At 37.3% G+C, this 57,671-nt stretch carries 60 protein-coding genes and 1 tRNA gene (2 of these 61 only partly in view); 10 read left to right on the top strand and 51 right to left on the bottom strand.

Features of this window, described 5'->3' with window-relative positions; all coding sequences use genetic code 11:
* The 13 genes from OZX60_01270 to miaA all read right to left on the bottom strand — a co-directional run.
* A protein-coding gene (locus OZX60_01270) for a glycosyltransferase family 2 protein (protein ID WEV45408.1) crosses the window boundary here: on the bottom strand, positions 1–454 show its beginning. The gene continues 488 nt to the left of window position 1, outside the view; 454 of the gene's 942 nt are visible here — the first part of the coding sequence; it begins with the start codon at positions 452–454; the stop codon falls past the left edge of the window.
* The gene (locus tag OZX60_01265; GenBank protein ID WEV45407.1) at positions 444–1,586 is read right to left on the bottom strand and encodes a DUF1972 domain-containing protein; all 1,143 of its coding nucleotides are present in this window, start codon (positions 1,584–1,586) and stop codon (positions 444–446) included. Before OZX60_01265 ends, OZX60_01270 begins: the two co-directional genes overlap by 11 nt.
* A gap of 15 nt (positions 1,587–1,601) precedes the next feature.
* Positions 1,602–2,438: a dTDP-4-dehydrorhamnose reductase gene (gene rfbD / locus OZX60_01260; GenBank protein ID WEV45852.1), complete on the bottom strand. Its 837-nt coding sequence runs from the start codon at positions 2,436–2,438 to the stop codon at positions 1,602–1,604.
* A 168-nt stretch (positions 2,439–2,606) separates the two neighbouring features.
* Positions 2,607–3,644, bottom strand: coding sequence for a dTDP-glucose 4,6-dehydratase (rfbB, locus tag OZX60_01255; GenBank protein WEV45406.1), 1,038 nt, complete (start codon positions 3,642–3,644; stop codon positions 2,607–2,609).
* 39 nt (positions 3,645–3,683) lie between these two features.
* Positions 3,684–3,944: a hypothetical protein gene (locus OZX60_01250; protein WEV45405.1), complete on the bottom strand. Its 261-nt coding sequence runs from the start codon at positions 3,942–3,944 to the stop codon at positions 3,684–3,686.
* Positions 3,944–4,537 carry a dTDP-4-dehydrorhamnose 3,5-epimerase family protein gene (locus OZX60_01245; protein WEV45404.1) on the bottom strand — a complete coding sequence of 198 codons (594 nt, stop codon included), beginning with the start codon at positions 4,535–4,537 and terminating at the stop codon, positions 3,944–3,946. The genes OZX60_01250 and OZX60_01245 overlap by 1 nt, the downstream gene beginning before the upstream one ends.
* Before the next feature lies 1 nt (position 4,538).
* Entirely contained in the window at positions 4,539–5,405 is an 867-nt protein-coding gene (gene rfbA, locus OZX60_01240; GenBank protein ID WEV45403.1) for a glucose-1-phosphate thymidylyltransferase RfbA, read from the bottom strand.
* 131 nt (positions 5,406–5,536) lie between these two features.
* Positions 5,537–5,899, bottom strand: a complete 363-nt coding sequence (locus tag OZX60_01235; GenBank protein ID WEV45402.1) for a DUF2304 domain-containing protein — start codon at positions 5,897–5,899, stop codon at positions 5,537–5,539.
* Positions 5,899–6,630, bottom strand: a complete 732-nt coding sequence (locus tag OZX60_01230) for a glycosyltransferase family 2 protein (GenBank protein ID WEV45401.1) — start codon at positions 6,628–6,630, stop codon at positions 5,899–5,901. Before OZX60_01230 ends, OZX60_01235 begins: the two co-directional genes overlap by 1 nt.
* A gap of 153 nt (positions 6,631–6,783) precedes the next feature.
* On the bottom strand, positions 6,784–7,677 hold the full coding sequence (locus OZX60_01225) for an SPFH domain-containing protein (GenBank protein ID WEV45400.1): 894 nt from the start codon (positions 7,675–7,677) through the stop codon (positions 6,784–6,786).
* 19 nt (positions 7,678–7,696) lie between these two features.
* On the bottom strand, positions 7,697–8,377 hold the full coding sequence (locus OZX60_01220) for a hypothetical protein (protein ID WEV45399.1): 681 nt from the start codon (positions 8,375–8,377) through the stop codon (positions 7,697–7,699).
* The gene (gene hflX, locus OZX60_01215; protein WEV45398.1) at positions 8,364–9,611 is read right to left on the bottom strand and encodes a GTPase HflX; all 1,248 of its coding nucleotides are present in this window, start codon (positions 9,609–9,611) and stop codon (positions 8,364–8,366) included. The genes OZX60_01220 and hflX overlap by 14 nt, the downstream gene beginning before the upstream one ends.
* On the bottom strand, positions 9,604–10,503 hold the full coding sequence (gene miaA / locus OZX60_01210; GenBank protein WEV45397.1) for a tRNA (adenosine(37)-N6)-dimethylallyltransferase MiaA: 900 nt from the start codon (positions 10,501–10,503) through the stop codon (positions 9,604–9,606). Before miaA ends, hflX begins: the two co-directional genes overlap by 8 nt.
* Positions 10,504–10,563: 60 nt before the next feature.
* Here miaA and OZX60_01205 point away from each other — a divergent pair, with 60 nt between their 5' ends.
* Positions 10,564–10,731, top strand: a complete 168-nt coding sequence (locus OZX60_01205; protein WEV45396.1) for a DUF3042 family protein — start codon at positions 10,564–10,566, stop codon at positions 10,729–10,731.
* A 122-nt stretch (positions 10,732–10,853) separates the two neighbouring features.
* Here the strand turns inward: OZX60_01205 and OZX60_01200 are convergent, their stop codons facing one another.
* From OZX60_01200 to OZX60_01155, 10 genes are all read right to left on the bottom strand, one after another.
* Positions 10,854–11,420, bottom strand: coding sequence for a YtxH domain-containing protein (locus OZX60_01200; protein ID WEV45395.1), 567 nt, complete (start codon positions 11,418–11,420; stop codon positions 10,854–10,856).
* Positions 11,421–11,867, bottom strand: a complete 447-nt coding sequence (locus tag OZX60_01195) for a DUF948 domain-containing protein (protein ID WEV45394.1) — start codon at positions 11,865–11,867, stop codon at positions 11,421–11,423.
* Between the two features lie 61 nt (positions 11,868–11,928).
* A complete protein-coding gene (gene lgt, locus OZX60_01190; GenBank protein ID WEV45393.1) occupies positions 11,929–12,714 on the bottom strand; it encodes a prolipoprotein diacylglyceryl transferase in 786 nt (261 codons plus the stop codon).
* Positions 12,715–12,722: 8 nt separating this feature from the next.
* Positions 12,723–13,646: an HPr(Ser) kinase/phosphatase gene (gene hprK / locus OZX60_01185; GenBank protein ID WEV45392.1), complete on the bottom strand. Its 924-nt coding sequence runs from the start codon at positions 13,644–13,646 to the stop codon at positions 12,723–12,725.
* Between the two features lie 96 nt (positions 13,647–13,742).
* Positions 13,743–14,363, bottom strand: a complete 621-nt coding sequence (locus tag OZX60_01180; protein ID WEV45391.1) for a nitroreductase family protein — start codon at positions 14,361–14,363, stop codon at positions 13,743–13,745.
* Between the two features lie 116 nt (positions 14,364–14,479).
* Positions 14,480–14,809, bottom strand: coding sequence for a PspC domain-containing protein (locus tag OZX60_01175; protein WEV45390.1), 330 nt, complete (start codon positions 14,807–14,809; stop codon positions 14,480–14,482).
* A 37-nt stretch (positions 14,810–14,846) separates the two neighbouring features.
* Positions 14,847–16,055, bottom strand: coding sequence for a DUF4097 family beta strand repeat-containing protein (locus OZX60_01170; protein ID WEV45389.1), 1,209 nt, complete (start codon positions 16,053–16,055; stop codon positions 14,847–14,849).
* Positions 16,056–16,424: 369 nt separating this feature from the next.
* Complete coding sequence (locus OZX60_01165) at positions 16,425–17,309, bottom strand: DNA/RNA non-specific endonuclease (GenBank protein ID WEV45388.1); 885 nt, start codon at positions 17,307–17,309, stop codon at positions 16,425–16,427.
* On the bottom strand, positions 17,302–17,763 hold the full coding sequence (locus OZX60_01160) for a SprT family protein (GenBank protein ID WEV45387.1): 462 nt from the start codon (positions 17,761–17,763) through the stop codon (positions 17,302–17,304). The genes OZX60_01165 and OZX60_01160 overlap by 8 nt, the downstream gene beginning before the upstream one ends.
* A 19-nt stretch (positions 17,764–17,782) precedes the next feature.
* Entirely contained in the window at positions 17,783–19,912 is a 2,130-nt protein-coding gene (locus tag OZX60_01155) for a Tex family protein (GenBank protein WEV45386.1), read from the bottom strand.
* Positions 19,913–19,986: 74 nt separating this feature from the next.
* Between OZX60_01155 and OZX60_01150 the strand changes: the two genes are divergently transcribed.
* From OZX60_01150 to zwf, 4 genes are all read left to right on the top strand, one after another.
* Positions 19,987–20,145, top strand: coding sequence for an SPJ_0845 family protein (locus OZX60_01150; GenBank protein WEV45385.1), 159 nt, complete (start codon positions 19,987–19,989; stop codon positions 20,143–20,145).
* Complete coding sequence (locus tag OZX60_01145) at positions 20,145–21,059, top strand: permease (protein ID WEV45384.1); 915 nt, start codon at positions 20,145–20,147, stop codon at positions 21,057–21,059. Before OZX60_01150 ends, OZX60_01145 begins: the two co-directional genes overlap by 1 nt.
* Entirely contained in the window at positions 21,056–21,868 is an 813-nt protein-coding gene (locus tag OZX60_01140) for a TIGR03943 family protein (GenBank protein ID WEV45383.1), read from the top strand. The genes OZX60_01145 and OZX60_01140 overlap by 4 nt, the downstream gene beginning before the upstream one ends.
* A gap of 115 nt (positions 21,869–21,983) precedes the next feature.
* A complete protein-coding gene (gene zwf / locus OZX60_01135) occupies positions 21,984–23,471 on the top strand; it encodes a glucose-6-phosphate dehydrogenase (GenBank protein WEV45382.1) in 1,488 nt (495 codons plus the stop codon).
* A gap of 38 nt (positions 23,472–23,509) precedes the next feature.
* On the opposite strand, the gene OZX60_01130 is transcribed toward zwf, so the two are convergent.
* Positions 23,510–25,165: a polysaccharide biosynthesis protein gene (locus OZX60_01130; GenBank protein ID WEV45381.1), complete on the bottom strand. Its 1,656-nt coding sequence runs from the start codon at positions 25,163–25,165 to the stop codon at positions 23,510–23,512.
* A gap of 75 nt (positions 25,166–25,240) precedes the next feature.
* Here OZX60_01130 and OZX60_01125 point away from each other — a divergent pair, with 75 nt between their 5' ends.
* A complete protein-coding gene (locus OZX60_01125; protein ID WEV45380.1) occupies positions 25,241–26,695 on the top strand; it encodes a UDP-N-acetylmuramoyl-L-alanyl-D-glutamate--L-lysine ligase in 1,455 nt (484 codons plus the stop codon).
* 31 nt (positions 26,696–26,726) lie between these two features.
* On the opposite strand, the gene OZX60_01120 is transcribed toward OZX60_01125, so the two are convergent.
* From OZX60_01120 to OZX60_01100, 5 genes are all read right to left on the bottom strand, one after another.
* On the bottom strand, positions 26,727–27,497 hold the full coding sequence (locus OZX60_01120) for a DUF1803 domain-containing protein (protein WEV45379.1): 771 nt from the start codon (positions 27,495–27,497) through the stop codon (positions 26,727–26,729).
* Entirely contained in the window at positions 27,498–28,433 is a 936-nt protein-coding gene (locus OZX60_01115; protein WEV45378.1) for a manganese-dependent inorganic pyrophosphatase, read from the bottom strand. It lies immediately after the preceding gene.
* 85 nt (positions 28,434–28,518) lie between these two features.
* The gene (gene pflA, locus OZX60_01110) at positions 28,519–29,310 is read right to left on the bottom strand and encodes a pyruvate formate-lyase-activating protein (protein ID WEV45377.1); all 792 of its coding nucleotides are present in this window, start codon (positions 29,308–29,310) and stop codon (positions 28,519–28,521) included.
* A gap of 94 nt (positions 29,311–29,404) precedes the next feature.
* On the bottom strand, positions 29,405–30,754 hold the full coding sequence (locus tag OZX60_01105; protein ID WEV45376.1) for a hemolysin family protein: 1,350 nt from the start codon (positions 30,752–30,754) through the stop codon (positions 29,405–29,407).
* Positions 30,755–30,821: 67 nt separating this feature from the next.
* Positions 30,822–31,922, bottom strand: a complete 1,101-nt coding sequence (locus OZX60_01100) for an AI-2E family transporter (GenBank protein ID WEV45375.1) — start codon at positions 31,920–31,922, stop codon at positions 30,822–30,824.
* Positions 31,923–31,998: 76 nt separating this feature from the next.
* Here OZX60_01100 and OZX60_01095 point away from each other — a divergent pair, with 76 nt between their 5' ends.
* Complete coding sequence (locus OZX60_01095; GenBank protein ID WEV45374.1) at positions 31,999–32,433, top strand: GNAT family N-acetyltransferase; 435 nt, start codon at positions 31,999–32,001, stop codon at positions 32,431–32,433.
* Positions 32,434–32,452: 19 nt separating this feature from the next.
* Here OZX60_01095 and OZX60_01090 read toward each other — a convergent pair whose 3' ends face one another.
* The 11 genes from OZX60_01090 to OZX60_01040 form a co-directional block, all read right to left on the bottom strand.
* Positions 32,453–33,001 carry a GNAT family N-acetyltransferase gene (locus OZX60_01090; protein WEV45373.1) on the bottom strand — a complete coding sequence of 183 codons (549 nt, stop codon included), beginning with the start codon at positions 32,999–33,001 and terminating at the stop codon, positions 32,453–32,455.
* Between the two features lie 86 nt (positions 33,002–33,087).
* Positions 33,088–33,161, bottom strand: a tRNA-Arg gene (locus OZX60_01085).
* Between the two features lie 104 nt (positions 33,162–33,265).
* Entirely contained in the window at positions 33,266–34,423 is a 1,158-nt protein-coding gene (locus tag OZX60_01080) for an LCP family protein (GenBank protein ID WEV45372.1), read from the bottom strand.
* A gap of 100 nt (positions 34,424–34,523) precedes the next feature.
* The gene (tsaE, locus tag OZX60_01075) at positions 34,524–34,970 is read right to left on the bottom strand and encodes a tRNA (adenosine(37)-N6)-threonylcarbamoyltransferase complex ATPase subunit type 1 TsaE (GenBank protein WEV45371.1); all 447 of its coding nucleotides are present in this window, start codon (positions 34,968–34,970) and stop codon (positions 34,524–34,526) included.
* A 75-nt stretch (positions 34,971–35,045) separates the two neighbouring features.
* On the bottom strand, positions 35,046–36,881 hold the full coding sequence (gene typA, locus OZX60_01070) for a translational GTPase TypA (protein WEV45370.1): 1,836 nt from the start codon (positions 36,879–36,881) through the stop codon (positions 35,046–35,048).
* A 201-nt stretch (positions 36,882–37,082) separates the two neighbouring features.
* Positions 37,083–38,096, bottom strand: coding sequence for an NAD(P)/FAD-dependent oxidoreductase (locus OZX60_01065; GenBank protein WEV45369.1), 1,014 nt, complete (start codon positions 38,094–38,096; stop codon positions 37,083–37,085).
* Positions 38,097–38,120: 24 nt separating this feature from the next.
* A complete protein-coding gene (locus OZX60_01060; protein WEV45368.1) occupies positions 38,121–39,155 on the bottom strand; it encodes an ABC transporter substrate-binding protein in 1,035 nt (344 codons plus the stop codon).
* Positions 39,156–39,229: 74 nt separating this feature from the next.
* Positions 39,230–39,991 (bottom strand): ABC transporter ATP-binding protein, encoded by a 762-nt coding sequence (locus tag OZX60_01055; protein WEV45367.1) that lies wholly within the window; start codon positions 39,989–39,991, stop codon positions 39,230–39,232.
* 3 nt (positions 39,992–39,994) lie between these two features.
* On the bottom strand, positions 39,995–41,062 hold the full coding sequence (locus OZX60_01050; protein WEV45851.1) for an iron ABC transporter permease: 1,068 nt from the start codon (positions 41,060–41,062) through the stop codon (positions 39,995–39,997).
* Positions 41,063–41,280: 218 nt separating this feature from the next.
* Positions 41,281–43,950 (bottom strand): cation-translocating P-type ATPase, encoded by a 2,670-nt coding sequence (locus OZX60_01045; protein ID WEV45366.1) that lies wholly within the window; start codon positions 43,948–43,950, stop codon positions 41,281–41,283.
* 249 nt (positions 43,951–44,199) lie between these two features.
* Positions 44,200–44,907 carry a GntR family transcriptional regulator gene (locus OZX60_01040; protein ID WEV45365.1) on the bottom strand — a complete coding sequence of 236 codons (708 nt, stop codon included), beginning with the start codon at positions 44,905–44,907 and terminating at the stop codon, positions 44,200–44,202.
* A gap of 224 nt (positions 44,908–45,131) precedes the next feature.
* On the opposite strand from OZX60_01040, the gene OZX60_01035 reads away from it, so the two are divergent.
* Positions 45,132–46,055 (top strand): LCP family protein, encoded by a 924-nt coding sequence (locus OZX60_01035; protein ID WEV45364.1) that lies wholly within the window; start codon positions 45,132–45,134, stop codon positions 46,053–46,055.
* A gap of 24 nt (positions 46,056–46,079) precedes the next feature.
* On the opposite strand, the gene OZX60_01030 is transcribed toward OZX60_01035, so the two are convergent.
* From OZX60_01030 to OZX60_01000, 7 genes are read right to left on the bottom strand one after another with little or no spacing between them, the layout of a single operon-like run.
* Positions 46,080–46,604 carry a phosphodiester glycosidase family protein gene (locus OZX60_01030; protein WEV45363.1) on the bottom strand — a complete coding sequence of 175 codons (525 nt, stop codon included), beginning with the start codon at positions 46,602–46,604 and terminating at the stop codon, positions 46,080–46,082.
* 26 nt (positions 46,605–46,630) lie between these two features.
* Positions 46,631–47,011, bottom strand: coding sequence for a hypothetical protein (locus OZX60_01025; GenBank protein ID WEV45362.1), 381 nt, complete (start codon positions 47,009–47,011; stop codon positions 46,631–46,633).
* Positions 47,012–47,050: 39 nt separating this feature from the next.
* The gene (locus OZX60_01020; protein WEV45361.1) at positions 47,051–47,959 is read right to left on the bottom strand and encodes a glycosyltransferase family 2 protein; all 909 of its coding nucleotides are present in this window, start codon (positions 47,957–47,959) and stop codon (positions 47,051–47,053) included.
* A 52-nt stretch (positions 47,960–48,011) separates the two neighbouring features.
* Positions 48,012–48,905: a glycosyltransferase family 2 protein gene (locus tag OZX60_01015; GenBank protein WEV45360.1), complete on the bottom strand. Its 894-nt coding sequence runs from the start codon at positions 48,903–48,905 to the stop codon at positions 48,012–48,014.
* A gap of 13 nt (positions 48,906–48,918) precedes the next feature.
* Positions 48,919–49,986, bottom strand: coding sequence for a glycosyltransferase family 4 protein (locus OZX60_01010; protein WEV45359.1), 1,068 nt, complete (start codon positions 49,984–49,986; stop codon positions 48,919–48,921).
* Between the two features lie 31 nt (positions 49,987–50,017).
* The gene (locus tag OZX60_01005) at positions 50,018–50,872 is read right to left on the bottom strand and encodes a glycosyltransferase (GenBank protein WEV45358.1); all 855 of its coding nucleotides are present in this window, start codon (positions 50,870–50,872) and stop codon (positions 50,018–50,020) included.
* Between the two features lie 51 nt (positions 50,873–50,923).
* Entirely contained in the window at positions 50,924–51,751 is an 828-nt protein-coding gene (locus OZX60_01000; protein WEV45357.1) for a LicD family protein, read from the bottom strand.
* Positions 51,752–52,015: 264 nt separating this feature from the next.
* Between OZX60_01000 and OZX60_00995 the strand changes: the two genes are divergently transcribed.
* Positions 52,016–52,489, top strand: a complete 474-nt coding sequence (locus OZX60_00995) for an S-ribosylhomocysteine lyase (GenBank protein ID WEV45356.1) — start codon at positions 52,016–52,018, stop codon at positions 52,487–52,489.
* Between the two features lie 904 nt (positions 52,490–53,393).
* Here the strand turns inward: OZX60_00995 and OZX60_00990 are convergent.
* The 4 genes from OZX60_00990 to OZX60_00975 form a co-directional block, all read right to left on the bottom strand.
* Complete coding sequence (locus tag OZX60_00990; GenBank protein WEV45355.1) at positions 53,394–54,590, bottom strand: phosphoglycerate kinase; 1,197 nt, start codon at positions 54,588–54,590, stop codon at positions 53,394–53,396.
* A 93-nt stretch (positions 54,591–54,683) separates the two neighbouring features.
* Complete coding sequence (locus OZX60_00985) at positions 54,684–55,040, bottom strand: zinc ribbon domain-containing protein YjdM (protein ID WEV45354.1); 357 nt, start codon at positions 55,038–55,040, stop codon at positions 54,684–54,686.
* 74 nt (positions 55,041–55,114) lie between these two features.
* Positions 55,115–56,128, bottom strand: coding sequence for a type I glyceraldehyde-3-phosphate dehydrogenase (gene gap / locus OZX60_00980; GenBank protein ID WEV45353.1), 1,014 nt, complete (start codon positions 56,126–56,128; stop codon positions 55,115–55,117).
* 192 nt (positions 56,129–56,320) lie between these two features.
* Positions 56,321–56,890, bottom strand: coding sequence for a DUF536 domain-containing protein (locus OZX60_00975; protein ID WEV45352.1), 570 nt, complete (start codon positions 56,888–56,890; stop codon positions 56,321–56,323).
* A 193-nt stretch (positions 56,891–57,083) separates the two neighbouring features.
* Between OZX60_00975 and OZX60_00970 the strand changes: the two genes are divergently transcribed.
* Positions 57,084–57,671 carry the 5' portion of a C39 family peptidase gene (locus OZX60_00970; GenBank protein WEV45351.1) on the top strand. Its footprint extends 156 nt past the window's final position, so 588 of the gene's 744 nt are visible here — the first part of the coding sequence; it begins with the start codon at positions 57,084–57,086; its stop codon lies off the right edge, out of view.

The raw sequence follows: 57,671 nt of genomic DNA, 5'->3' as shown, positions 1-57,671 counted from the left end.
CAACAAGACTGGTATTTGCATGATGACTTTGCGATCTAATCATACTTTCAGAAACTACCTTGAGGTCCTGGTCAACAACCTTAAGGTCTGTATAGTACATAACAGCCCTTGAATTATCATGATGGTCTGCCTCAGCTAAAGTTAAAGCCAATTTTTCAGGCAACCAAATATCATCCTGATCGCAGAAAAAGTAAAAATCAGCAGATTCACTTTTGACTAATTCAAAAATGGAAGCAATTGTACCTAAATTTTCTATTTGATTACTATCATTTATAAAAGATATTCGGTCATCTAAAGCTACAAATTCTCTAATGATATCAGGCGTTTTATCAGTTGAGCCGTCATCTCGAATGAGAAGATGCCAATCTGTAAAGGTCTGATTTTGAATACTTTTTATCTGATCAGCCAAAAACCGTGCCCCATTATAGGTAGGCATTAAGATATTAACCTTCATTTAAAAAGAGCTCCTCATACTTATTAACAATTCCCTGCCAGGTATAATTGTCACAAACAATTTTCCTGGACATTTGCCTATAGGGAATCCTTTCAGCTTCATCAAAAACATCAACCTTATTGATAAGGTCTGTCAGACTATCTTTTTGCCAGTAGCGGGCTGAGTCTAAGGTTACATTCCGGTTAAAATCAACGTCCAAAACTAGATTTAATTTGCTTGACCACATGGCTTCTAAAAGACTTGGATTGGTTCCGCCCACTTCGTGGCCATGAATATAGGCAAAGGCCCTTTCTCTGATTGCTTTTAAGGTATCCTTGTCATAGACAGTACCAACAAACTTAATTCGTGAATCTTTATCAAAACCTGTTGACTTAAGTAGGGTCTCATACAGGTCACCGTCGTCTTTATTGGTGACAATAACCAGATCTTTTTCTGTGGTAGAAGCCATAAATGACCGGATTACTGCCTCATAGTTGTTTTCTGGCACAAAGCGGCCGACAACTAGATAATAACCATCAGAAGCTATAGCTTGCTTTTCAAACCATGAAAGATCAGGATTTATCCCCATTTCAGTATCAGTCCCGTAGGCTAAAACTGTCGATTTAAAGGGCTTTTTATATTCAAGCTTTAAGTAGTCTTCAATTCCCTGGTTGTCAGCAATGATTAAATCCGTCTGCTCAACCATTTTACGCTCAGCATACTTCAGGTACTTGCGAACGGGATAGTTCCATTTGGAACGTCTCCACTCTAAGCCATCTGGATTTACGAAAACCAGGCCGCCTACCGCATGAATCTTTTTGACCATGGGTGTGATGAAAGCTCCAATGGTATTTCCCAGAATATAGAAAATGGGATTTTTAATCCCCTCTTTTCTAATAATTTCTAAAGAGTAGTTGATGGCATCAAGGTCATAAAAAATGACCCTTGCTCCACCAAGATTACGTGACTTAATGTTAAAAACATCAGCCCCCTTATAAGTATAATGGCTTTTGTTTTCCCTATCAGATAGATTAGCAACATGATATTTGATCTCTGCGCTCTTTTGGTTGCTTACAAGTTCATCAACAAAGGTTTCAAATCCACCGTATTTTGCGGGTAAACCGCGGGATCCGATGATAAAAACGTGTTGCATGTTGCACCTCTTCTATTATTTTTTAAGCATTTCCTTTAAGGCATCTTGCCAAGTTGGAATAACAAAACCTGTCGCCTTAGTTTTTTCAAGGCTCATAACAGAGTTTTTAGGACGTTTTGCCTTCTGAACAAACTTGCTGCTGTCAACTGGTAAAACTTCAACATCAGTATCTTTTAGGATTTCTTTGGCAAAACCATACCAGTTTGTTACACCTTCATTTGACAGGTGGTAGGTACCAAAGTCTTTTTGATTTTCTACTAAATAAACCATAAATTCAGCAAGAGTACGAGTCCAAGTTGGGCGACCAAACTGATCATCAACAACTGTTAGGGTATCGCGAGTTTCAGCAAGTTTTTGCATGGTGAAGACAAAGTTTGCTCCGTAGTTACCAAAGACCCAGCTAGTACGAATGATATAGTGGTGGGGTGCATACTTACGAACTGCTTCTTCACCTAAAAATTTAGTGCGTCCATACTCAGTTTGAGGACCTGTTGCGTCATCTTCCATCCACTCTTCACCGACTGGTTTTTCACCATTAAAGACATAGTCAGTTGAAATGTAAACTAGAGTTGTATCATATTTACCACAAGCTTTGGCAATGTTTTCAGTACCTGTAACGTTTACAGCGTAGTCTAATTCTTTTCCTTCATCTTCAGCCTTATCAACTGCAGTGTAGGCTGCACAGTGGTAAACGATGGTTGGTTTAATTTCAGCAAAAGCTTTTTCAACTGCCTCGGCATCTGTAATATCAAGTTGAGCAGCATCAGTTGCTACATAATCTTCATTGCGCTCGTCTAATAGGTGGCAAAGTTCTGTTCCAAGTTGGCCGTTTGCTCCAGTAACTAAAATCATTTTATCTCCATTCTTAATCATAATAACAAATCTCTAAGTTCTTTTATTCAGTTCAAATCTATTATTTAAGTATAAAACTGCCATAAGGGCTAGCAGTAATCCTGAAAAATAAGATGAATCTTCTTTCCAGTGTTTTGATCACCACTAACCCTATGAGGCTAAAATATTTTACTGATTGTTTTTGGCGTAGTTTGCTTCAACAGCATCCTTCTCAGCCTTCCACCAGTCTTCGTGGTCAGCATACCACTTGATAGTGTCTGCAATTCCCTCTTCAAAGTTAGTGAATTCTGGCTCCCAACCAAGTTCTTCACGAAGTTTTGTTGAATCAATTGCATAGCGAAGGTCGTGTCCAGCACGGTCTTGTACGCGGTCGTATGCGTCAGACTCTTGTCCCATTTCGCCTAGGATTAATTCAAGAACTTCCTTGTTGTTCTTCTCACCGTCAGCACCGATTAGGTAAGTTTCACCTTTAGCACCTTTAGTAAGGATAGCCCAAACTGCTGAACTGTGGTCGTTGGTGTGGATCCAGTCACGTACGTTTTTACCGTCACCGTAAAGTTTTGGTTTGATTCCGCTTAGGATGTTTGTAATCTGACGCGGGATGAATTTTTCGATGTGTTGGTATGGTCCGTAGTTGTTTGAACAATTTGAGATTGTTGCATTAAGACCAAATGAACGTACCCAAGCACGAACTAGAAGGTCAGAACCTGCTTTTGTTGATGAGTACGGGCTTGAAGGGTTGTAAGGAGTTTCTGCTGTGAATTTTTCTCCAACACCTTCACCGTGTCCTGGAAGGTCTTCGCGTAGTGGAAGGTCTCCGTATACTTCGTCAGTTGAAACATGGTGGAAACGGATGTTGTGTTTACGAGCCGCTTCGATTAGTGTGTATGTTCCAATGATGTTTGTATCTAGGAAAGGACGTGGGTCTTTTAGTGAGTTGTCGTTGTGGCTTTCAGCTGCATAGTGGACGATTGCGTCAGCATTTGCTGCAAGTTCATCAACAAGTTCAGCGTCAGCGATATCACCAACTACAAGTTCCACACGGTCACCTAGGATTTCTTCAAGGTTTGCGCGGTTACCAGCATAAGTTAACTTGTCAAGGACAGTAACATGTACATCTGGATGGTTGTTGTAAACATAGTGAACAAAATTGCTTCCGATGAATCCTGCTCCACCGGTTACGATAATATTTTTATATTCAGTCATTGTATTCCCTTTTTTCATTTCCTTACTAGAACTGTTTATTTAGTCTAAAATCTTGTATTCTCGAGTAAACTTTTGGGCTGGGACGGCCTTTAGGTATTTACCATTAAAGACCATGATGTCGCCTACTGGTACTGTCATCTTGAGAAGGCCACCGGCGTTTTTAATAGCCAGCGACTTTTCTCCGTTCCACTTAAAGCTACCTTCAGCAAAGAATTTTTCAGCCCAAGCAGGCTGCTGGCTGTACTTTTGGACAGTCCAGGACTCAAGTTTTCTCTTGGTTTTAAGATGGAGAACCTTCATTAGAGGTCAGAAGCCTTTAGAGGTTTTACATCTTTTAATAGTGGGTGGTTTTCGTCAGCTTCAGATACTTCAGCCTCAGCCAGGTTTTCCCACTTGATGCCAAGTGTTTCATCCGCATAGTTAACAAAGGCATATTTTGGTTTTAATTCAAGTGCCCAGTAGTCATTAACCAAGTAGCTGTAGGCAACCTTGTTAGATAAAACCTGGAAACCATTTGCCACACCACGGGGAACAAAGATTCCCTTACTAGCATCAATTACAGTCTGATAGACATTTCCGAAAGTTTCCCCCTCGCGAAGATCTACCCATGAACCAAGAACACGTCCGTCATCAGCAACTGAGATGTACTTGTCCCAAGGCTCAGCATGAAGTCCACGAAGAACATTTTTTCTTGAGAAACTTACATTGTTTTGTAGTTTTCCTTGAGCAAAGAAGCTTTCAGGAAATCCTAAAGGAAGCATTTTTTCCTTTTGGAAGTTTTCCTTAAACCATCCGCGATTGTCCCCAAAAACTGGAATATCGAATTCTAGCATTCCTGGGATTCCAGGAATTTCTCTTGCAGCTAAGGCTTTATTAAAGAATTGTTCAGTCATCTTATTCCTCAATTAAACGGAGTAGGTATTGTCCGTATTCATTTTTCTTAAGTGGTTGAGCAAGTTCACGAACCTGTTCTTTAGTAATATAACCCATGCGGTAGGCAATTTCTTCAAGATTTGCTACTTGCAAGTTTTGCATACGTTGAACAGTTTCAATGTATTGAGCTGCTTCAAGTAGGCTTTCGTGTGTACCTGTATCAAGCCAAGCAAATCCACGGCCCATAAGCTCAACATCAAGGGTTCCACGGTCAAGATAAACTGCATTTACGTCGGTAATTTCAAGTTCACCGCGCGCGCTTGGTTTGATATTTTTAGCAATTTCTACAACATCGTTATCGTAGAAGTAAAGACCTGTGATTGCATAGTTTGATTTTGGATGTTCAGGTTTTTCTTCAACAGAAATAGCCTTCATATTTTCATCAAAATCAACGACACCAAAACGTTCTGGATCTTTTACTTGATAACCAAAGACAGTTGCACCTTTTTCTTTTGAAGCTGCTTTTTGAAGCATCTTAGAAAGGCCTGGCCCGTGGTAGATATTATCCCCAAGAACTAGCGCCACTGAATCATCTCCAATAAACTCTTCACCAATGATAAAAGCTTGAGCCAGTCCATCTGGGCTTGGTTGCTCAGCATAGCTTAGGTTGATACCAAGTTCACTTCCGTCTCCAAGAAGCTCTTCAAAGCGTGGAAGGTCTTGTGGAGTAGAGATGATAAGAATGTCTTTAATCCCAGCTAACATTAGAGTTGATAGTGGATAGTAAATCATTGGCTTGTCATAGATTGGCATAAGCTGTTTGCTTGCTGCGCGAGTTAATGGATATAAACGTGTGCCAGATCCTCCGGCTAGGATAATACCTTTCATATTTACCTCTTTTTCAAAATTTGTACCACTAGATTATATCATAATTATCTTTTTTCAGCGAATTTCGTTAAAAATTTACTTTATTTTTAATAAAAATTGTTTAATTTAATACTTATTTTTTAAAATTAAAGTTAGTCATCACTGTAATCAGAAGAGCTCTCTTCCGCCTCTTTTTTTAGTAACGAAACTTCCTGAATTAAAACTTTGATTTGATTGTCCTTTTTGGTATCACTACTTGTTTTCATGAGTTCAAGCACGAAAACAAAAACAAGACCGACAAAAAGAATAAAGTTGATGGTTAATCCAAAGCCTAATTCATGGGCTAATTTTTCAATTATTCCTGGAAAAGCTGCTAAAAATAAGATTCCAATACCAACAATCATCCAGGGAGCTGACCTTCTTAGCGAAAAAGCACTCCTATTAATCATTCGAACTATATAGACAAATAGTCCTAAGGCTAAAACTAGCATCTCAATTCTAAGTAATATAGACATTAGTCAACCTCCTTCATAAGTCCTGCGATAAAGATGGAGGTTAAAACGTCCATCATATAAGTAACAGATTTTAAAGCACTAATACTTGATTCCCCTTCGGCTCTCTCAAACATATGAGCAGGTACTTCTAAAATGCGGTTACCATGTTTGATAGCTCGGACAATGGTCTCAGGTTCCGGATAGGCAACCGGATAATTTTCTGAAAAATATTTAATTAATCTTCTATTTGCTGCCCTATAACCACTGGTTGTATCATAAATCTTTTTCCCGGTCACAAGTTTAATAGCTTGAGATATTAAATTAATACCCATTCTCCTAGCGGCTGTTGATTTAAAATTATCTTGATCTTCTTTAACAAAGCGAGAACCAATGACGAAATCAGCTTGATTCTCTAAGATTGGAACAACAATATTTTCAATACTTGCAATATCATGTTGTCCGTCTCCATCAAACTGAACAGCTACGTCATAATCATTTCTAAAGGCATAAAGATAGCCCGTTTGAACGGCACCACCAATTCCTAAATTTTGAATTAGGTTAACATGATTCAGTTTATATTCTTCCAATACTTGCTTGGTATTATCTTTTGATCCATCATTTATAACGACATAATCAAGAATAAAATTAAGATCTTTAGCTTTTTCTTTTTTAAAATCTTCAACCATTTTCACAGTATTTACAATACTTTTTTCTTCATTGTAGGCTGGAATTATTAAAATGACCTTCTTCATTGTACTCCTTAAAACAATTAATTATTCTATACATATCCATATCTAGATATAAGCTTCTTGCATTATATCATATCATCTAAGTTTCTGCGACCCGCTTTAAATTACTAGCTAAAACGATAAAAAGAAGGTAAACAACTTACCTTCTTTTTATCATTATTTCTGCGCACTAAGAGCCGTCATTATCTGAGTTCTGATATCTTCTACTCCCTCTGGACTTGCTGGTAGAAAGACTGTTGAATTTCCTTTTTCAGCAAACTGGTTAAGAGTATCTAAATATTGGTTGGTCAGTAAAATTGACATGATTTGCTCTTCATTGATATTTACATTTGCTTCCTTCATCTCAAGAATAGATGCTGCAAGACCGTCAACAATAGCACGCCTTTGCTCAGCAATCCCTACCCCGTGAAGCCTGTCTTTTTCAGCTTCAGCTTCAGCTGCTGTAACTACCTTAATTTTGTCTGCATGGGCAAGTTCTTGAGCGGCAACCCGTTTTCTTTGAGCGGCATTGATTTCATTCATGGCAAGTTTAACCTCAGCATCTGGTTCAACCTTGGTAATTAGCGTTTTAACTATCACATAACCATAAGTTGCCATTTCTTCAGTCACCTGGTGTTGAACCTCTAAGGCAATTTCGTCTTTTTTCTCAAAAAGCTCATCAAGGGTTAATCTTGGTACACTTGATCTCAAGGCGTCCTCAATGTAAGACCTGATTTGCTCAACTGGATTCATAAGCTTGTAGTAGGCATCAGTTATATTCTGCTCACTTACCCGGTACTGGGTAGCCACATTCATCTGTACAAAAACATTATCACGGGTCTTTGTTTCAACTGTCATGTCACTTTGAATTAAACGCAGTTGAATTCTTGCAGCAATTCGGTCAATTCCAAAGGGAAGTCTTAGGTGAATACCTGAAGTTGACACCTTTTGAAATTTACCAAAGCGTTCAATAATTGCAACTGTTTCTTGTTTAACTACATAAAATAAACTTCCTGCCGCAGCTAGGAAAAATACTACCAAAACACCAACTATAACTAATAAAACTATCATTTGATCTCCTATAACTAACTTAAGACTTTAAAAAGACCTTAAGTTTATCCCCATCTAACAGTAAAGTTTTCTCACAGCCAATTCCCAAAAGTTGGCTTAAGTCCTTCAACTCCTCAAATTTTGTTGATTCAACCGTTACATATGACTTATGGTAGAAAATTTTAGAGTTGGGAAAATCTTTTAAATTCTTTTCATTGATAACTTCTTCTGAAAAACCATCTACCGCTTGAAGTTTAATCATGCTCTCTTCTAGCTTCCAGGAAACTCCGTAGCCTGGAAAAAGATTTACAAGCTGTAAGAAAATAGCATCCTCCGCCTTAGAGCCCTTATCTTCTGGAAATACAAGGGCATCACCCTTGTCATTTGTAAAAACAAAACCATAAGAAAAATTTTGGAGGTTTAGCCTAATAAAACGATAAGAGGGATGGTTTACAGATCCTTCCCCAGTAAAATCAGGCTCAACATTAAAGTTATTTAAGGCCTTGCTTAAATCCAAGAAATAATCGAGGGCAGCTTGAGGGTCCTTTTTCTGGTAAAGCTCTGAAAAATAAGCATTAACAACACTGGCTGGTGGTGTCACAAGAGCTAACTTTTCATTGTCACTGGTTAACAGGCTTAGCCTATTAGCCAGGAGGGGTTTGTCCATTTCCATGTAACCGCCGTACTTAAGAGCAAGGTCGGTCCACTTAGATAAACTCATAGTTTTGTATTCTCCATTCTTGATTTTTAGCAATTGATCCGCGGATTTCATAGCTATCTTCTAACTCTTTCATATCGTCAATCAAAGCAACTTTCCCAAGATCTGCTAGCTTATAAGCTTCCGCATAAGGTACCTTAATGGCAAATTTTTCAAAAATTTCTTCGATTCTCTCAACAATCTTATCCTTAAGTTTTTTTACATCATCCTTGTTTTTAGCTGAAATTAAAATATTTGGATAAGCATCAGGGGTAAAATCACCCTTGATTAAATCAGCCTTATTGTAGACATTTAAGACTGGGATATCAGAAATTTTCAAGTCAGCCATTATTTTTTTAACAGTATCCTCATGAATCTGATGGTCAGGATTACTTGCATCAATAACATGAATTAGTAGATCCACATCAGAACTTTCCTCAAGGGTTGACTTGAAGGCATTAACCAATTCAGTTGGAAGATCTTGGATAAATCCTACAGTATCGGTTAAGGTAGCAATAAAATCATCCTTTAAGCTGAAATCTTTCGTTGTGGCGTCAAGAGTTGCAAAAAGCTCATCTTTCTCATATTGAATTTTATCAGTCAAAACATTAAAAATAGTTGATTTACCAGCGTTCGTATAACCAATTAATCCAATCCTAAAAATTCCTGATTTTTGGCGTTTTTGACGCATATTTAGACGGGTTTTTTCAGCCTTTTTCAATGATTTTTCAATATTTTCAATTCTAGTCCTAATATAGCGGCGGTCCATCTCAAGCTGACTTTCCCCTGGACCCTTACTACCAATACCACCTGCTTGACGGCTAAGAGCAATTCCTTTTCCAACAAGCCTTGGAAGCATATATTTTAACTGGGCAAGTTCAACCTGTAACATTCCCTCATAACTTTTAGCACGAGAGGCAAAAATATCCAAGATTAGCTGCATCCTATCGATTACCTTGACTCCTAGTAGCTCCTCAAGGTTCATGTTTTGTCTTGGGCTTAGACGGTCATTAAAGATTACAGTATCAATTTCATCTGCGTCGATATTTTCTTTAATTTCTTCAAGCTTCCCTTTCCCAACCAGGTATTTTCCATCAACTCGGTCACGCTTTTGAATAAATTCACTAATAACCTCGCCACCCGCTGTTGTAACTAAGCTTGCAAGTTCTTCCATAGATACTGAAAAAGTCTTGTAGTTCTCCTCAGTTTCAACTCCAACAATGGCAACTCGTTCTTTTCTTTCTTCAGTTTCAATCATGATTATCCTCCTCATGTAAGAATACCTCAACATCCCTTAAAACAGCTGTAGGATAGTCTTCTGACAGTACGTCATAAAAATCAACCTTCATGCGATTTTTAAACCAGGTCAGCTGTCTTTTGGCATAATGTCTGGTATTTTTCTTCACTGTTTCAACTGCACTTGCAAGGTCTACTTCTCCTCTAAAATAAGGGAAAAATTCCTTGTAGCCAATGGCTCTTGTTGCTTGAACTTGTGGAAATTGCTTAAAAAGGAGGTCTGCTTCATCTAAAATCCCTGCATCAACCATTAAATCAACCCTTTGGTTTATGCGGTCATAAAGAAGGGGACGTTCCATATTTAAACCTATAATCAAACTGTCATAGGAGAGAGGATTATTTTTAAGATTACTAGCTAGTTCATGCTTTTCAATCTCCCTAATAATCCTTCTTCTATTTGGTTCTTCAAGGCTCAAACCTGATTTTTTAAAAATTTCTTCAAGCTCTTGGTCATCCAACTGTTCAAGTTCATCGCGCCTTGCCCTCATCATATCATGATTATCAGATCCACCCAAATGATAACCTTCTAAAAGGGCCTGTAAATAAAGACCAGTTCCCCCAACAATTATGGGAAGCTTTCCTCTGGAACTTATCTCATCAATTAACTTTCGTGCCTGACTTGTAAAATCGTGGGCAGAAAAATTTTCATCAATTTTTTTTACATCAATCAAATGGTGGGGGGCTTGGGCCTGCTCCTCTTTACTAGCCTTTGCCGTACCAATATCGAGCCCCTTATAAACTTGCTGGGAATCTCCATTTATAATTTCCCCATCAAAGGCCTGGGCCAATTTTATCCCAAGAGCTGTTTTTCCCACAGCTGTAGGACCTGCAATAATTATAATTTTGTTTTTCATTTGATATTTTTCCATTTTTTTAAGATAATATAACTATAACATATATCGGAGGTATTCAAAATGAATAAATTTGTCAAGGGTGTTCTTGCAGGTGTAACCTCAACAGTAGCAGTTTCAGTAGCTGGAGCTCTTGCTGCCAAAAAGAAATTTATTGACCCAGAACTTGAAAAAGAAGAGTTCATCAATGAAAATCGTAAAAAAGCAGCCCGCAGACGTATTTCCCGCTAAACTTTAGGATTTTATCCTCAGTATCAATAAATTAATAAGGACTTATCCTCCCAAACCCCGAGGCTGAGTTCTTTTTTTATCAAAAAAACCTCTAGATTAAATTCTAGAGGTTTTATAATTTACTAATCCCTTAATTCATCTTCTAAGCGATTAATTTTTTCACGGCCTTCTTCCTTGATTTCGAAGGCTTTTTCCTTAACCTGATCTTCAACTTCAAGAGCTTTTTCCTTAAGTCGGTCCTTAACTTCTTGACCTTCTTCCTTCTTGTCATCAACAAATTTTTCAAGCTCTAATTCGAAATCAAGACCTTCTTCCTTAAGATTCTCGATAATCTCTGCGTCAGTATATTCAACATCATCCTTAATTTTTCTGAATTCATCAATGGCCTCAGCCTTTTTTTCATTCAAAAATTGGACAGCAGAATCAACTGAAATATCCCCGTTATCAAGGGCTTCACGAAGTTCAATGTATTTATCTTCAGCGAAATCACGGGCCACGTAAGCCTTATCAATCACTACTTCTTTTAATTCTTTAAGTTTTCCCTGAGGGTCTTCCTTGTATTCATTGAACTCTTCACGTAAATCTTCTCTTAGCTCTTCACCTTTTTTAGTAGCAGTAAGATAAGCCCCAACTGCACCAAGAGCAGCTCCAAATAAAGCACCTGTTAAAAATCCTGATTTTTTTGCCATCTACTTTTCCTCTTTCTTCCTTCTAGAACTAGAAACTTTCTTTTTACCCTTTAAAAGTTTGCTTGCAGCTCGGCCAACTGTAACAATTGTACTAGCCTTTCCAACAGTTGCAGCATTGGAATTAAAGCGTGATACAAAGTCTTGACCCTTCTCATTTATATCTGAAACGCTAACAGACAAGTCTGCTACGGTATGGAACAAGGGATCAACTGTATCCATCTTCTCATTAACATTATCCATAAGAAGATTGGTCTTTGACAGAAGTTGATCCGTCTGGCCCATCAGTATATCAGCGTCACTTGTCAGCAGGTTAACAGCTCCTGTAACCTCATCTGCCATTTTCGATAATTTTTTAATAAAATCGATTAAAAATACTATTAGAACAACGACAAAAGCAACTAAAATAAGGACTGCACCTACAATAATCCATAAGGCAATATTTTCCACATAAGCCTCCCATCTAAGCCTTGACAGCTAAATCTATTGGTAACATTATAGCAAATTTAAACTAGCCTTGATAATATTTACTCTTCTTTTTCCCCTGATAAACCATTATAGAAAGTCCAGCTAAGAAAATTAGGATTGAAACCAGCTGAGAAACCCTAAGGCCACCAATCATTAAACTATCAGTTCTCATACCTTCGATAAAGAAGCGACCAAAACCATACCAAATTAAATAAAAGGCAAATACCTGACCTCGTCTTAGGAAATTCTTTTTAGTCCTCAGAAGAAGGATTAAAATAAACCCAAGGAGATTCCAAACACTTTCATACAGAAATGTTGGCACCCTATAAGAACCATCAATAAACATTTGATCCTGGATGAATTTAGGGAGGTAATCAAGCTTTGATACTGCTCGTCCGTAAGCCTCCTGGTTGACGAAATTTCCCCAACGGCCAATGGCCTGAGCAATGAAAAGGCTAGGACTAATTACATCAAGAAAGTCTAGCGTATTAATCATCTTGTAGTAGCAGTAGACAACTAAAACTAGAAGCCCTGTTAGTAACCCACCATAAATGGCAATCCCACCATTCCAAATGGCAATGATTTCTGACAGATGATCCTTGTAGTAGGACCATTCAAAGACCACATAGTAAATTCTTGCCCCAATTATTGATAAGGGGAAGGCCAGTAAAATAAAATCTAAGATGTCATCTGCCTTAATCCTTTTTTTAGGAGCCTCCTTCATGGCTAAAATAACCCCTAAAACTACCCCTAAGGTTATAAATAAGGCATACCAGTGAATCTGTAAGGGACCTAATTTAAAGGCTATGGGATTAATTGATAAGAGCATAAATCCCCCTAACTATTTTTCTCAATAAGGTTAGTCAAACGGTCTTCAAATACCTTAGTTGCGTCATAACCCATATTTTTAGCATGGAAATTCATGACAGCTGCCTCAATAATGACTGAGATATTTCGACCAGTTTTAACCGGTATACTAATTTGCGGAATTTTAACATCTGCAAGTTCCAGGGTACCTGTCCCGTTTCCCAGACGGTCATATTCATCATCATTTGCATAAGGAACTAAATTTACAGCCAGATTTATTTCACTTGAATCCCTAACTGATCCTGCACCAAAGAGGGTCATTATATCCATGATTCCAACACCACGAATTTCAATTAAATGACGCAAAATTTCAGCAGCTTCTCCCATAAGAGTAAATTCACTTTTTCGGTAAACGTCAACTCGGTCATCTGCGATTAAAGAGTGACCTCTTTTGATTAACTCAAGACCAGTTTCACTTTTGCCAATTCCACTTGCACCCTGAATCAGAACACCTGTTCCAAAAATATCCATTAGGACCCCGTGGACAGTGAATCTTTCAGCAAGTTTCTCATAAAGATAGGTGGTAATAGCAGCTGACAGACGGCTGGTTACATCCTTTGATTGAAGGAGGGCAACATCTTGTGCTTCAGCAACCTTAACCATCTCCTCTGGAATCTCAAGGTCTCTTGCAACAATTACTGCTGGTGTTTCAGGGGTAAAGATTTTCTTTAGAAGTTCATAAAGGTTCTCCCCAGTGTGCTCCTGCATGTAACTCCACTCCTTACGTCCAATAACTTGAACCCGTTCAGGGGTGTAGTAGTCAAAATAACCTGACATTTCAAGACCGGGCCTTTCAATATCATCTGTTGTAATCTCCCTTTCCAGGGCTTCTTTACTTGCATAAACGACATCAAGTTTAATCTTATCAATTAAATTTTGCACAGTAACACTCATATCAACTTCTCCTTTTTCTATGACTCCTATTATAGCATACTAGCTTACATCTTTAATTTATAAGCTGGCAAACAAAAAAAGGGGATATCCCCTTTTTTAGACAAATCTAGTAATTTCTTCAGCGGCAACCCTTGAAGTTTTCTTACCTTCTTCATCAGCAATACCCACTGTTATGATAATGGCAGGTCTTGTGTCGCTTGCTGGTGAAAATTCATCATGAACCTCACTTGCTACAAAGCCACCGATAACATTAGTATCATAACCATAGTGACGGGCAACATTTAAAAAGTTGGCTGTAATAATTCCTGCATCAAAGGTCGCAAGTTCACGCTTTATCTCATCAGATAACATCTTATAGTTCTTGTGGAAGTATTCAATGCGTTCTGATTTCTTCTCTTCAGGAACATGTCCTTTTAGATACTCTGCATGAACAACCTTCTCTGCGTTATTTTCAAGTTGGAATCTAGAGAATATAATAAGGGCAAAACTTGAGGTTTTAACTTGCTCTGTATTGCTGTAAACCATTTGAGTTAACTTTTCTTTTGCTTGGGGACTTTCAACAACCACGAATTCCCAAGGTTGAATGTTCCTACTGCTAGGAGATTTGACTGCTAAATTAAGCATTTCAAGAATATCATCCTGAGCAATTTTCACGTCCTTATATTTTCTAATCGAACGACGGTTAGTTAAAATATCTAAAAAATCATTATTATTCATATCTTCCTCCTCTTTCATTATAACCTAGCTGGATTTTTTTTGTAATTTTAAGGCTCAAATATTTTAAGACTTGTCTACCTAAACAAAAAACTAGCCGCAGCTAGTTCTTTAAAGGCTTAGAAATCAGCCCAGTCATCATCGTCGTCATGGACTACCTCAGCATCTTTTCTTTTGCGAGAGCCATCTGTTGACTTTGATCTATCCTTGTAATAATAGTTCCCTTCAAAGCCATTATAGCTTCTGTAGTTTGAGTTTGAATCCTTAGGAATTATTATGGAAAGGAGAATATAAAGTGTTATTCCTGGAAAGCCAGAAGAAACTACTGACAAGGCAACATAGGCAATCCTAACCCAAGTTGAATCAAGTCCGAAATATTCTGATATCCCACCTAAGACACCTGACCAAACTCTATCAGTTGAAGATTTTGTCAGTCTTTTCTTTGGCATAATTTTCCTCTTTTCTTACATTGCTAAAATTATTATCTCATTTTTTTTCATCTAAGTCAGCATCTTTGAGCCAAATATTACCCATCCTAGATTCAATTTCAAAGGTAATAACATCATGACCTGTTCTGACTAAGGCCACACCGCTTTTCCCAATATCTAATGGATTATCTAATTCCAGGCGGGTTTTATATTTCCCAAATGATGTCTTAGCAAGTCCTGTAAATCCTGCTGAAGATGGAATTGACATCTTGATGTCACCATTGATATTTTTAATATTTATTTTTTTAGCCTTAAGGCTTGGAGCAAGGCGAATGGCCCCGTTGATTGATGAAAGTTCACTAGTTTCAAAGTCAGAGTTTACAGTCAAATCACCGTTAATTGTCTTAACGTTTAAGTCGGTGTAAGAACCACCAGAAACCTTCAAATCACCATTTTTTGTTGAAAGTTCAGTAATTGTTGAACTTAAACCATTAAGCTCCAAATCACCACTTATATTGGTGATGCGGATGTAGTCAGCAATGGTTGAGCTGACACTCACGTCCCCACTTGCCAGTCTAACAATTAAAGAGTCATATCTTTTGGCTGGAAGGCTTACTACCATGTCAGCTGACACACGCTTACTTGCAACATTGATGGTAAGAATGCCTCCAGCATCACTAATAAGGAGATTTTTAGCAAGAAAATCTTCTAAATCCTCGTTACCATAAACCTCAAGGTCAAAATCAATCTTGACCTTATCGTCATCTGACTTGATTACTTCAATATCTCCTGCTTGAGAGATGATATTTAAGGCACGAATATCTCCGTCAATAATCCTTGAATCTTGCTTCTTACTAGTTTTAACCTTGAATTTACCAGAATCCCATTCAAAGTTTTCATCGACCTTTGTTTTCATGTTATCAAAGACATCACTGCCCCAACCTAAAAGGCTTTTAAAGGCTTCTCCAATGCTGTCTGAAAGGTCAGTTGCATTAAATTTATCTTGTTCCTTATCCTTGTTCTCACTTTCTTTTTCCTGCTTGGCTGAATCATCCTCCCCGAATTCTTCAACTACTTCCTCAGTATCAAAGAAAGTTTTGGGATCAAAACCTGCAAAAATATCACTTAGGCTATCAAGACCCTTATCAGCATCTATATTATTTGTTTCATTATTTTTATTGTCAATGTTTTCAAGTAGTTCAATTGCTTCTTCATTGGAGATTACTCCATGACGCATTAAATCTAAAATTCTTTCTTTTTTATTCATGTTCAATTCCTCCTGCTATGTTTACATTATGTCAGATTTTCACCAAAAAAAATCAGTCCGCAGACTGAATTTAATTTTTGCTTATTTTTACAGATTATTTTTTGAAGATTTATTGCTCAATCTTGAAAAAATAAAACTCGTAAGTACATTCAAGCATATAAAGATAATAAGACTAACACTTATATTAAGCAATAAGTTTTTAGGCATATCAATAACATATCTAGTCAATAGAACGAATAAAGTAAGATCAACTACAAAAGGCCAATTATACTTCTTCAAGAAATTTTTCAAAATACCCAACCTCCCGTAAAAACTTACCGCAATTATATAATCATTATGGAAAACCAGTCAACCTATTGATTTTAATTTTTATAAATTATTTTGACCAGTCGAATAATTTATTTCAACCCCTGGTTGGACATTGAAAACATAAATATTCAAATCATATGATTTTCCGTCATCTTCGATGCTTTTTGCCATCATATGAACTCCTCTAGGTAAAAGTTCATTATCCTTATAGATTGGAGTAACCTGGTATCTAATATGGACATTTTGATAATACAAGGAATTTGAAATTTTTGATTCATAGTTACTCATCCCAGGACTATTAAAGGCACGTGTTCCCGTTACAAGATTTTCAAGACTACCTGCATCACCACAAAGCATCCAGGCTATTAAATGACTTCTGTTATAAACCATTTGATTTTGACCATCAAAATCAATCTTTTTATTGTTTGATTTTCCATTATACTTCCAACCTGCCGGATCATTACCTTGAGGAATCCCTGGGCGCTTTATACCCTTAACCTCAAGATACTTACTCCTACTAAGACGCGCGTTGGCCTGACCTGCTCTGGTCAAACCATCACGCTTGGAAAACTTAACCCAAAAGTCCTGACTGGCATCTTCCTGCATTTCTTCACTGGTAAAGGTTGACTTGTTATTATTTATGGCTACTGCAATATTTTGAACAGTCCCGTCCCAACTCAAATTTAGAAAATCAGAAGAATTTTCTGAAATGATTTCAGAAGTAGAAGAGCTACTTCCACTAGTCTGACTGCTTTCCTTTACTGAACTTTGAACCTGAGAACTTGCCGGTATATCATTTTTTACCTGGTTGGGTTCTGACCTTTCCAGGTAGAAAAGAAAACCTGCAATTATTAGGGCCAAAATAAAACCTAAAATCGGATATTTTTTGCTGACTTTTCTGACAGCCTGATTCCCTAGCTTCTCCAAGGGAGATTTTTTACTCATCTTCTACCTCCTGCAATTTTCCCTGACAATGTCCACAGACATATTTACTGGTATCAACCTTCCTTTGACGACGGTATCTTTTTTGACAGTCCTTACACCTATAAAAGTGATAGCTTTTGCCAGTAGAAAGCCGTGGTGTAAACCTTAATCCATCAACTTCCTTCAATAATTCCTTAAAATCAGAATCCCTATGCCGGTACCCCTTACCTGCTAGAAATAAATGATAGTGGGCCAACTCATGGCGAACTATTTTTCTAAAAGTCGAAAGGTCTAGGGCCTCATAAATTTTCGGATTAAAATCAAGGTGGCAATCGCTGGTAAAAAAGCGTCCTCCAGTTGTTTTCAAGCGGTTATTCCATCTCACTTGATGACAAAAGTCCCTGTTAAAATCTTCCAGGGAAACTTTTTTTACATATGAATCGAGGTCAAAATCCGCAATTCTAACTTTACTCATCTCCTGAAAAGTCCTGAGACTAGTCTCTTGGATTCAAAAGGCTAAGGTTGACTTTGTGGCGATCAAGATCAATCTTATCAACCCAAACAGTCACGATTTCACCTACGGCCACAGCTTCAGATGGGTGTTTGATATAGGCCTTACTGATTTTTGAGATGTGGATAAGGCCGTCTTCCTTGATACCAATATCAACAAAGGCTCCAAAGTCGACAACATTACGGACAACTCCTTCAAGTTTTTGGCCGATGGCCAGGTCTTCAATTGATAGGATGTCTTGTCTTAGACTTGGGGCATCAAAGTTATCACGCAGATCACGTCCTGGTTTAATCAGATCAGCCACAATGTCTTTTAGGGTTTCATGGCCCACTTCAAGCTTATCTGCCATGTCCTTAATATTTAGCTTGGCAAGTTTGCTACGTGCCTCCTCATTAAGATCAGTGATTTCAAGGGCTGAAAGTAGCGCTTTTACTACTGGATACGATTCCGGATGAACTCCTGTGTTATCAAGAACATTTTCAGCCTCAGGGATTCTTAGGAAGCCTGCAGCCTGCTCAAAAGCTTTGGCTCCAAGTCTTGGTACTTTTTTAATTTCAGTACGACTGGTGATTACCCCATTTTCCTCACGGTATTTAACAATATTTTCAGCAATCGACTTGTTTAAACCTGATACATGGCTTAAAAGAGCGGCACTGGCTGTGTTGACGTTGACTCCCACCTGGTTAACCACAGTGTCGACAACGAAGTCCAGGTTTTCAGACAGCTTCTTGTCGCTAACGTCATGCTGGTACTGGCCGACTCCAATTGATTGCGGGTCAATTTTAACAAGCTCAGCAAGTGGATCTTGAAGACGGCGGGCAATAGAGATGGCTGAACGTTTTTCAACAGTAAGTTCAGGGAACTCACGGCGGGCAAGCTCACTTGCTGAATAGATTGAGGCACCTGACTCATTTACAATCACATAATAGGCATTAAGTTTTTCACGCTTAATAACCTCTGCCACAAAGGCTTCAGACTCACGTGAGGCTGTTCCGTTACCAATGGCAATCATTTCAACCCCGTACTTGTTGACAAGGTCAGCAAGCTCTTTTTTAGCAGCTTCAATTTCAGCAGCCTTTGCTGGCTTAACCGGATAGATGACCTTGGTTTCAAGGAGTTTTCCAGTTGCGTCAACGACAGCAAGTTTGGCTCCAGTTCTAAAGGCTGGGTCAAACCCAAGGACTACTTTACCCTTAAGAGGAGCTACTAGAAGAAGGTTACGGAGATTTTCTGAGAAGAGTTCAATGGCTGAGTCTTCGGCGGCCTCAGTCATCTCGTTTCTAAGCTGTCTTTCCATGGCTGGAACGATTTTCTTTTTAATGCTGTCTTTAATGGCAAGATTTAAGTATTTGTTACCACGCGCATTAAAACGAGTTTCAAAAAAGCGTTCAATCTTGTCAGAATTATTAGCGAACTTAACAGACAAAATTCCTAATTTTTCCCCGCGGTTTAGGGCAAGAACCCTATAATTAGGCAATTTTGAGATGGCATTGTCAAAGTCATAGTACATGAGAAATACTTTTTTCTCATCTAGGATTTCGTCTTTAACCTTGCTAATTAAATGGCTGTTGTTGCGGATTTCAGACAGAGTCCAATTACGAAGTTTGACGTCTTCACTAATGGCTTCGCTCAAAATGGCCACAGCTCCTTCAAGGGCAGCTTTTGAGGTCTTTACCTTATCATTTATAAAGTTTTCAGCCTGCTCTTCAATGTCAGAAACATTTTGCATGATCAATTTAGCCAGTGGGAAGAGGCCGTTTTCGCGGGCGATAGTCGCCTTGGTGCGGCGTTTTTCCTTGTAGGGAAGATAAAGGTCTTCTACTTCTTGCACCCTTTCGGCAGCTTCAATTTGCGTGCGCAGAACGTCAGTTAATTTACCCTGTTTTTCAATTATAGAAAGAACAGCCTTCTTGCGGTCCATAAGGCGCTCAAGTTGAGCATGGGTATCAATAATTTTTTTAATTTCAACCTCATCAAGACCGCCTGTCATCTCCTTACGGTAGCGGGCAATAAAGGGAATGGTATTGCCTTCTTTGGTAAGTTCTAAAACAGTTTCAACCTGATTTGGTGTTAAAGTAATAGCATTTGCAATTTTTTCAATATTTTTTTCCATAGCAATTTATTTTAACATATTTTATAAGTTAGTGATAAAATAGGGATAGTAAATAAATTTAAATGGAGGAAATTATGGCACTAACATATAAAAAACGAGATGATCTTGATAAGGTTTTAAGCGAGTTCGCAAGTTTTCCTGATGATCTTTTAAATCCTAAAGATAAAGATACTGCAGATAAAAAAGAAGATTCAAAAACTGATAAAAAGAAGGAGGGTGAAAAGACTAAATAATGTTTAGCAACCTACCTTACGGGGTGCTTCAATGTGCGACAATTTTTATGTCCATAGTAATTGAGGCACTTCCTTTTGTTTTAATGGGCTCTATCATCTCAGGTTTTCTTGAGGTTTTCCTTACAGCTGATTTAATCAAAAAATTATTACCTTCAAATAAAATTCTCAGAGTTTTATTTGGTATCTTCTTTGGCTTCTTCTTTCCCTCATGTGAATGTGGAATTGTCCCTGTGATTAGTAGGCTTATGAACAAGGGAGTTCCTTCTTATACAGCCCTACCTTTCATGGTCGCAGCTCCTGTAATCAATCCTATTGTAATCTTTGCAGGCTATATTGCCTTTGGTAACTCAACCCACTTGGTTCTTCTTCGGACCCTTGGAATAATTCTTGTGGCCTTTCTTCTTGGGTTGTTTCTCATTTATGTCTACCAAAAATCACCCCTCAAGGAAAAAGACATAGAATCAGATGATTATACCCATGACCACAACCATAGTCATGATTTAAAAAACATTAAAGGTAGCCACAAAATTTGGTTGGCTTTAAACCACTCAATCGATGAATTTTTTGATACAGGAAAATATTTAATAATTGGAGCCAGCCTGGCAAGTTTCTTACAGATTTACCTGCCAACAACCTTTATTACAAGCCTCAACCATAATAAACTTTTAGGCATCCTTGTAATGATGCTTCTAGCCCTGATTATGTCCCTTTGTTCAGAGGCAGATGCTTTTGTAGGGGCAAGTTTCTTAGGACTTTTTGGACCAGCTCCAGTTCTTGCCTTCCTCCTTCTTGGACCGGTCGTTGACATTAAAAATCTACTTATGATGTCTCGCTACTTTAAACCAGCCTTCATCGCTCAATTCATCGCACTTGTTTCGCTCACAATCATAATCTTTACGGAGTTCTTTGTATGATTCGATTTTTAATATTATCTGGCTATTTTGAACTAATGATGTATCTAATGGCTAGTGGAAAACTCAACCAGTACATAAATGTTCACTATAGTTATTTGGCTGAAATAAGTATGGTTCTAGCCCTCTTTTTATCAGTTGTTCAGCTAATTAATTGGGTTAAAGCCAGCAAGCAAAAGCATAGAAATTCACCAAAAATGATCCTAAAAAATTCTATGTCTTATTTACTTTTAGCCCTTCCGCTCTTTGTCTGCCTTTTCCTACCTTACGAATCACTTGATGCATCCGTTGTAAATAATAAGGGGTTTGTTTTTCCCCTATCAAAGGAATCTGGCACTAGTGATGACGGGACAACAGTTCAGTATCTGAAGCCCAATACCAGCTCCTACTTCACTAAGTCAGATTATGATGATTTAATGAAAAAAACACTGAAAACCTATCAAAATTCAAGCCTCATCGAAGTTACTGAAAAAAATTACATGGAGGTCATGGAACTTATTTATGACTATCCTAGTGAATTTATTGGCAAAAAAATTCGCCTAACTGGCTTTGTCTACAATAACGCTTCTGGTGAACAAAATTACCACTTCCTCTTCCGCTTTGGTATCATCCACTGCATAGCTGATTCAGGTGTCTTTGGTCTTATGATTCAAACCAACCAGGACTACAAGGACAATACTTGGCTTAGTGTTGAAGGGACTATCATTAGCCAATTCTTTGATGTTTATAAAAGAAATATACCAGCCATTCAAGTTGATCAGGCCCAAGAGGTTGATCAACCATCCAACCCCTATGTCTATAGAAGTTTTTAAGCTCAAAATTAAGGAATTCTTCCTCAAAATCTGGCTTAAGTCCTATGGCTTGGGCAAAAGATAGAATTTTATGATAGAATAGGATAACTACTATAAAAAATTAAGGAAATGATATATGTCAAAAGTTTTAGTCACAATCTTTGGTGCAACTGGTGATCTAGCCAAGCGTAAACTTTACCCATCACTTTATCGTTTATATAAATCCGGTGTTTTAGAGGAGGACTTTGCGGTAATTGGAACTGCTAGACGTCCTTGGACCAAGGAAATGTATGAAGAAGTTGTTTTGGATAGTATTTCTGATTTAATCGAAAATACTGAAGATGCAAAAACCTTTGCTAGCCACTTCTACTATCAGGCTCATGACGTAAACGACTCTGAAAACTATGTAACCTTAAGAAATCTATCCCTTGAATTAGGGCAAAAATATAAAACAGACAATAACAAAATCTTCTTCCTAGCCATGGCACCAGAATTTTTTGGAACAATTGCTGGCCACTTAAAATCAGAAAATATAACTGATGGTCTAGGCTATGAACGATTAATTATCGAAAAACCTTTTGGTACAAGCCTTAAAACAGCTGAAAAACTAAATAAGGAGTTATCAGAAGCCTTCACAGAACAGCAAATCTTTAGGATTGACCACTATCTAGGTAAGGAGATGATTCAAAACATATTTGCCATTCGTTTTGCAAACTTCATCTTCGATAAAATCTGGAACCGTGACTTCATCGATAACATCCAGATAACCTTTGCTGAAGCAATTGGTGTAGAAGACCGCGGTGCTTATTATGATAAATCAGGTGCCCTTAAGGACATGGTCCAAAACCATATTCTCCAAGTTCTATCTCTTTTAGCCATGGATAAACCTGCGTCCTTCAAGAGTTCAGATATCCTAAAGGAAAAAATTAAAGTCCTCGAAAATTTGGAACTTCCTTCTACTGAGGAAATCAAAAACAACTTTGTTCGCGGACAGTATCAAGCTGGACATTTTAATGGTCATGATTTTACAGGCTACCGGGAAGAAAATGCCGTTGACCCTCAATCAATGACTGAAACTTTTGCGGCTGGAACAATTTTTGTTAACAATGAAAGATTTAAAGATGTTCCCTTCTTCTTTAGAACTGGTAAAAGAATGACTGAAAAAGGGACAAGGATTAATATTGTCTTCAAGAAGGAAAATTCAATCTTTGACTCAAAAAAAGAACTAAAACAAAATATCCTTACCATCTACATTCAACCAACTGAAGGATTCTCCCTTCTAATGAACGGGAAGGAAGTTGGTAAAGACTTTAATATCCACGATATCAAACTTGATTTTAGGCATAATGCAGCAATTCTTGGAAATTCGCCTGAAGCCTATGAAAAACTCATTTACGATGTCCTTCACGGAGATGCCTCTAACTTCTCACGTTGGGAAGAGGTTAAAGCTAGCTGGATTTTAATTGACGACATTGAAAAAGTCTGGGCTGATGACCTTGTTCCCCTTTATCCATATGAGGCTGGTAGTATGGGGCCTAAGGAAAGCTTTGATCTTCTTAAAAAGCATGATACCTCATGGGTTTGGCAACCAGACTTATGGTATAAGGAAAAGGCCAATAATTAATAAAAATAAAAAATAGACTTAATAGTCTATTTTTTATTTTACATTTTTAATTTTTTTCTTAAACGAACGCCTCGTTCCCCTAAAAGTAAATCAATATAATGAGATTTTAAAATTAGGAAAAGGTAGGTCAGAAAACCACTTCCACCAGCTAAAACAATAACAAGAAGGGACCTAACTTTACCTCCAGGGCCTAGGACAAATCTTAAAAGAGTAAAGACTAGAGCAGTCACAAGGGCCATAATGATTGTAAAGGTTAAAATACCTGCCAAGCGTCTAAGCAGTAAATTAATATCAAAATCTGTAATTCGGTGTAACTTTTTCATGTAGAAATAACAGGCTACACTAAAGGCCAGAGTTGTTGAAATCATAGGTCCATATGATTCAAACAAGTAAATGGCTGGTATCTGAAGTAAAATCTTCAAAAGAACAATGTAGAAGAAATATCTAACGGCTAGTCTACTTCTTCTGAGGGACTGCATCATTGGTGTAATCATCATGTAAAGCCCTAGGACAAAACTTTGGATTACAGCAAAAACAAATAGGTTCAAGGCCAAATTATTAGGTCTGTTATAAAAAACCGTATAGGCTGGTAGAGCCAAAATTGAAAGACCTGTCACAGCTGGAACCATAAAGGCAAAGTATAAAAGTAAATTATCACTTATAAGATTTGCTGTGGCCTTGGTATTTCCCTTAACAAAATTTGCTGTAATCAGGGGAATCCCTACTCCACTTATGGAAACAGCAACAGCCACAAGTATCATTGTAAGCTTATCTGGATTACCAGAAAAATAACTAAAAAATGTCAAAAGGTCAGAACTTGTAAAGTTTCCAATATGCGTCATAACATTTGAAAAGGTAAACTGATCAATTACCTTAAAAATTTGAATGGCTGATCCAAGAATAATGAAAGGTACTGCCTGAATTACCGTATTTACAAGGAGTTCCTTCGAGTTAATTGATACCTTAGTGGGACCTGGATTGATAATCCTTGTCAAATCCCCTGTTTTAACCAAGTAATAGAATAAAACAGCTATACTTGCAAGCATCCCGATAAAGGCTGCAGTCGTTGACTGGATAACAGCCTTAACATAATCTCCACTACCAAGTTTCATGATAATAAAAGCTGTTAAAAGCATCCAGATAACCCTAATCAATTGTTCAGCAAGCTGGCTGACAGCAAAAGGTTTCAGATTATTATTTCCCTGGAAAAAACCTCTGATTACACTCATCGCTGGGAAAATAAAAACAGCATATGACAGGCTTCTCATAACAGGAATTAAAGAGTCACCACCTCCACTCATATGAGCTAGAGCGGGAGATAAAAGGTACATGGCAATTGATGCCACCGCCCCTAAAATCAACATAAAACCAGACATCTGTCTGACAAGTTTATAACTTACATTTTTATCGCCTAAGGTATTGTATTTAGCCACCTCCTTGGCTACAGCTACTGGAATACCAGACGTTGAGATAAGTAAAAAGAGGGCATAAACATTATAACCCATTCCAAAAAGAGCATTTGCTTCATTAGCACTGGTCCCCATCCAAGCGTACCAAGGGATAATGTAAAGCGCTCCTAAAAACCTAGATAAAAAATTTCCCATGGTAAGCCAAAAGGAACCTTCAATCATCTTGTTTTTTTGATCCTGCTCAGTATCGTCGAGCAACGTTTCAATTTCATCAATGTTTTCCATATCTATATTTTAGCGAAAATTAAAAGATTTACAAGAAAAATAGAATTTTCCAGAAATTTGTTTTATACTGAATCCATGATTAATATAGATGAAATGATAAAAATTCTCAAGGAAGATGATAATTTCCGTGAGATTATAGATGGTGATAATTACTACTACAAATACCCACATGAACTAAGTTTTACCAAGGTTTCTTATGATTCAAGGGATGTTGACAGCAAGACGCTTTTTTTTGCCAAGGGATTAAATTTCAAAAGGGAATTTCTCTTAGGTGCAGTTGAAGCTGGACTTAAATTTTATGTATCTGAAAGAGACTATGAGGTTGGAATCCCAGTTCTTATGGTATCAGATATTAGAAAGGCCATGAGCCTTCTTTGTCAGGCCTTTTACGGATATCCTCAAAGGGACTTAAAGATTATGGCCTTTACTGGAACCAAGGGCAAAACAACTGCTGCTTACTTTGCCAAAAACATTCTTGATGCTACAAATGGTCATAAAACAGCCCTCCTTTCTACCATGGAGACAACTCTTGATGGAATCAACTACTTCAAGTCTGCCCTTTCAACCCCTGAAAGTCTTGATCTCTTCAGAATGATGGCTTGTGCCCGTGATAACCACATGACCCATTTAGTCATGGAAGTTAGTAGCCAGGCCAATAAAATTTCAAGGGTCTATGGTCTTAAATACGATGTAGGTATCTTTTTAAATATTTCACCAGACCACGTGGGACCAATTGAACATCCGACTTATGAGGACTACTTCTACTGTAAACGAATGCTGATTAAAAATAGCCGTTTCATGGTAGTTAATTCAGATATGGACCATTTTGACCTTGTCAGGGACCAGTGTGCTGACATTCCTCATGCCTTTTATGGTAGTAAATCAGACAACCTCATTCATGATTCTGAGGCCTTTAGCTTCAAAACGACTGGAGTCTTCAATGAAAACTTTGATATCAAGCTGATTGGCCACTTCAATCAAGAAAATGCCCTAGCAGCAGCTCTTGCAGCCAAGGAATTGGGGGCCGACATCTCTGCCATTAAAAAAGGAATCGCTAAAACAACAGTTCCTGGCCGAATGGAGATTCTTAAACAAGCTAACGGGGCCCATGTCTATGTGGACTATGCCCACAACGGGGTAAGCTTAAATAATCTCCTAGAGGTTGTAGAAACTGCCCAGGACGGCAAGGTTCAACTTCTTCTAGGAGCACCCGGTAACAAGGGAGAAAGCAGAAGGAAGGATTTCGCAGATGTCTTAAATAAGTACACGAACATCCAAGTTATTCTAACCTCAGATGATCCAAACTTTGAGGATCCTTCGGACATCTGTGCTGAAATCGGAAGCTTCATGACCCGTTCTTTTGAGACCATAATCGACCGGGAGGAGGCCATTCAAACAGCCCTAGCAAGAACCAAAGGGCCAGGGGATGCTGTCATCATCGCTGGAAAAGGAGCCGATGCCTACCAGATTATCGGTGGGAAGCATGCTGAATACGCAGGTGACAGGGCAGTAGCCGAAAAATACCTGTAAATTATTGGCCATAAACATAGAGAGAAAAAACTCAGGGAAGGGATAGTCTTCCTTGAGTTTTTGTCTGCTGTTTAAGTTGTGAAATAATAAAGTCACGTGGATTATCAAATTCGATTACTGGAAATTCATAAGCTTCAACCAATTCAAGGTCTCCCAAAGCGTAACGTTTTTCTTCTAGTTCTCTAATATACCCGTAAACCTCCAGGGTCTTAATAAAGATATCCATGCGCTTTTGAGGAACAAGATCCCGCTTGGCATATTTTAAAAGAAAGGCTGTCATATATTTAAGGGCGTAATCACGATTGACATCCCCAATTAACTTGTAGATTTGATCTTCAAGCTCTGTTAAAGGAATATTTTTTTCAACCTTATAAAAATAGTTGGCCAAATTATTTTCAGTTCTTGCATAATCACTCGTAAAAAAGAACTTGAGATCATTTGTAGTATTTTCAAGCATTTGGTTGATTCGACTATTTTCCAAAAGTTCTTGGAGCTTAGAGCCGCGGACAACAAAGAAGGGCTGATTATAGACCAAGATAGCAGGAGCGTCAACTATTCTGTCAGACAGGTCAAAATCCCCATCACCAAAAAGCTGGAAATTATTGTAGTAGCGTCTGTCGCGTCGGCTGATGAAACCCGCCTTAACATATTCTTCAATTTTCCGGTCAAGTTTTTCAACATCTGCAAAATCTCGCTTGATGTCGCGAAGGCTTACATCAGGATTTTCGTTTAAATAATCGATTAAACTTTGAAAAAACGGCTGTTTGGTCAGCCGATTTTCATTATATATTTTGATTGCCATTTATTTTTCAAAGGCTTCAGTAAGTTGAGGTACAACCTGTTTCTTACGTGATACTGCCCCTTCAAGAAAGGCGTGGTTGTTGTTAAGTTTGAAGTTAAATGCTGCTTCAACCTTATCAGTGTTTGCTCCTAGGTGCATGATTTCTGAGTTGCTGTTTACGATGTCAGTAATCATAAGAACAAAGTCAGAGTAACCATTTTGCTCCATAGCAGCCTTCATAGCTTCTTCGATTTCTCCTTGGCGTTCAAGAACTTCGTCGATATCAACAGTGTTGACCTGTGCTACACGAACAGCGTTTCCGTTTAACTCGAAAGTTTTTGCATCGATGTCGATTAGGACGTCAGCAGACTTGCTTGCAAGGTTTGTTCCAGCCTTAAGCATAGCTAGACCGTACTCTTCAAGGTTAACACCAGCAAGTTCAGCAAGTTCAGGAGCAATTGCGCGGTCTGAATCTGTTGTTGTTGGTGATTTAAGAAGTAGGGTATCTGAAACTAGACCTGATAGAAGAAGTCCTGCGATTTCAGGGCCAACTTCAAGGCCACGTTCTTTGTACATGCGGTAAACGATGCTTGATGCAGATCCAACTGGTTCGAGACGCATGAATAGTGGGTTTGCAGTTTCAAAGTTTGCTACACGGTGGTGGTCAACTACAGCAAGAACTTCAAGATCTTTAATATCAGAAATTGATTGTTGTGCTTCATTATGGTCAGTAAGCATAACTTTACTTACATCTTCTGATTTAGCTGATTCAACAACGCGCGGTGCATCCATTTTGAAGTAGTCAAGTACAAAAACAGTTTCTTCATTAGGAGTACCAAGAGCTACAGCCTCAGCTTCAAGACCTTCAGTCTCTCTTACTAGATTTGCATAGGCAACACTTGATGCAATAGCATCAGTATCTGGGTTAAGGTGTCCGAAAACGAAAACTTTAGACATTTTATCTACTCTCCATTCATTTATTCATCTTATTTTATCAGATTAAGATGGCTTTTTCTAGGGGATAAATATTTCATTAAGATGATTATTTACTTTGAACACGGGCCAAATAATCTGTATAAGATTCAGTCCTCATTATATCCTTAGCATGTTTCACTCGGTCGGCTGTTGGTGGTTTTACACCTGCCAAAGGATATTCCCAACCAAGCTCCTGCCACTTAATCTCTCCCATAGTGTGATAAGGCAAAATTTCAAACTTATCAACATTGTCTAAAGTTTCAACAAATTTTCCAAGTTCAACCAAATCTTCGTCAAAGTCTGATTCCCCCGGTACCAGTACATGACGAATCCAAGCAGGAACCCCGTAATCAGAAAGATATCTTGCAAAATCTAAAATATTATCGTTTTTATGACCAGTTAAAATTTTATGGCGCTCAGGATTTATTTCCTTTAAATCAAGGAGGACCAAATCAGTTACATCTAAAAGACCATCAAGAATCTGCAAAAATTCAGGCTTTCTCGAAAAGGGTTGGGCTGAGGTATCAAGGGTAGTATGAATGCCTAATTTTTTAGCCTCGGTAAAAAGAGCTGTTACAAATTCAGCCTGAAGCATAGCTTCTCCGCCACTTACAGTAATTCCACCGCGGCGACCCCAAAAGGACTTAAATTTCAAAGCTTCTTCTAAGACATCTGCCACTGTCCTCTCACGGGCCTTGGTATTTTGCATGGCCAAGGTGTCAGGATTATGACAATACTTGCAGCGCATTTTGCAGCCCTGCATAAAGATAATAAACCGCACACCAGGTCCATCGACACTTCCAAAACTTTCAGTCGAATGAACAAGCCCCTTGACCTCTAATAAGTCCCTATCCTTCATTTAAATACGTCTCCATCATAATTATTTATGCCTTAAGAATACCTGATTTTAAACACATTTACAAACATAGAATTTAATTGTGAAAAAAAAGAGGTTATTCCTCTTCTTTTTTATCTTCATTTTCTTCAGGTTCATGGAACTCTAGTTGTAAGATATCAACACGTGGGCCATCCATTTCAAGATTTGTTAGGGTAAATGATCTATCTCTTGAAAGTAAATCTAGATTTACATGCTCATCCTGACCAGGAATGGTTCCAATTTCTGTAATAAAGAACCCAGCAATGGTATCGACATCGTTATTTTCAAGTTCAACTTGGAATTCCTCGTTGAAATCACCTAGGGGCATTCTTCCCTTAACCTTATAAATGTTTTCAGATACCTTTTCAACCTCGGGAGTCTCTAAAGTATCATTTTCATCTTCGATTTCACCAACAATCTCCTCAAGAAGATCTTCTAAGGTAACGAGCCCTTCAACTCCACCATATTCATTTAGTAAGATGGCCATCTGATTTTGCGTCCTTTTAAGTTCTCTCATTAGGTCATCAACATAGATGGTTTCTGGAACAAATAATGGCTCCTGCATGATACTTGAAATATCAACCTTGTCAAACCCTTTTTTATAAGCTTCCTTTAAAAGTGTTTTGGTATGAAGGATTCCAACAATTTTATCCTTATCGTCATTATAGACTGGAAAACGTGAGTAGACCGAATCAATAATATACTGGATATTCTCAGCTGGAGAGTCTTCAATGTCAATCATTGAGGCCTCTGTTCTTGGCACCATCACCTCACGCGCCATAAGCTCATCAAGGGAGAATATACCTGCTAACATTTCACGTTCATCCGAATTAAGGGCAATGGCACTTGTATTCAGGAGATATTCAATCTCATCACGAGTCATGTTGTCGTCTGCATCATCAAACTTCATTGGTGTAATCTTACCAAGAAGGGTTGTTGAGCTAGCTAGTAACCAAACAAAAGGCTTCATTAAGACGCCAAGCATCTGAATTGGCCTTACCACCTTGATGGCTAAATTTTCCTTGAGGTTTTGTCCTACCCTTTTAGGATAAAGCTCTCCAAAAACAATTGAAAAATAAGTCAAAAGAGCTAGGGTAATAATCTGAGCAATAGCCTTTGCCCCAGAGATATTTCCCAAGTAAGGCGCAAGTTTTGTTGCCAAACCATCAGCCAGACTGGCCCCTGTTAAGATATTAATCAAAGTTATACCTACCTGAATTGTAGATAAGAAGTTACTCGGAAAATTGATGATACTTAAAAGATTTTTATACTTTTTATCACCTTCTGCTGCTCTTTGTTCAACTCTTGAGCGGTTTACACTAACTAAAGCCATTTCACTGGCTGCAAAAAAAGCATTTAAGATTGTTAGGACAATCAACAAAACTAACTGAATTATAAGTGACTGACCCTCGGGATCTGCGTTCATATTTCTTCTATTTCTCCTATATTTTTTTAAATTTTTTTAAAGGTAGTATGATTATACCATATTTTATTTATTTAGGGATATTCTGCTTATCTATTTTTCTATTCTCATAGCTGGTAAAAATAAATTTAACTATATCCTTAATCAATGAATAAGCAGGCACAGCAATAATCATACCTAGTAAACCATACAAATTACCAACCACTAGCATCAAAAGCATTATGGTAACCGGATGAATCTTCATGGCATTTCCTACCACCTTAGGATAGATAAAGTTTCCATCAATTTGCTGGACAACCATTACATAAATTGCCGCAATAAGAGCCTTCTTCCAGTCATCAACTGCAACCACTAAAATCATAGGGGTGAGACCAAGATATGGTCCCAAATAAGGAATTAAATTCATTACCGCTGAGAAAGTCGCCAGTAAGAAGGCATAAGGAATTCCCATGACCAAATAACCTGCAAAGACAGCCACAAAAATAATTGAACAATCAATAGCTGACCCCAGTATATACCGGGACATGGTATTATTCAGAGTCTCCAGTAAAGAAGTTATCTGGTATTTATCATTTTTAAGAACAGTTTTTTTGACAACCGGTAATAATTTCTTGCCATCCTTAAGCATGTAGTATAAAAGAATCGGAGCTAGAATTAAAATCATGCCAATCCTTGTAACTGTTGAAAACATTCCCCCAAGGCTAAAGCTAATCCCATTTAAAACATTTTTTAAAATCTCAGAATAAGAAAGGTTTAATTTGTCAAAGGCACCATTTAAATCAATATTTTTAAATTCATCCCTTAATGTTAAATCCTCAATCCATTTTTGGATGTCTGGAATGGCATTAGCCGTTGAATTTACAAGACCTCCAAGTTGATTGATAATGGTTGGTACAAAACTTACCACCATAAAGACAATTATTCCTATTAAAAGAAGAAAAACAATCATAATTCCTAGGGAACGTTTTATTTTAAACCTTGATTCTAAAAATTCAATCAAAGGATTAAAGGCATAGTATAAAAACCCTGCAATTAAAAAAGGAATAAAGACTGTTCCAAAAAGGCTAACTAGGGGATGGAAAAGGAAATCCATCTGGGTGAGAACAAGAGTAAGTAAGGCTAAAGCCAAAATTTCTATCGTCCAAAAAAATAACTTACTATTTTTAAACATAAATCTCCTCCATATATTTGCTGACAAAGCTTCTTTATATTATAATTTATTTAATAAATTTTTAGAAGGATTATATATGGAAATTAGACAAACAAGAGATACTCTTTCAGAAACATATTTAGATGCCTTAAGGATTCGTAATAAAGTTTTCGTTGAAGAACAAGGCGTGCCTTATTCAATGGAAGTAGACGAGGAAGAGCCTCTTTGCATTCACTTCGTTTTATATAATGATGACCAAGAGGCTGTAGCTACAGCCAGACTCCTTCCAAAAAACGAGAAAGAATTTGTCCTTCAAAGAATGGCTGTTTTAAAGGAATTTAGAGGGCAAGGTTTTGCTAAAACATTAGTTGAAGATCTTCTTGCCTTTTCTAAGGCTGAAAAATTTAAAAAAATAAACCTTCATGCCCAGCTAACAGCTAAAGGCTTCTATCAAACCTTTGGTTTTGAAGAATTTGGTCAAATTTTCGATGAAGCTGGTATTGATCACATAAACATGGCCATGGAAATATAAAAAGTTAATGGATTATCCATTAACTTTTTATTTGATTTAAATTTTTAAGCCAGGAAGTTTTATCCAGACGGCTAAAATCTAAATCCACACTTTCATTTAAAAACTGAGAAAAAATATCCTTAACCGTTTTTTCATAAACAAATCCCGTTTTTTCCTGAACCCTTCTTGAATTTAAATTATGGGCATAGGTTTGACACCATATGGTCTGGGCCAGATTATTAGTAAAAGCATATCTATTCAGCTCCTCAACTGCCTCAGGTATCAAACCCTGCCCCCAAAAGGGCCTACCCAGCCAGTAACCGAGTTCTAAATCGTCTGCACCCAAGTCCTCATTGACCTTAAGAGCAATAGCACCTATGACCTGAGACGGATCTTCTTTCAAGGTTAAGGCGTAACTTAAATCAGTCATTAGGATATTTTCCAAGCACCATTTACTATCAGCAAGACTTTCATGCCTTGGCCACCCGGCCCTGGGACCAATCTCTGGACTCTGTGCATACTTATATAGACCTTCTGCATCCTCAAGGGACCAGGGTCTAAGAAGCAGGCGTTCTGTCATTAATTTCATAAATAATCTCCTTTAGAAAAGGATAGCAAAACAGGTCTTATATAGCAAAAAAGAACCTATCCTAGGATAGGTTCTAATATAAAAAGCGTTTCAAGAGGGATTCGAACCCCCGACCGTTCGCTTAGAAGGCGAATGCTCTATCCAGCTGAGCTATTGAAACAAGTCACATGTCTATTATTAAAATAAGTTCTAGTTCATGTAAACGCTAATTATATTTTAACAAATTTTCACAACTTGTCAATTGATTTTTAAGATTTAAAGGAATCAATTTGAGCTTGAGCTTTCATATTCCTCAGAAGTAGAGCTTGCTACTGTTTCACTTGATTCAGTCCCATCTAAATTCAGGTAGTAAGAAACTGGGGTCTTACCCTTTTGACCAATGGTAAGCAGTGGACGTTCATAAAGACTAGGATAAGTTCCATAGTAAGATTCAAAGGTCACTATACCTGAATCAAGTTTACTTGCTGTTTCCTCGTCAAGAGTACGTTTAACCGCATTTTGGGCACTAAGCAGGTTATCTGCTGGCATCACCTGATAAGAAATATCATTAATCATCTCACCAACACCTTGAAGTTTGATGGTATTAATATTTTCAAGCGAATCCTTATACTTCAACAGATGAGAAACTGATCCTGCATCAATCTTAATATTTGTTTTGATATTACCACTTAAGGCCTTAAGAATCTTCTGGTAGTTAGAAATACTATCCATACTTAGAAGCTTTTTAATAACCTGACTGATAACTTCCCTCTGTCTGGTTTGACGTCCAATATCACCTTCTGGATCCTGGTGGCGCATCCTTGCATAAACTAAGGCCTGATCACCATTTATATGCTGAATACCTGGTTCAACTGTCGCCTTATAATCAGGCTCTGTCTCTTCAATTGAGATAGTTTCCCCAAGAGTATTGTTAACAGTAATTCCACCTACGGCATCAACCAAGGTCGAAAGACCCTCCATATTAATTAAGGCATAAGAATCGATGTCAATGTCTAAAAGCTTTTGAACATTAACGATACTCATCTTAGCTCCGTCAATGGCATAAGCATCATTTAGCTTATGAAGTTCATTGGTTGAATCTCCATTTGTGTCAACAAGATCAATCAGCATATCTCTTTCAAGGCTGATTAGAGTTGTCTCCTTAGTTTTAGGATTAATGGTTGCAACCATCATTGAATCACTTCGACCATCCCAAGGATCCTCACGACCCTCACCACCAGTATCAATACCCATTAAAAGAATGCTAAAAGGTTTTGAGGCATCAAATTGGATCCCATCACTATCAAGTCCCAAGTCATCATAAGTTGAAGACATAATGTCCTCAGCCTTGTGTACTACCGTGTAGGCATATACACCTGCGGCTATTAAAGTGACAGCCAGGCCAGCAAAAATTGCAGCTGCTATCTTCCTTCCATATTTCACTTTGAATCTCCCTATTTTTCTTATATCGCTGATTATCTCATTCTTTAAAGGCTTAATCAATACGATTTAAGTATTTGTAATATAAAAGTTAAGTAATTACCTAACTATCTGCACTGTCTGCTTCATCTACTAGAAATCGCTCATAGTTTTTACCATGGCTCACAAGTTTAAGATTTCTTGAATCATCTAATCTTTCAAAAACAATTTCTAGATATTCATCTGGCAGATCTTCTTCAAGTAGATTACCCCACTCAATAATACTTACACCATCTCCAAATAGGTAGGAGTCAAGGTCAATTGAATCTGGATCGTCACCAATCCTATAAACATCCATATGATAAAGAGGAAGTCTTCCCTCATACTCACGGACAATTGTATAAGTTGGACTTTTTATCATCTGTTTGATACCAAGTCCCCGGCCGAGGCCCTTAGTGAATGTTGTTTTGCCGGCACCCAAATCACCTGTTAAAACAATGATATCGCCAGCTTGTAATTTATGAGCTAGACCTTCTGCAAAGGCCAGCATTGCTTCTTCATTTAATTTCATAATTTTATTTTACCAAAAAAGCCTGAAAATTTCAGGCTTTTTCAAGTGCAACTGCACTTATCTAATCATAAGCTATTAGCTTTTTTTCTTTTTATTAGCTTTCTCACGCTCAGCCTTGTTAAGGATTTGCTTACGAAGGCGGATTGATTCAGGCGTAACTTCCATGTATTCGTCGTCGTTAAGGAATTCTAGTGATTCTTCAAGAGTAAGAATTCTTGGAGTTTTGATAACTGAAGTTTGGTCCTTGTTAGCAGAACGAACGTTTGTCATTTGTTTAGCCTTAGTGATATTTACTGTAAGGTCGTTGTCACGGCTGTTTTCACCGATGATCATTCCTTCGTAAACTTCAGTTCCTGGGTTAACAAAGATTGTTCCACGTTCTTCAACTGACATGATTGAGTAAGTTGTAGCCTTACCAGTGTCGATAGAAACAAGAGCTCCACGGTTACGTCCACCAATTTCACCTTGGATAAGTGGCATGTATTGGTCGAATGTGTGGTTCATGATTCCGTATCCACGAGTCATTGATAGGAAGTCTGTTGAGTATCCGATAAGTCCACGAGCTGGAACTAGGAAGATCAGACGGACTTGTCCGTTACCAACGTTTTGCATGTCAAGCATTTCACCCTTACGTTCAGAAAGGCTTTGGATGATGCTTCCTTGGTATTCTTCAGGAGTATCGATTTGAACACGTTCAAATGGTTCGCACTTGATTCCGTCGATTTCTTTTACGATAACCTCTGGACGAGATACTTGTAGTTCGTATCCTTCACGACGCATGTTTTCAATAAGGATTGAAAGGTGAAGTTCACCCCGTCCTGATACAGTCCAACGGTCAGGTGAGTCAGTTGGATCAACGCGAAGTGATACGTCTGTTTGAAGCTCTGCTTCAAGACGTTCTTCAACCTTACGAGAAGTTACGAATTTACCTTCGCGTCCAGCAAATGGTGAATTGTTAACTAGGAAGGTCATTTGAAGAGTTGGCTCGTCGATGTGAAGAACTGGAAGTGCTTCAACAGCGTCAGTTGGAGTTACAGTTTCCCCAACGAAGATGTCAGCCATACCTGAAACAGCAATAAGGTCACCGGCTTTAGCTTCTTGGATTTCACGGCGCTCAAGACCGAAGAAACCAAATAGTTTAGTAACACGGAAGTTTTGAGTAGTACCGTCAAGTTTAGAAAGGGTTACATTGTCACCAACCTTGATAGTTCCACGGAAGACACGTCCAATCCCGATACGACCTACGTAGTCGTTGTAGTCAAGTAGAGATACTTGGAATTGAAGAGGCTCATCAGAGTTATCAACTGGAGCTGGAATGTGCTCAACGATTGTATCGAAGATTGGAGCCATAGTTTCTTCCTGGTCAGCTACGTTGTCAGAAAGGCTTGAAGTTCCGTTAAGAGCTGCAGCATAGATAACAGGGAAATCAAGTTGGTCGTCGTCTGCACCAAGTTCGATGAAAAGTTCAAGAACTTCATCAACTACTTCAGCAGGACGTGCTGATGGCTTGTCGATCTTGTTAACTACAACGATTGGAGTTAATTTTTGATCTAGGGCCTTTTTAAGTACGAAACGTGTTTGAGGCATTGTTCCTTCGTAGGCATCGACTACAAGAACTACACCGTCAACCATTTTCATGATACGCTCAACTTCTCCACCGAAGTCCGCGTGTCCTGGTGTATCAAGGATGTTGATACGAGTTCCGTTGTAAGAAACGGCTGTATTTTTAGCAAGGATTGTAATCCCACGTTCTTTTTCAATGGCGTTTGAGTCCATGGCACGTTCTTGAAGGGTAAAGTGGTCATCAAGTGTGTCAGATTGTTTTAAAAGCTCATCAACCAGAGTAGTTTTCCCGTGGTCGACGTGGGCAATAATCGCAACGTTGCGGATATCTTCACGTAATTTTGTCAATTTATTTCTTCCTTATAATTTACTTAGACCTAAAAAAGGCTCTCGGGTACAAGTATAACAAAATTTTAAGGAAATGTAAAAGCATTCTGATTTTATATATTTAAAGTAAAAATAATCTATAAAATTTCCCTGTCTTTTTCCCCACCCTAAAATAGACGGACTTCCTGGAAAAGCAAAAAGGCACCCTAGGGTACCTTCTTTTTAAGAAAAATATTTAGAAATCAACTTTTGATTTTCAGTCTTAAAGACATCATTATGAGTTGAAACTGTAATTTGTGGTTTAGCCGTATGATCCAGATAGCGAGCTACCTTAGATGCAGCATTTGTAGCTTCCAGCATACAAGAGGCCAGCATGTAGTTTTTGTCAGGGTAATTACCTAAATCTCCTACGATAAATAGACCTTCAACACTTGTACTTGTGTCTGCTTGATTTTTTATAAAATCATGACCATGATGTTCAATAGTTTCTAAATCAAAATTCTCAAATTCAATTGTATTTACCTGGCGCTTCATTCCTAGATTAGCTAGAACGGCAGAGACTGGAAATTCTTGTCCATTAGACAGGGTAGCTGACTTAATCAAATCTCCCTCAGCTGAAAAATCTGCTATATCAGCATTCTTTACAATAGTAACATTATCAGCAAGGTCTTGATCTTGTGGAAAATCCTCTTTTTTTGTAACTAAAATTACTGATTGAGCGATTTGCTGAAGGAGGACTGCATAACTGGCTAGGTAATCAGGCTCCCCGTATAAAAGAACCATCTTATCCTTATAAGCTCTAAAATCAATCACCTCTTCTACAGGATAATGAAGATTTTTATAATCAGTTGAAACTGCTAATTTTTTAGCCTGGATAATTCCTAAAGACGAGGCCAAAATAACTGTCTTTGCCTTATAGGTCCGGTCGTCCTGACTGCTTAGGATAAATCCATCTGCTTCTTTTCTAATCTTCTTTATCTGTTGGTTGTAGCTAATATCTGGTGAAAACTGCTCAGCTGCTGCCATTAAATTACTAGCAATATCGCCAGCTAATTTCCCCTGTGATCCACCTAAGTCCCAAACAAGTTTATCCTGGTAAACTGAGATTCGACCTCCAAGGCAAGCCCTTGCTTCAAGCATTTTAACCTTTATATTGCGCATACCACAGGCAAAACTACTATAAAGTCCTGATGGTCCCCCACCAACAATTACAACATCATAATCTACTTCTGTCATCTTATTTTCCACCTACTTGTTTGATTATTTAGCTAGTTCAGGGTATAAAACTTTAGCAAACTCTTCAAAACCTGCAAGAGATTGGTAGCTGTAACCAAATAGGTAGTTGTAGTTTAGAATATAAACTTTTTTATTCTTGATAGCTTTTAGGCTTGATACCTTGTCACTAGTGTAAAGACCTGCGACCATTTTTTCAGCATTATCTGTATCATCCCACTTAGGAATAATGATAATATCTGGATTAGCTTCAATAATTTTCTCGATACTTACAGTACCTGTTGGCACATCATAAGCCTCTTTTAGCTTAAGCATGTCAAATAGGCTGCTGGCAAAAGTATCGCCACTTAATGAGTATCCGTTGATTTCTGATGGATCATTAGAGTGGATGTAAGCAAAAGTTTGTGTTTCTTTAACATCTTTAACAGTCTCTTTTAGAGCATCTTCACGGTCTTGAATTTCTTTTTTGAATTTATCTGCTGCAGATTCTACATCAAAAATTTTACCAAGATTGTCGATATCGTTATAGATTGAATCAAATGTTCCACCCTTAATAGATGTTTCCATGATGTAGGTAGGAATCTTCATTTCATTTAATGACTCAACTGTCCCTACTCCCCACTCAGATTTTTCAAATAATCCTCCGCGACCAAAAACAAAATCTGGATCAACTGATAGGGCTGTTTCTTGAGAAATATAGCTGTTTCCAAGATTTTTAAGCTTATCAAACGAAGCTTCAACACTCTCATCTTTTTCACCGAAAACGGCACCCACACCTGCGATTGATTTCTCAAGACCTAGGTGGAGTAAAAGTTCAGCCATTGGACGAGTATTTGCTACTACTTTTGTAGGGGCATGGGTGAAAGTTTGAGTACTTTCAGGCCAGCTTGGATCTGATGAATCACTCCCTACCTTCTTGCTATAGTTTTTAATAGTTAAGGGATAAGTTGTTTTATCTGAATCACTAGACTGTGATGTTGAGCTTTCTGAACTTTTCTGTCCACATGCTGTTAAAGTCAAAACTGACAATCCTAAAACTGCTGCTGCTAATAATTTTTTCATATTCTTTTCCTATATCTTTCATCTACATGTACATAGTAGATATACTTTTCTTTTTATTTTTCGATTTTCATTATTTATATTGAATAATGAAAACCTAATTTATGGGTGATTGGATTCTCATATATTTGGCACTTAACCTGATATATCTCAGCAATTAATTCCTCTGTTAAGACTTCCTCAGGCCTACCTTGGGCAATAACCTCACCCTTTTTCATGGCATATATGTAATCGCAATAAGAAGCCGTAAGTTCCAGGTCATGAAGGGCGACAAAGGTCGTAATATCAAGATTTTTTACCGCTGTTAAGATCTCTAGCTGGTACCTAATATCCAAATGATTAGTAGGTTCATCTAAAATCATCACCTGGGGCTCCTGAGCTATTGTTCTTGCAAGAATTACCCTTTGCTTCTCCCCACCAGATAGCGACAGATAACTCCTGTCCTTATAATTCATCAGATTAGTTCTTAAAAGTGCTTCTTGAACCCTCTGATGGTCATAGATATTATCTGCTTCCATCATTTTTTTATGAGGTGTTCGGCCCAGTAAAACCATCTGTTCAACAGTCAAATCAAAATTTAATTCATTAAACTGCCCGACTACACCTAGATGTTTGGCTACCTCTTTATTAGGGGAATTTAAAACATCAATGTCGTCAATATAAATGGCTCCTTGCTTGGGGGCAATACTTCTGTAAATGCTTCTTAATAATGTTGATTTACCAGATCCATTAGCCCCGATGAGACCAACTGTTTTCTTATCCGGTACTTCTAGAGAAACATTACGGACAATTGATTCCTGTCCAATTTCTACATCAAGTTTTTGAATAGATAATTTCATTTTTTACCCCCCAAAACTGTAACCTTTTTTAACGATAATATAGATAAATAATGGTGCACCAATCATCGCTGTAATAATTCCTATCGGAAGTTCAACTCCTTTAATTAGGATTCGAGAGATTAAATCAGCCCAAACCATAAAGAGCGCTCCGCAAACAGCTGTCATTGATAATATTATCTTGTGGTCACTTCCAAATAGGCCGCGGACAATATGCGGTACAATCAAACCAACAAAGCCAATCATACCTGAGTTTGCAACGATAAGCCCAGTCACAAGAGAGGTTAAAACCATGTATATTCTACGGTATTTTCCAAGGGACACACCCAGGGTTATCGCTGCCTCATCACCCAAGAGCATAACATTTAATATTCTTGATTGAGTGAGGAAGAAGGTAAAAACAAGTAGTACAGGAATGATTACCATACCAAGCTTAGACCAGGTCGCTGAAGCAAGACTTCCCATGAGCCAAAATTGAATGGTCTTAATCCCCTCTGAATTACCAGCCATGTAAACGATTAAATTTGAAATCGAACCAAAAAGACTACTAATTACTGATCCTGATAAGATAAGCTTGACACTAGTCATCCTACCACCAATATTTGATAGTAGTAAAACAGACAAGGTAGCAATCATAGCACCAACAAAGGCACCAAAACCAAGACCAAATTGAGATAAAATCGATCCAGAGCCAAAACCGATCAAAATAGCGAAAGTCGCACCCAGAGATGATCCAGATGAAATCCCTAAAATATAGGGATCAGCCAGGGGATTTTGAACAACGGCCTGCATAACTGCCCCGCAGAGGGCTAGACCCAAGCCTACAAAAATCGCCAGTAAAATCCTTGGCATCCTGATAAACCAAATGATATTAACAGATGAGGCCGGTAAATCTGTTAGATCACCAATCGCCCCCTGGCTCATCTTATTGACTAAAATACGACCAACATCCCAAAATGAAATATCAGCTTGACCATTACTGACCGAAATTATAACTGATACAGCTATTAGCACAAGAAATAATCCTGCCCATATAATTACCGGTATCTTTCGCTTCTTATTAGCGATAATCATTCCCCCCTTACAGATTAAATATTCAAGTTGCTTTTGATTACAAATCCCAAGGGATAAAATTACTTGCATCTAATCTCTATCTTTAACTTTTGTTATTTGGATAACTATTTTAGTATAAGTTACTTTTCAATAAATGTAAATATATTTTTACATTTTAGGTAAAATATTTTTGTCACCTTATATACAAAAAAACCTTCAGTAATTGAAGGTTTTTTGTATTATTTATCGTCAAGACCCATGGCTCTTTGAACAAACTTAACAATTTCAACGATTACAACCATTGATAAGCTACCAATAGCCACAACCAACCACTGGTAACCATCTAAGTGGCTAACGTGGAAGATATCATTAAATCCTGGAATAACAATTGTTGCTGCTAGAAGGATGAATGATACAAGAATTGACCAGTTGAAAGTTTTTGACTTGAAAGGTCCAACTGTAAAGATTGATTGGTAAACTGACTTAACATTAAAGGCATGTACTAGTTGGATAAGACCAAGAGTTGCAAAGGCCATAGTTAAGGCATCAGCATGGATGGCTACGTCATCTCCTACATGGACTGGGTGACTGATTCCAAACCAGTAAACACCTAGAGTTAGGGCAGCCTGTAAAAGACCTTGGTAGATAATTGATGACATCACCCCATTAGAGAAGAGACTTGATTTACGCCCTCTTGGTTTATGATTCATAATACCAGGCTCAGTTGGCTCAACACCTAAGGCAATGGCTGGGAAGGTATCAGTTACTAAGTTAATCCAGAGCAAGTGAACTGGTTGTAAAACATCCCATCCTAGAAGAGTAGCTAAAAAGATAGCTAAAACTTCCGCTGTATTGGCTGAAAGAAGGTACTGAACAGTCTTTTGAATATTAGAGAAGACCTTACGTCCTTCTTCAACAGCTACAATAATTGTCGCAAAGTTATCATCGGCAAGGACCATATCAGATGCTCCCTTAGAAACCTCAGTTCCTGTAATTCCCATACCAATACCGATATCAGCAGTCTTAAGGGCTGGTGCATCATTTACTCCGTCCCCTGTCATGGCTACAACCTTACCTTCATTCTGCCAAGCTTTCACAATTCTTACCTTATGTTCAGGCGATACCCTAGCATAAACAGAATACTGTCCAACAACCTTTTGGAAGTCCTCATCACTTAAATCATTTAGTTCAGCTCCAGTTAACACATGATCTTCTGTGTCCCCTGCATCAATAATTCCTAAACGTTTAGCAATAGCTTCTGCCGTATCTTGGTGGTCACCTGTAATCATAATTGGACGAATTCCAGCTTGTTTAGCAACCTTAACCGCCTCTGCAGCTTCCTTACGCTCTGGGTCAATCATTCCTACAAGTCCAGCAAAGATTAGATCTTTTTCAACTATATCTGACTCAAGTTCAGGAATTTGATCAACTTCCTTATAAGCCATCATAAGGACACGAAGGGCCTGTTTAGCAAGTTTAGTATTTAAATCTAAAATATTTTTCCTATCGGCATCTGTTAACGTAGTTACTTGACCGTTTTCAAGCTTTCTAGTAATACGTTTTAGAAGTTGGTCAGGTGCTCCCTTAACTGCTACTAAATATTTACCATCAGCTTCCTTATGAATGGTTGTCATTAGTTTACGATCACTATCAAAAGGAATTTCTGCTACACGTTTTTCGACTTTTAAAATTTCTCGAACGTCATAGTTATTATCCAAACCATATTGGATAAGGGCTGTTTCAGTTGGATCCCCAAGTAGCTTACCGTCTTGACTAATTTTAGTATCGTTGGCAAAGTTCATAACCTTTAAGGTCATATCATCGGCTGTGATTTCATCTGCAGCATCTCTCAACTGTCCATTGGTATAAACTTTTTCAACAGTCATTTGATTAAGGGTTAGGGTACCAGTTTTATCACTGGCAATAATCTCAGTTGAACCCAAAGTTTCAACTGCTGGAAGTTTACGAACAATGGCATTCTTCTTAGTAAGAACCTGAGTTCCAAGAGCTAAAACAATAGTTACAATAGCTGGAAGTCCTTCTGGAATTGCAGCAACCGCAAGCGCAACAGACGTCATAAGCTCATCAAGAGGTGCATGTCCTTGGATAAAGACTCCCACACAGAAGGTAACAGCTGCAATCACAAGAATAGCATAAGTCAAAACCTTAGACAGGCGGTTTAGATTTTCCTTAAGAGGTGTCTCAGTTTCGTCAGCATTTTCAAGCATGCTGGCAATACGTCCAACCTCAGTATACATCCCAGTTGCAACAACTACACCGACCCCGCGACCATAGGTCACATTAGCATTTTGGTAGGCCATATTAACACGGTCACCAATTCCTGCATCATTACCTAAAAGAATGTCCTCATCCTTATCAACTGGTACTGACTCTCCAGTTAGTGCTGCTTCTTCAATCTTCATGCTGGCTGTATCAAGCAAGCGAATATCAGCTGGAACTACATCCCCTGCTTCAAGAAGAACAATATCCCCTGGAACCAGTAAGTTTGACTCAATGTCTTCAACATGACCATTACGACGAACACGCGCATTAGGCGTACTCATTGATTTCAAGGCGTCAATTGCAGCTTCAGCCTTGTTTTCTTGGAAGACACCAAAGGCTGCATTGATGATTACAACAGCCATGATAATAATCGCATCAGTAATATCCTCCCCACCACTTGTTACCACTGACAAGATGGCTGCAATAATCAAAACGATTATCATCAAATCTTTAAACTGATTTAAAAATTTTGTTAAAAGAGATTCTTTTTTCCCGGTATCAAGCTCATTTTTTCCGTAAAGCTCAAGGCGGCGGTTAACCTCCTCCGTGCTTAAACCTTTAGTTGATGAGTCCAACTCCTTTAGGACTTCATCCCCTGTTTGTGTAAAAAACTTTTTCTCTGACATAATTTTCCTTTCTTTCACAGGTAAGTATCACAGGTAAGTAAAAAAATAGAGACCTGTGGCTCAGCCACAAGTCTCACTTTTTAAGGTAATACCGGATTACTCGAATTGTCGATATTACCACGTCTGCACGTTAGTTACTCCCTTGTTATAAATAAGTCTATCAAAACTCCCTACTTCAGTCAAATGATAAACATGCTTGTAAATGTTTTTATATGTTCTAAAAATTATATAATAGCTAAATTAATAAATTTAAATTCTCTTTACTTCCTTGTCATCTATAGCACTTGCTATAAAATCTGAACTCAGTTTAAGATAGTCATCAATCAAAGATTCAAGTCCTTTTTCATCACCATCAAGCATTAGAGCATAAATTTTTTGATGATTTCTGATAACATCCAAAGTTCTTTCCTTGCATTTGGTTGTAATTTCATAAAAATACAACTGGTAGACCTCTAAGGTCTCAAGAATATTTTGAATCCTAAAAATTCTTGCCTTCTCAAAAATAAAATTATTAAAATCCCTAAAATTACTTCTGATTCCTGCAAAATCGTCTAGGTCATATAGATCTTCAGCTTCAAGGACAAGCCTATAAAGTTCTGAAAAATCTTTTTCAGACATTTTTTTACTAGCCTCAATGGCTGCAAGTGTTTCAAATGATCTTCTAATTGTGAAAATCTCATGAACATCTTTTCTGGTTATTCCAAGAACGACAGCTCCATTTTTGTTCCCAAGCCCGTAGGCTATTAACTTCTCAGACTCCAACTGCTTTAAAGCCTGTCTGATTGGAGTTCGTGATATATTAGAGTGGACGGAAATTTGTTTTTCATTTATCCTAGTTCCTGCTGGAATTTTCCCCGTAATTATCATCTTATAAAAGGCATCATAAACGATTTCATGCAATGACTTATCCAGCTTTAAATCTAGATAAGATAAGAATAGTTCAGTCACTTGATTCATTTTTCATCCTCAGTATTAAAATATAGGCCAGATTATCCCAATGTTCACATTATAAACTAAAATTTTAAAAAATAAAACACTTGTAGAACATTATCTACACGCATTCAATAATATTTCTTTTAATTAACCTTTGTTTATAAATACAGAAAAAGTTTAAAAATATACATAATATTCATTTAATTTGTGATAAAATTAAGAGAATTTAATTTTTAGATGGAGATATTATGTTTAACAAACGAAATCACTACTCTGATAGAAGACGCAGCAGAAGATACCCTAAAAGACACACTGGTTTAAAAGTATTCTTTAGCCTACTTTTGATTATCCTTATCTTCCTTGGGTCAGCTTCTTTTATCATCTATAGGAATGTCGATGCTGTTTTCGCAAACTCTTATAAGACTTTCCCTCAAACAACCGATATCAACTTTAAGGATTCTGAGGCCTTTACAACCCTAATTATTGAAAGTGGACGAAATAATTCTACCAATATTGCCTATGCTGCTGTTTTGGCTTCAACAAATGCCAAAAGCAAGCAAACAACCTTTATGAATTTTCCGGTCTTTGCCCTTATGCCCAACCAAAAGACAATAACCGAAGCTTATAATACTGGTGGCGATGAGGGAGTCATTCAAATGGTCTCTGATCTCATCAAAGTTCCAATTAACAAGGTCGTTCAAATTGATGTAAACAATATGGGTACTGTTGTTCAGGCAACTGGTGGAATTACCATGGAAAATCCTAAGGCCTTCAATGCTAACGGCTATAAATTCCAACAAGGTACTGTGACCCTACAGACTGCAGACCAAGTTCAAGCTTACCTAACACAGGTTGATGATGCAGACTTTGATTCATCAGTTAAGAGAATTCAAAATGTTTCAATGGAGCTATATGGTAACATTCAAAAAATTGCTAGCAGTAAAAAATTACAAAATATTAACTACTACCGCAATATTTTAGATGCCCTTTCAAGCATTACTAAATCAGATATTAGCTTAAAAGATGCCAAAGAAATTGCCCTTAACTACAACAAGGGACTAATTAATACAAGTAAATTAAATCTACATACAGTAACTGAAAATGATACTAAAATTGTAACCCAAGAGGAACTTGATTCAGTTAAAAATATGTTTGTCCAATCAATGAAATAAAAAAGAACCCTAGGGTTCTTTTTCTTATCTCATAACGATGTAATCTGGAACAGCTCTATTATCTTGACTGGCAACAATTACCTGTCCATTAACTGATATCTGACTTGATCCGCCTCCATCAAGAAGCAGCATATTTTCTAACCCCAGATTAGATACAGCATTCATGATATTTGAATATCCAGCATTAGTATCACTTAAGATAGCATATAAATTGTTCTTTTTATCATTGGCAATAAACATGTGAATTTTCCAGTCCACAGATCCATCACTTGGCTGAATCACCCCGTCGCGGATAATGGCTGATCCAAAATCATAGGACTGCTGGCCACCATTTGCAATAATTTCACTTGCTGGTGTTCTTGAGTCATAGATTTTACATGATCCGTCCTTATTAATTACAAAGGCATATTGCAGGCTGTCACCTGATTTCCAGTCCCTGATTAATTCCCCGTTGTTAATTTGGAAACCTGCAATTACCCCTGTTTCCATATTAAAACCTGAAGCATTCATAATCAATGAGTTTGGATACTTGGCCATAACCTCATCCATCGACATCCTTTGATCACTTAAATTAGTCACAGTCTTAAATTAGTCACAGTCTTAAGCACTTCAGGATTATTGATTCGGTAGATTGTAATATTATTTACCGACAAATCAGTAAATTTATCTAGTTTCTCGCTTGATGGAACCTTTACCCAACCAGCTTCACCAGTATCTTCTGCTAACTCCATACTTCCTGTAGCAGCTGGGGTTTTCTCCTCAGGCACATACCCATTTTCTTCTGAAGTTTTAGCAGGTTGATTGCTACTAAGGCTAGTTGTAGCCTCTTCCTTTTGAGGTAGGAAAAGGTCTCTTAAGGCATAAACTCCACCGCCAACAAGCAATAAAACTATTAAAAGTGGAACAACAAAGACCCAAAGACTATTCTTTTTTCTTCTTCTACTATATCTTTCCAAGTCAATCTCCAAAATTTATTTTTATTTCCCTAGGAATAATTAAGGACGATATTTCTCGCTTATTCCCATATTTCCTCTTATGGCATCAACAGTACTAGTAAATACAACCTTAGCTGAATCCTTATCACCACGTCTTAATTTACCAAAAATAATCTTTGAATAGTTTTTTAGGTTAACTAAAGAAAAGACCATCTTGTTCTCTGCATGAGCCCAACCTGTTACTAGACTATTCCTATAACCATAGTAGTTTTTCCAGTTTAATTTAGTTGGTCCAGCAGAAGCAGGTGCAGGTTTAGCAGTTTTATGGTTAATAAAGGCTAAAGGATTATACAAAATTTTTGCTTCTTTTCTAATTCTTAGGCTGTATTCTGTATCATCCATCCAAATGAAAAAGTCTTCTCTTGGTAAGCCAATCTTTTCAACAACATCCCTATTTACAACTAGACCACAGAAACTTGCTAAATCAATATCTGCCTTGGTTTCAGGGGCCACTGGCTCAGAAAGAAGGATATTGGGATTAGTGACATTTCTTCTTTGCTCCATTTGAACTTCCCCGTCTGGGAATTGAACCTTACCACAAAGACCGCCGTATTCACTATACTCGTCCTCATTTGAGAAGAGATTTTCAAAATAATTTAAGTCGTAGATGGCATCATCATCTGATAGTGATAGCCAGTCAAATTCTAAATTATCAAGGGCATACTTAACTCCAGCGCTAAATCCACCAGCTCCCCCGATGTTTTCATCTAATTTTTTATAGATTACATTTCCACCAAGTAGGTTATTTTTTTCTAATTCTTCAAAGGTTCCATCAGTCGAATTATTATCGATAATAATGATATTTGACGGCTTTAGTGTTTGATTTTTCATTGCTTCAACTGCTTCAATAAGTAGGTCCTTCCTGTTGAAAGTTACTATGATTGAAGCTATTTTTGGATCATTTTTCATTTATTCCCCTTAATAATTATTTATAAAAACTTAAATTGCTCATCTTAAACTTCTATTTTTTAATACTCTTCTTTAATCTTCCCACGATTTTAACCAAATAATTACTCTTATCTACTAAATATAAGGGAAGAATTAATGATTTTGAATAGTAATTACGGCATAAATAAGCCCTAGAATCATAAGATATTTTTAAGGCCCTAAAATCACCTTTTAGGTCCTTGGAACTGTGCCTATGGTTATGTAGGTAAAATTCATCTAATAGAATTAATTCCTTGTAACCCAACCTTTTAGCTTTAATTCCCAGAATATTTTCCTCATTGTATAGGAAGGTTCCCTCATCCAAGTAGTCAATTTCCTTTAAGAAATCTGATTTAGCTATAAAATAGCAGCCTGCAACACAATCAACCTCAGCTATTGTTCCATCTACAATATTAAAGGACTGAGCAATCCTGCTGTAAGGCATTCTAATCGAATGATTTAGGACAAGCTCCTTAGCCGTAGGAATTCTCCAACCTGCCTCACTGGCATTAAAATGTTTGGAATTGTTAATTGGCGAAGCCCCTGCTATCACATACTTATCATCAATATTTAAAGCTTCAATTGTTTTATAGATAAGGTTTGCATCTGGAATAATAACGTCCGGGTTTAATATTCCAACATATTTGGAATTAAATTCCTTCAAGGCAAATTTTATTCCGATATTATTACCTGCACTGTAGCCCTTATTTTCATCAGCAAATAGCAGGCTAACATTTTTAACATCTTTAAATTTATTCCTTAAAATTTCCTGGGAATTATTGGGTGAAGCATTATCAACAACAATAATATTAAAGTTTTCAGAAAAACTTAGTAGTTGCTCAACACATTTAATGGTGTCATCAAATGAATTATAATTCAAAACAACTAAAGATAATTCGTCAAAATATTTTGGTTTTTCTAAAGGCACTCTTACTCCACTCCTAATCTTCTAAAACTTTCATCAAATTATTGTAACTATTTGCCAGGGTCAGGTTTTTTATGCTTTCAACGGCATTATTTGCAAGCTTCTGCCTCAAATCTTGGTCTTTGAGAATCCTCACGATACTTTCAGCCATACCTGCTGCATCCCCTACCTCATTAACAAGAGCCGTTTGCTCATTAAGGGCAAAATCATCTGAACCACCATTTTTAGTAGTTACAAGAGCAGCCCCACAAGCCATAGCTTCCGTAGCCACAAGACCCCATCCTTCAAGAACAGAGGGGAACAAGTAGATAGAAGACTCATTATAGACCTCATCTCTCAGCTGATCACCTGATCTTTTTCCTAAATATTTAATAAAAGCTGGTAAATTTTCAGGCTGATCAAAAACACCAAAGAGCTGGGCTTCAAACTTAGGATAGCGTTTGTAGGCTAACTCTAGGGCCTCTATTCCTGTAGCCGTTCCCTTGTAGGGATTGGTATGGTAAATCATTGAAACGATTGGTTTTCTATCTTCAATAGGTTTGGTTAAGTAAAATTTTGATTCGTCAGTATAGTTCTTAACTAAATAAACCTCTGAGCTATATTTTTCAACCTCTCTTTTAAGCCATGAACTTACCACAATCTTCTTCATTGGAAGCTTCCAGGCTTCCCTGATAATTTCTTCCTTATAGTAGACCTTTTCATCATGTTGGATAAGATAGAAATAATTTTTTAAATTATCCACCCTATCAGCAATGCTTAAAACAATATCAAATCGGAAGCAGATAACCCTCTCATAATCCTTGAGCTCCCTTGGTTTAAAGTGAAAGGAACTTGATATCTTAATTTTTTCATCAACAGGATACCAACTTATCTTTTTTTGATCCCCTTTGGTTTTAGCATAATCATAAAAATGCTTTAAAATTTTAAGGTTATTCTTTGGTCTGATTTTATAGTCTGAATCTCCAACAAATAAAATTTCAACCTCATGGCCATGCCTTGACATCTCATTGGCATAATCATACATTACCTTCATTCCACCAGATGGCTTATCTGTATTTCTTGGAATAACAAACTTTATCTTCATCTTCAATTTCTCTCTTATAAGCCTTTACAGCTTAGATTTCATCTTTTTCTAAAAGACTTAGGTAGTAGGTACATGATTTTACTAGATTCTCATTTTGGAATTTATTTCTCTTAAAGAAATCACTGTGTGATTTTTTAGTAGAGCTACTTTTATCATGAATAACCTTTAACTCTGGTGAATAATATGATTTTAAGCCAGCTTTTTCCATCTCATAAAATAAAATCTGCATTTCCATGTAGAAGAAGGTATTTTCATCAAAGGCATAGTCACGCCATTCAAAAAATTGCTTAGAAAAGACAACAAAGGCTCCGTGAAGTTGAATTCCCTCTTGTGCTTCCTTCCAAAAATCCCCATCATTATAAGACTTGTTGTTTCTTACAAAATTAGCAAGTCGGTTTCTCACCAGGGCGTAATAAGGATGGTCAATCTTAGACTGGGCTGTTTTAATACGCTTCTTAACAGCCTCTTTTGAAACCCAGTCCCCTTTCTTAGGATTTTGGTGTTGATTTGTTCCACCAACATTAATATCAGGCCCGTAGGCTGCAAAGTTTTCTCTGGCATAGATTTCTTCAATGGCTTGATCAAAATTATTAGATTCCAGGTGAGAATCTGGATTCATGATTGCTATAAAATCAGGATTTTCTGCCAGTGCCCTTCTGAAACCAACATTCATTCCCCTTGCAAAACCTGCATTCTCTTGGTTTAAGATGACCTCAATTTTATCATCACTAGCATACTTGTCTTTGAGCCTTTGACCTGATTTATCAGGACTATCATTATCAACAATTACAATCTTGTAATCATTTGCTACCTTTTCTCTTATGCTAGCTACTGCTAAATCAATTTCATCTTCTGAATTAAAATTTAATGTTACAAAGGAAATCATTACTTTTTCTCTACCTGCCTTTTTCTTTTACACGTCTACTTTTTATATTTCTTAATGGGTTCTATCTTCTTGGTGAGACTTTTTATAATCTGGCTCTTCTGTAGCATAATTTTGTCCGTAAAGCTTCTTCAAATAAAAATCAAAATCATCTGGAACAAGCATCTCAGTATCTTCAAATTGAAGCATTTTACCTTTGCCCCATACTTCTGAGTCAAACAATTCCTTAAAGGAAAGTGAACCTGTAACAGTCCCCTTAACCGGTGAGTCCGCATAGTCTATTGATGTATAAAGATCATCTAATTTATCATAGATTTGATTCTGTGTTTCACGTGAATTTAATCTAAGAGCTTTTAAGGCCTTAACAACCTTATAAACCATTGGACTTTTCGTCTTCACAGTATCCTTATTTTCTAAGGTAAAGGTTGAAGCAATGGCCCTTAAGTATAAAACTCTAAATTGATAGAATTTTAAGGCCAATTTATTTTGTGGTCCTGAATCAAGTGGAAGGCAGTCAATTAAACAAAGTCCCAAATGATTATTCTTTGGAATTCCAAGCTCCACCCTAACTTCCTCTTTTAAGAAGACACGCGGGAAATAACAAAAAGAATTAAAGTCATCTGAATATGCGGCTACCCAAAACTTGTCAGATAGACCTTCTTGCATAAGCTCAATTGCTTCCTTATAGTATGGCCTTGGAATTGCTATATCGACATCATCATCCCAGGGCACAAATCCCTGATACTTGACCGCTCCCATAACTGATCCACCCCGTAAAAAAAAAGGATAACCTTTACTATCCATTATTGCCTTAATTTCCTTCAAAGCTTCAAGTTCTAGCAGTTGTAATTGCTTAATTTTCTTATCTTCACTAAAAGTCATTTCCCACCCTACCAATATTTAAAATTAAATTATAAGTAATATAATATGCTATACTACACCTAATAAATTTGAACGTAACTAATAACAATTGTACCCAATTTTTATTATGAACACAAGGTTTGTTAAAAAAGTTTATTAAAATTTTCATTAACTCTGGTAGTCCTACATAACTTGTTTTTTATATAAATAAAAATTATAAACATATTAAGTAATTAAAACTGGTATAATAGATTTATATTATAATTAACTTTAAAGGAGAAAACTATGGCTGAAGTAGAAAGCTTCCAACTTGACCACACTAAAGTGCTAGCACCTTACGTCCGACTTATTGCAAGCGAAGAAGGTCCTCGTGGTGATGTTATTACAAATTTTGATGTTCGCTTGGTTCAACCTAATGTTCAAGAAATTCCAACAGGAGGACTCCACACAATTGAACACCTCCTTGCAAGTCTTATCCGCGATAGAATTGATGGAATGATTGACTGCAGTCCCTTTGGCTGTCGAACTGGTTTTCATATGATTATGTGGGGCGAGCCAACTAGTGAAGAAATCGCACGAGTTATTAAATCATCTCTTGAAGAAATTGCAGATGGTATTACTTGGGAAGACGTCCCTGGGACCACTATTGAATCTTGTGGTAACTACCGTGATCATTCACTGTGGTCAGCCAAAGAATGGGCCCGCGATATCCTATCAAAAGGAATTTCATCAGATGCCTTTGAAAGAAAAGTAATTTAAAAGCAGAAAAAATCGCTAGTGGGATGCTAGCGATTCTCGGGAGTTTATTTATGAAAAAAGTTTTTATACAGTTATAAAGCTGTTGTTTTAGGAGTGACTTTAGTATAAGTCCGTAAGCTTAAGCAAAGCTAAAGATAAACTTAGATTAAATTAAAATAATATACCTTTAAATTCTTTCAAAAAATAAACAACTAGCTTCTAATAAAACAGGAAAAATCGCTAGATTAATTAAACTTAAAATAATATACCTTTAAATTCTTTCAAAAAATAAACAACTAGCTTCTAATAAAACAGGAAAAATCGCTAGTGGGATGCTAGCGACTTTCGGGAGTTTATTTATGAAAAAAGTTTTTATACAGTTTTAAAGCTGTTGTTTTAGGAGTGACTTTAGTATAAGTCCCTAAGCTTAAGCAAAGCTAAAGATAAACTTAGATTAAACTTAAAATAATATACCTTTAAATCCCTTCAAAAACCAAACAACTAGCTTCTAATAAAACAGGAAAAATCGCTAGTGGGATGCTAGCGACTTTCGGGAGTTTATTTATGAAAAAAGTTTTTATACAGTTTTAAAGCTGTTGTTTTAGGAGTGACTTTAGTATAAATCCATAAGCTTAAGCAAAGCTAAAGATAAACTTAGATTAAACTTAAAATAATATATCTTTAAATCCCTTCAAAAACCAAACAACTAGCTTCTAATAAAAGATAAATGAAAACAGGAAAAATCGCTAGAGGGCTTCTAGCGATTTTCGGGAGTTTATTTATGAAAAAAGTTTTTATACAGTTTTTAAAGCTGTTGTTTTAGGAGTGGCTTTAGTATAAATCCATAAGCTTAAGCAAAGCTAAAGATAAACTTAGGTTAAACTTAAAAAAAGAATCTTGATTAAATCAAGATTCTTTTTATTAATTATTTATCTGTAAGGGCGTCAAGTCCTGGAAGAACTTTACCTTCAAGAAGTTCCATAGAAGCTCCACCACCAGTAGAGATCCATGAGAATCTGTCAGCGTATCCTAGGTTGATTGCAGCTGCTGCTGAATCTCCACCACCAATGATTGATTTACAATCTGGTTGTGAAACGATAGCGTCCATAACTCCGATAGTACCAGCTTGGAAGTCAGGGTTTTCAAATACACCCATAGGTCCGTTCCATACTACAGTTTTAGCGCCTTCGATTTCTTTACCGAATTGAGAGATAGCTTTAGGACCGATATCAAGACCCATGAATCCAGCATCGATTGCTTTACCTTCAGTATCTTTGATTTCAGTGTAGTCAGCAAATCCGTTAGCTTCTTTAGAATCGTCTGGAAGGATTAGTTTTCCGTTAGATTTTTCTAGAAGTTCGCGAGCAAGGTCAAGTTTGTCTTCTTCAACTAGAGAGTTTCCGATTTCAATTCCTTGAGCTTTGAAGAATGTGTAAGTCATACCTCCACCGATAAGGACTTTATCAGCTTTTTTAAGAAGGTTTTCGATAACACCAATCTTGTCAGATACTTTAGATCCACCAAGGATTGCAACGAATGGACGAACTGGGTTGTCAACAGCGTTTTGGATGTACTCGATTTCGTTTTCAAGTAAGAATCCTGCTACTGCTTTATCAACGTTTTTAGAGATACCAACGTTTGAAGCGTGGGCACGGTGAGCAGTACCGAATGCATCGTTAACGAAGATTCCGTCTCCAAGGTTAGCCCAGTATTTAGCAAGTTCTGGATCGTTTCCAGATTCTTTTTTACCGTCGATGTCTTCAAAACGAGTGTTTTCAACAAGAAGAACTTGTCCGTCTTTAAGATCGTTAACAGCTTTTTCAAGTTCAGCTCCACGAGTTTCAGGAACGAAAACAACTTCTTGACCAAGTTTTTCAGATAAAGCTTTTGCTACTGGAGCAAGAGATTTTCCTGCTTTATCTTCTTCAGTTTTAACACGTCCAAGGTGAGAGAAGAGGATAGCACGTCCACCGTGATCAACGATGTATTTGATTGTTGGTAGTGCTGCAGTGATACGGTTATCGTTAGTGATAACTCCGTCTTTTAGGGGAACGTTAAAGTCAACACGGACAAGAACTTTCTTACCTTTAAGATCTACATCTTTAACAGTTAATTTAGCCATTTTTTCTCCTTTTAAAATCAAATGATTTAGCTACTTATATACATTGATTATTATAGCACATACTCATCTTTTGTTAAGTAGTAAATGTGTTTTTTACTTAGATAATTTTACAACTGAACCTTTAAGTCCGATTGATCCAAATCCATCAATCTTAGAATCGATGTTGTGACCATTTTTACCAAACTCATTGATACGGATGTTTTTAACTTTTGTACCCTTTTTGATTGGTTTTGGCATACCCTTAACTGGAAGGTCTTTAATGATTACTACAGTGTCTCCTGTGTTAAGTTCATTACCTTCGCTATCTAAAACAACAAACTTATCTTCAGTTTCTGTAGCAGCTAAATCATCAGCTGTAAACTCAAGTCCACAATCAGGACATCCGTAAGTTGTATCAGATAATTCATAAGTATATTCGCATGAGCATGATGGGCATTTAGGTGTTTCCATTTTTTCTCCTTTAAATTAAATTTAAAAAAGGGAAGCTATTAAGCCTCCCTTATTTTTATCGTTAATAAGATGTCTTATTTAGCGATTTTTGCGAAGTACTCAAGAGTACGAACTAGTTGTGAAGTGTATGACATTTCGTTGTCATACCAAGCAACAGTTTTAACTAGTTGTGCATTGTCATCACCAGTGATGATTTCTGTTTGAGTAGCATCGAAAAGTGATCCAAATGACATACCAACGATGTCAGATGAAACGATATCGTCAGTGTTGTATCCGTAAGACTCGTTAGCAGCTTTAGCCATAACTTCGTTTACTTCTTCAACAGTAACTTCTTTACCAAGGATGCTTACAAGTTCAGTAAGTGATCCAGTTGGGATTGGAACACGTTGTGCGTGACCTGAAAGTTTACCGTTTAACTCAGGGATTACAAGACCGATAGCTTTAGCAGCACCAGTTGAGTTAGGAACGATGTTGATTGCAGCAGCACGCGCACGACGGAAGTCTCCACCACGGTGAGGACCGTCAAGAAGCATTTGGTCACCAGTGTAACCGTGAACTGTAGTCATTGTACCAGCTTTAAGACCGAATTCTTTGTTAAGAGCGTCAGCCATTGGTGCAAGACAGTTAGTAGTACATGAACCAGCAGAGATTACTGTTTCAGTTCCATCAAGTACATCATGGTTAGTGTTGAAAACGATAGTTTTAACATCAGCTCCACCAGGTGCAGTGATTACAACTTTTTGAGCTCCATTTTCGTGAAGGTGAAGTTCAGCTTTTTCTTTAGAAGCGAAGAATCCAGTTGCTTCAAGAACGATTTGAACGTCATCGTTTTTCCAATCGATTTTTGTTGGGTCAGCTTCAGCAGAAACTTTAACGAATTTACCGTTAACGTTAAATCCACCTTCAGCAACTTCAACAGAACCGTCGAAACGACCTTGAGTTGAATCATATTTTAAAAGGTGAGCAAGCATTTCTGGGTTAGTTAGATCGTTGATACGAGCAACTTCAACACCTTCGATTTCTTGAATACGACGGAATGCAAGACGCCCGATACGTCCAAAACCATTAATACCGACTTTAATTACCATAATGTAGATTTCCTCCTTATTGAAAATCAAAAATTTATTTACGGGAGACCTAGCTCCCACCACATTGGTAAGTAATCAACTTACATCAACTATGATAACATTTTTACAATAAATTGCAAGAACTAAAGACTGATAAGTCATAGATAAAATATAAATAAATAGTGGCCTTATTACAATATTATTAAGAATAAATTACTCGTCTTTAACATTTTCTTTTTTGCCAAATAATTTAGCAAAAAAGCCCTTTTTCTTCCCAGTATCAATGTCAGATTTCAACTTTTCAGCATCTTCTTTTAATTGCTCAGAATCCAGTTTTAGTTGCTCAGTATCAAGTCTCAACTGCTCACTATCAGCCATAGCCTTAGCAGTTAATTGCTGCTGCTGATCAAGCTGTTTGTCTTTTTCAAAAATCTGTTGGTCCTTAATGGCAATCTGATTATCCTTAGTAGCAAGCTGAGTATCCTTAACCCTTAACTGTTCATTTAAGCGTCTAATCTCAGCATTCTTATCCTCCATGAGGCTTGTAAGAAGACTTGCTATACCTTGGTCACTTGTTCCTTTGTCCGTTTCCTCTTCTGGTTTAAGAGTAACCTTCTTACCATAGATATTTTCAAGTTCCTTAATACCGTTTATATTTACAACAGTCGTACCTTTTTCATTTTTTTCCACAAACTCCCCAGGCAATTTTTTTACCCGGTTATTCATGGCTTGCCGGGTTACTCCGAATAAATCCGACAATTCACTTACAGTTTTTAAATCCATTATCCACTCCTTACACAAAATATATTAATAGCTAAATTATAACATTTATTGAAAAATAAAAAAACAAGGCTTGTTAACTAAGGAAGCCAAAACTTATTGATTAGATAGTAAATCATGCTATAATATCAAATGACTTGGTTTCCAGTTAATTTTAACTTATAGACCACAAACATTCACTAATAAGGAAGTTTTTATGAAATTTAAAAAAAATATTGGGCTCCCCCTCATTTTAATATCGGTCTTTTTAGGACTTATCCTTGCTTTTTCCGTAATTCAAACCAAGGATACAACAGACCTTCATCACCTAAAAAGTGAACTCAACGCAGCTCAGGAAAAATTAAAGGCCCTTGAGGAGCGAAACCAGCTACTTGAAGATGCTGTGACTAATCCCATCAAGGCATATGGAAATGAAACTCGTGAAGAACTCAAAAAACAAGGATTAAATGATAACCTCATTCTACAAACAGATGAAAGATGGGCAAGCCTTCCTTATGGTTGGGGAATTTACTCTACCTTTGATAAAAATGCCTGCGCTATAGCCTCCCTTTCAATGATTAATGCTAATTATCAAAAGGGAGATCTATCAGTTCAAAATGTTTTAGACTGGGCCAAAAATGACTACTTCACTGATGACGGGACTTCTTGGAATATTTTCCCAGCCTTCGCTCAACACTACGGCTACACTTATACTGATCTTGGTGATAACATCGAAGATGCTCTTCCCTACCTAAACCAAGGAATTCCAGTCGTTGCCTCAGTTAAACCGGGAATTTTTACCTCA

It is taken from the genome of Streptococcaceae bacterium ESL0687, from assembly GCA_029392475.1.
GTDB lineage: Bacteria > Bacillota > Bacilli > Lactobacillales > Streptococcaceae > Floricoccus.
The sequence above is the reverse complement of the archived record's forward strand: the minus strand, read 5'-3'. Positions and strand labels throughout refer to the sequence as shown.

Coding starts and splice junctions, on each gene's coding strand:
- OZX60_01090 (WEV45373.1), bottom strand. CDS start 33,001: ATGAAATTAATGACAGAACGCCTGCTTCTTAGACCCTGGTCCCTTGAG.
- OZX60_01050 (WEV45851.1), bottom strand. CDS start 41,062: ATGATTATCGCTAATAAGAAGCGAAAGATACCGGTAATTATATGGGCA.
- OZX60_01035 (WEV45364.1), top strand. CDS start 45,132: ATGTTTAACAAACGAAATCACTACTCTGATAGAAGACGCAGCAGAAGA.
- OZX60_01000 (WEV45357.1), bottom strand. CDS start 51,751: ATGACTTTTAGTGAAGATAAGAAAATTAAGCAATTACAACTGCTAGAA.
- gap (WEV45353.1), bottom strand. CDS start 56,128: ATGGTAATTAAAGTCGGTATTAATGGTTTTGGACGTATCGGGCGTCTT.
- OZX60_01150 (WEV45385.1), top strand. CDS start 19,987: ATGGCACTAACATATAAAAAACGAGATGATCTTGATAAGGTTTTAAGC.
- OZX60_01040 (WEV45365.1), bottom strand. CDS start 44,907: ATGAATCAAGTGACTGAACTATTCTTATCTTATCTAGATTTAAAGCTG.
- OZX60_01160 (WEV45387.1), bottom strand. CDS start 17,763: ATGAGTAAAGTTAGAATTGCGGATTTTGACCTCGATTCATATGTAAAA.
- OZX60_01045 (WEV45366.1), bottom strand. CDS start 43,950: ATGTCAGAGAAAAAGTTTTTTACACAAACAGGGGATGAAGTCCTAAAG.
- OZX60_00995 (WEV45356.1), top strand. CDS start 52,016: ATGGCTGAAGTAGAAAGCTTCCAACTTGACCACACTAAAGTGCTAGCA.
- OZX60_01130 (WEV45381.1), bottom strand. CDS start 25,165: ATGGAAAACATTGATGAAATTGAAACGTTGCTCGACGATACTGAGCAG.
- OZX60_01235 (WEV45402.1), bottom strand. CDS start 5,899: ATGTCTATATTACTTAGAATTGAGATGCTAGTTTTAGCCTTAGGACTA.
- OZX60_01095 (WEV45374.1), top strand. CDS start 31,999: ATGGAAATTAGACAAACAAGAGATACTCTTTCAGAAACATATTTAGAT.
- OZX60_01225 (WEV45400.1), bottom strand. CDS start 7,677: ATGATAGTTTTATTAGTTATAGTTGGTGTTTTGGTAGTATTTTTCCTA.
- OZX60_01200 (WEV45395.1), bottom strand. CDS start 11,420: ATGGCAAAAAAATCAGGATTTTTAACAGGTGCTTTATTTGGAGCTGCT.
- OZX60_01100 (WEV45375.1), bottom strand. CDS start 31,922: ATGTTTAAAAATAGTAAGTTATTTTTTTGGACGATAGAAATTTTGGCT.
- OZX60_01145 (WEV45384.1), top strand. CDS start 20,145: ATGTTTAGCAACCTACCTTACGGGGTGCTTCAATGTGCGACAATTTTT.
- OZX60_01155 (WEV45386.1), bottom strand. CDS start 19,912: ATGGAAAAAAATATTGAAAAAATTGCAAATGCTATTACTTTAACACCA.
- pflA (WEV45377.1), bottom strand. CDS start 29,310: ATGAAGGATAGGGACTTATTAGAGGTCAAGGGGCTTGTTCATTCGACT.
- zwf (WEV45382.1), top strand. CDS start 21,984: ATGTCAAAAGTTTTAGTCACAATCTTTGGTGCAACTGGTGATCTAGCC.
- OZX60_01060 (WEV45368.1), bottom strand. CDS start 39,155: ATGAAAAAATTATTAGCAGCAGCAGTTTTAGGATTGTCAGTTTTGACT.
- OZX60_01125 (WEV45380.1), top strand. CDS start 25,241: ATGATTAATATAGATGAAATGATAAAAATTCTCAAGGAAGATGATAAT.
- OZX60_00990 (WEV45355.1), bottom strand. CDS start 54,590: ATGGCTAAATTAACTGTTAAAGATGTAGATCTTAAAGGTAAGAAAGTT.
- OZX60_01250 (WEV45405.1), bottom strand. CDS start 3,944: ATGAAGGTTCTCCATCTTAAAACCAAGAGAAAACTTGAGTCCTGGACT.
- OZX60_01105 (WEV45376.1), bottom strand. CDS start 30,754: ATGAACGCAGATCCCGAGGGTCAGTCACTTATAATTCAGTTAGTTTTG.
- OZX60_01065 (WEV45369.1), bottom strand. CDS start 38,096: ATGACAGAAGTAGATTATGATGTTGTAATTGTTGGTGGGGGACCATCA.
- OZX60_01055 (WEV45367.1), bottom strand. CDS start 39,991: ATGAAATTATCTATTCAAAAACTTGATGTAGAAATTGGACAGGAATCA.
- OZX60_01230 (WEV45401.1), bottom strand. CDS start 6,630: ATGAAGAAGGTCATTTTAATAATTCCAGCCTACAATGAAGAAAAAAGT.
- rfbB (WEV45406.1), bottom strand. CDS start 3,644: ATGACTGAATATAAAAATATTATCGTAACCGGTGGAGCAGGATTCATC.
- OZX60_01165 (WEV45388.1), bottom strand. CDS start 17,309: ATGAGTAAAAAATCTCCCTTGGAGAAGCTAGGGAATCAGGCTGTCAGA.
- rfbA (WEV45403.1), bottom strand. CDS start 5,405: ATGAAAGGTATTATCCTAGCCGGAGGATCTGGCACACGTTTATATCCA.
- lgt (WEV45393.1), bottom strand. CDS start 12,714: ATGCTCTTATCAATTAATCCCATAGCCTTTAAATTAGGTCCCTTACAG.
- OZX60_01120 (WEV45379.1), bottom strand. CDS start 27,497: ATGGCAATCAAAATATATAATGAAAATCGGCTGACCAAACAGCCGTTT.
- rfbD (WEV45852.1), bottom strand. CDS start 2,438: ATGATTTTAGTTACTGGAGCAAACGGCCAACTTGGAACAGAACTTTGC.
- hprK (WEV45392.1), bottom strand. CDS start 13,646: ATGAGTGTTACTGTGCAAAATTTAATTGATAAGATTAAACTTGATGTC.
- OZX60_01030 (WEV45363.1), bottom strand. CDS start 46,604: ATGGATGAGGTTATGGCCAAGTATCCAAACTCATTGATTATGAATGCT.
- OZX60_01115 (WEV45378.1), bottom strand. CDS start 28,433: ATGTCTAAAGTTTTCGTTTTCGGACACCTTAACCCAGATACTGATGCT.
- OZX60_00985 (WEV45354.1), bottom strand. CDS start 55,040: ATGGAAACACCTAAATGCCCATCATGCTCATGCGAATATACTTATGAA.
- OZX60_01180 (WEV45391.1), bottom strand. CDS start 14,363: ATGAATAATAATGATTTTTTAGATATTTTAACTAACCGTCGTTCGATT.
- OZX60_01140 (WEV45383.1), top strand. CDS start 21,056: ATGATTCGATTTTTAATATTATCTGGCTATTTTGAACTAATGATGTAT.
- OZX60_01220 (WEV45399.1), bottom strand. CDS start 8,377: ATGAGTTTATCTAAGTGGACCGACCTTGCTCTTAAGTACGGCGGTTAC.
- tsaE (WEV45371.1), bottom strand. CDS start 34,970: ATGAAATTAAATGAAGAAGCAATGCTGGCCTTTGCAGAAGGTCTAGCT.
- OZX60_01010 (WEV45359.1), bottom strand. CDS start 49,986: ATGAAGATAAAGTTTGTTATTCCAAGAAATACAGATAAGCCATCTGGT.
- OZX60_00975 (WEV45352.1), bottom strand. CDS start 56,890: ATGGATTTAAAAACTGTAAGTGAATTGTCGGATTTATTCGGAGTAACC.
- miaA (WEV45397.1), bottom strand. CDS start 10,503: ATGAAAAACAAAATTATAATTATTGCAGGTCCTACAGCTGTGGGAAAA.
- OZX60_01005 (WEV45358.1), bottom strand. CDS start 50,872: ATGATTTCCTTTGTAACATTAAATTTTAATTCAGAAGATGAAATTGAT.
- hflX (WEV45398.1), bottom strand. CDS start 9,611: ATGATTGAAACTGAAGAAAGAAAAGAACGAGTTGCCATTGTTGGAGTT.
- OZX60_01170 (WEV45389.1), bottom strand. CDS start 16,055: ATGAATAAAAAAGAAAGAATTTTAGATTTAATGCGTCATGGAGTAATC.
- OZX60_01020 (WEV45361.1), bottom strand. CDS start 47,959: ATGAAAAATGATCCAAAAATAGCTTCAATCATAGTAACTTTCAACAGG.
- OZX60_01265 (WEV45407.1), bottom strand. CDS start 1,586: ATGCAACACGTTTTTATCATCGGATCCCGCGGTTTACCCGCAAAATAC.
- OZX60_01175 (WEV45390.1), bottom strand. CDS start 14,809: ATGCCAAAGAAAAGACTGACAAAATCTTCAACTGATAGAGTTTGGTCA.
- OZX60_01245 (WEV45404.1), bottom strand. CDS start 4,537: ATGACTGAACAATTCTTTAATAAAGCCTTAGCTGCAAGAGAAATTCCT.
- OZX60_01205 (WEV45396.1), top strand. CDS start 10,564: ATGAATAAATTTGTCAAGGGTGTTCTTGCAGGTGTAACCTCAACAGTA.